Source organism: Kitasatospora sp. NPDC059646 (assembly GCF_042734615.1).
Classification (GTDB): Bacteria; Actinomycetota; Actinomycetes; order Streptomycetales; family Streptomycetaceae; genus Kitasatospora.
Genome location: NZ_JBHWDS010000011.1, coordinates 107,246 through 159,324 on the forward strand (window position 1 = coordinate 107,246; position 52,079 = coordinate 159,324).

Sequence of the window (52,079 nt, forward strand, 5' to 3'; positions counted from 1 at the left end):
GCAGGTCCCGCGCGAAGAGGTGGACGCAGCCGTGGCCGGCGCGTTCCAGCGCTTCGAGGTCTGCGGCTTCTATTGCGACCCGCCGCACTGGCAGGACTACGTGGACCGGTGGACCGCGGATTTCGGCACTGACCTGAAGGTCCGCGCCACGCAGGCCCGGCCGTTGGAGTGGTGGACGAACCGTCCGACGGCGATGGAGGCCGCTCTCCAGCGCTTCCACGAAGCCGTGGAGGACAGTGGGTTGTCCTACGCCGCTGCGCTGAACACCGACGACACCGCGTCCGCTGACGGATTCCGTCTCGGCGCCACGCTCACGCGGCACGTGCTGAACGCTCGCCGCCGGCCGATGGGCCGCAACCACATGGGGATTGGCAAGGAACACGCGAAGAGCCCGAAAAAGATCGACGCGGCGATGTCCGCAGTCCTCGCTTACGAATGCCGTGCTGATGCTGTCGCACTCGGTGTGACGAAGCGAAAGAAGAAGTCCGGCCGGCTGGTCGCATTCTGAAAGGGGGCCTGATGGCCATCGACGCTAGTAAGCCACAGTCCCCGGGATGGTGGCTGGCCCGGCTCGGGAACCGCATCCTGGGCGAGCGGGAGGCACTGGACAAGCTCTGGAATTATGCCGTCGGCCGGCCTCCGCTGCCGACTGTCCCGGGCGTGGACCCGACTGAGGCGCACGAGTGGATGAAGCACGCGCGCACCAACTGGCTGGGCCTCGTCATCGACTCCACCACGGAGCGTTTGGGGGTCGACGGATTCCGCTTCGGTGCCGACGGCCAGAAAGCTGCGGATGCAGAGGCTAACCGCATCTGGCAGGAAAACCACTTGGACGCGGATTCCGATCTCGTCCATTACGGTGCCCTGGCTCAGCGCCGCGCCTTCGTGCTCGTGGAGAAGGGTCCCGACGGCCGTCCGGTGCTGACGCACGAGACGCCCCGCCAAGTTGCGGTCGAGTACGAGCAGGGGAGCCGGCGGAAGCTCGCGGCAGGGCTGAAGCTCTGGCGCGATGACTGGACTGGGCAGACAAAGGCTACGCTATGGCTGCCCCAGGGCGTCTACTACTTCGCGACAAAGCAGACTGAGCCGTCGTTCGTGCTGGCAGCCCGCGGTGCCGAGCTGCGGCAGTGGGACGCTGACACGCTACCGGGGACCGCGGACGGCACGGCAGCAAACCCGCTTGGCGTGGTGCCGCTCGTCGGGTTCACCAACCGGCGAAACCGGCGGCCGGACGGCTTCGCGGAGCATGAGGATCTGCTCGCGAATCAGGACCGGATCAACGCTAAGGGCATTCTGCTGATGGCTGCAATGCGCTACGGCGCATTCAAGCAGCGGACAGCCGCTGGCCTTGTTGTGGACGAAGACCCGCTGACCGGTAAGAAGATCACGCCGTTCCAGCTCGACATGAAGTCGCTGTGGACCACTGACGATCCGAACGTGAAGTTCGGTGAGTTCAGCTCTACTGACGTCGGTCCGTACATCCGCGCCATAGAAGCGGCGACGCAGGATCTCGCAGCCATCAGCCGGACCCCACCGCATTACCTGATCGGCGCCGTGGTCAACGTCTCGGGCGACGCACTGAAGGCGGCGGAGACCGGACTCGTGTCGAAGGTGCGGGACCGGCAGAGGAACTTCGGCGAGAGCTGGGAGCAGGTCATGCGTCTGGCCTTCCGCGCGCTTGGTGACGAGCAGCGGGCAGCCGCGTACGACGCGGAGACTGTGTGGCGCGACCCGGAGTCCCGGTCGCTCGCCGAACTCGCCGACGCTGCAGTCAAGTTGGACTCGGCCGGCGTCCCGTGGCGTGCCCGGATGGAGCGGCTGCAGTACACCCCGCCGGAGATCGACCGCATGGAGATCGACCGCGCGCAGGACGCACTCCTGCAGCCAGCCGCTCCAGAGGCTACGGCGACCCCCATTCGCCAGCCCGCCCCCACTGACCCGCGGGCGGTGATCGGGCGTGCCGCCGACGTCCCGCAGGCAGCCTGACCCGGCACCCGCGTACGACGCGGCAGTGAGGCGCACGTTCGCCAGCGTGGTCAACCGCCTCGCTCAGGAGTGGAGTTCGCTCGGTTCATGGCGCGGGGACGACGTCAAGGGATTTCAGCGCCGGGTACTCCCCGCCCTACTGGCGGGGGAGCGGCGGGTGGCCGCACTGACGACCACCTACCTGGAGGCGGAGTACCGGCGCCTCTTCGACGAGCCGTCCCGGGTCGCGTTCGACCTGGCCGAGGTCACGGGCTCCGCGGTGCGCAACGGCGTCGATCCTGTTGACGTCTACGAACGCCCCTTCAAAGAGGTGTGGACCGCACTCAGCAACGGTGAGCCGCTGGACGTCGCCACGGAGCGCGGCGCCAACCGGCTGGAGACGCTGGCGAAGACCGACCTGCAGCGCGCTCGCACCCTGACGGCTCAGGCCGTGATGGAGCAGCAGCCGCGGGTGACCTACTACGTGCGCGAGCTGCAGGGCGAGTACGACTGTGCGCTGTGTCTCGTGGCCTCGACTCAGCGGTACCGCAAGGCCGATCTACTACCGATCCACCCGGGCTGCGACTGCCGGCCGACGCCGGTTCGGGCTGACTTCGACCCCGGCCAGGTGATCGACGAAGCGCGCCTGGAGGCCATCCACAAGGCCGTGGAGGAGGCCCTCGGTACGAGCGCCCGGGACGCTCGCAGCGTCGACTACTCCAAGATCATCGTTCAGCACACCCACGGAGAGATCGGGCCGGTGCTCGGCTACAAGGGGCAGCGCTTCACCGGCCCCGAAGACCTCCGAATCCCGAAGTAACCGCCCGCCAGGGGCACCAACCACCCATCCCGACAGGGGAGTTACTGCCATGCGCCGACGCGCTCTCAACCGTTCTGCTGTTCACTCGCTGCTCAACTCCGCGCCCTGGACCCTCTTTGAGGACGACCCGACTGGGGGCGGAGGCGGCGGTAACCCGGTGGGGCCGAACGGCTTTCCGGAGAGTACCCCCGTCGCCGAGATGACCCACGAGCAGCAGGCGGCGTACTGGAAGCACCACGCCCGCCGCCACGAGCAGCGCGCGTCTCAGGCACCGACTGCTGAGCAGGTCGCGCAGTGGCAGGCCGACGCCGCCGAACTCGCCACCCGTAAGGCAGCCGAGCTGACTGAGACGCAGCGGCTCCAGGCCGAGAAGGACGCCGCCGAGCAGCGAGCTGCGCAGGCACAGGCCGACGCTGCAGCCGCCACCCGCCGGGCCCTGGTGCTGGAGGTGGCGGGCTCGAAGGGCCTGACCCCTGCGCAGGCCGAGCGGCTTCAGGGCAGCACCCGCGAGGAACTGGAGGCGGACGCGGACGCGCTCCGGGAGGCGTTCGGCGGCACTGGCCCGGCTCCATCTCCGCCGCTCTCGGGCGGCCAGCGGGGCGGGGATGTCGGCGGCTCCAGCGGCTCCCTCGCGGCAGGCGCTGACCTCTGGCGCGCCCGAAACCCGAAGAACTGACCCCGATCGACGGAGGATCGATGGACCTCACCCTCAAGACGGTGACCTTCAACCAGGATCAGCGGAACTGGCTCGGTAGCCAGCACGGCACCGACGCGCCGGTGTCGATCACCCTGGACGTCACGAAGTTCACTGCTGGCACCCACTACCCCGACGGCTTCCTGAAGAGCGGTCTTCCGCTCGGCAAGGTCACCGCGTCGGGCAAGTACGGACTGTACGACGACGCAGCCAGCGACGGCCGACAGACCTGCGTCGGCTTCCTGTTCACTGCCGTGGACGTCGTTTCGGAGCGCGGCGCGGTCGCTGCCTCGGTTGGCGGCTCCATGCTTCTGCACTGCTTCATCCGGGAGTCGAAGCTCCCCGTGACCATCGACGCTGCCGGGAAGACTGACCTCGGCGCCCGCGTCATCTTCGTCTGATCTGAGAGGGCGCGCTAGATGCAGCTCATCACCGAGTACGCCACCCCTGCCGAGCTGACCGGGTACGCCCGGGCCGCCCTGCGGGATCGAGTGGAAAACACCTTCGGTCTGGAGCGCTGGCTCCCGAACAGCACCGTGAACGACCTCAGCTACCGTTTCACCCGTGGTGGAGGCGGCCTGACCGAGGCGGCCGTCTACCGGGCGTACGACGCCGAGTCCGACATTGCGACCCGCGAGGGTGGCGCCCGGGTGAGCGGCGAACTGCCGCCCATCTCGCGGAAGATGCCGCTGGGCGAGTACGAGCGGATTCGCCGGCGCAACGTCGACACCCAGAAGGAAGAGTTGCGGAACGGGCTTCTCGCCGACTCCGTGAAGCTCGCCGACGCGATCAGCGCCCGCGTGGAGCTGGCCCGTGGTGCCGCGCTGTTCGGCGGTGCGGTGACTCTGGCGGAGAACGGCCTCCAGGCGACGGTCGACTTCGGCCGCAACGCCGCGCACAACGTCACTGCCGCCACTCTGTGGTCCGACGCCACCAACTCCAAGCCCCTGGACGACCTCCAGGCGTGGATGGACACCTACAACGACACGAACGGCACCCTGCCGGCGTACGTGATGATGTCCCGCCAGATCTACAACTACCTGCGGCGGTCCGCGCAGCTCACGAAGCTGTCGACCACGGGAGCGACCGCTCCGGGCGTGCTGACGAAGTCGGGCCTGGAGACTCTCCTCTCCGACTACGACGTCCCACCGATCGTGATCTACGACGCGAAGGTGTCCGTGAATGGCACCGCGACGCGCATCACCCCACAGGACAAGATCTGCTTCCTGCCTGAGCAGGGCGACGCGGCCGGCCGCACGCTGTGGGGTGTCCCGGTGGAGGCGGACGACTCCCGCTACGGCCTGGCCGGCTCCGAGGCAGGCATCGCGGTGGGCTCGTACAAGAGCGAGGACCCGCAGACCCTGTGGACCCGCGCGACTGCAATCGTCCTCCCGGTCGTCGCGGCCCCGGACCTGACCTTCCAGGCGGACGTGATCTGATGCCCGCTGCGCTGAACACTTACGTGCATGTGGTCGGTGAGGACGGCCGGGTCGTGGTGTTCGGCCCGGGTGACGCTGTGCCCAGCTGGGCGTACCCGCTGATCACCAACCCGAAGGCGTGGGCGAAGGAACCGGAGCTACCTGCGGAGCCCGCCCCGAAGCCGGCGGCGAAGAAGGCCGCCGCTCGCGCCCGAAAGGCGGTCGCTGATGGTGATCTTCAGTCAGGCTGAGCTAGCCACCTTCCTGCAGCAGCCCGTCAGCACCGACGCCTATGACCTGGCGCATGAGCTGACGGAGGACGCGATCTTGGGCGAGGTCGGTGACCGGCTGACCGACCCGCCCCAGCGCGGCGTGAAGGCGGTCGCCATCGCGGTAGCCGCGCGCTCGTTGACGAACCCGGCTGGCGTTCGGTCCGAGTCCGCCGGCTCCGTCGCGGTGACGTACCGGGACGCGCAGGCCGGCGGCGTGGAGCTGACGGCAGACGAACGGCGCCGGCTCCGACGTGCGGTCGGCCTGGTGAGCGGCGCCGGATCGATCGACATCGCGCCCGCGGAGACACCCGGACCGAACACCGTCTTTCGGAGGTCCCTGTGACGCTCCCAACCGTGGCGGTTGACGTGCTGCGGGCCGGGGTGCCCACGCGGGACCGCTATGGGAACGACGTCCCCGGAGTCGAGACGGTGACGTCCGTCGACGGCTGCCGCGTGCTGCCCCCGGGCGGCCAGATGGCAGCGTCGACCGAGGTCATCGCTGGCCGGAATTTGGTCACCGTCTCGGTGGTCCTCTTCGCGCCGGCAACGGCTGACATTCGCGCGACGGACCGCGTGCGGTATGCGGGCGAGACGTACGAGGTGGTCGGCGAGCCAGCCCGGTACCCCGGCCGGCTCGCGCATCTGGAGGTCCAACTCAAACGCTGGGAGGGATGATGAGCACCTACCGGGCACACTTCATGGGAACGCGGAAGCTGCTGCTCCACCCCGGCATGGCTGTGGCCGTAGTAGCGGCTGCCACCACCATGCAGCCCATCGCGGAGTCACTGTCCCCTGTCGGCGACGCTGAGGCGGACCCGCACCCCGGCCTGTACCGCGGAAGCTGGCGCGTGGCGACCGGTACCAAAAGTGTCCGCTACCGGGGGCGTCCGACGAAGCGCGTCTATGGTCGGCTGGAGAACACCGCCCGGTACGCGCGCGACGTCGAATACGGCTCGCGCCGAGTGCGACGCTACGCCGTAGCCCGGCGCACGGTGGACGCTGCGGTGAGCCGCAATGGCTGATCTGGTCGACGTGGAGGCGCTGCTTGCAGGGTGGGTGACCGACGTCATCGGCGCCCGCCCGTGCACCATGCTGCCCGCTGACCTGGCTGGAGCACTGCCCATCGTCCAGGTCGCTGCCATCGGTGGCCCGGCTGAGCGTTTCGCGCGCCGCCCACGGGTCGACCTGGACTGCTACGCCACGACGTACGAAGCGGCGCGGGAACTGGGGCTCCGCGTGGAGGACGCTGCGCTCCGCCTCCGCGGCCGACGCGGCGATGCCGTCGTGCAGTGGGCCCGTGTCGACTCCGGGCCTGCCTCACGACCCTACGAAAATCCGGGCGTGCACCGGGTCGGGCTGACGATCAGCCTGCGCGTGCGCCCCGCGTGAACCACACACACTCTTCGGCCCTGGAGTCCAGGGCCTTGCTGCTGTCCTGGAGGGCCCGTGGCCGACACCCGCAACGCCGATCTCACTTATGCCGCAGACGACTACATCGTCTATATCGCGGCAGCGAACACCGCCCCGCCAACCGGCATGGCTGACCCTGGCACCGGCTGGACCTGCCTCGGCTGGGTGACCACCGACGGCGGCGCGTTCAAGATGGAAGAGGAGAAGAAGGATCTCAAGGCGGCCGGCAGCCTTGAGCCGATCCGGACTCTGCGAACCGGATCGACGAAGACCATCGACGTCACGTTCGAGGAGGCCTTGAACCCATACGTCAGGGCCCTGTACGACAACGTTCCACTGTCGGACCTGGAGCCGGTCAGTGGCATCGCGGCGTACGACTTCCCAGACCGGCCGAACGACCTGAAGTACGCCTTCCTCTTCGACTCCACCGACGGTGACAAGCGCATGCGGCACTACGCCCCGAACGGCGCTGTCGACTCGCGCGGCGACGAGAAGGCCGGCACCGAGGACGCTGCGCAGGTGCAGATGACCATGAAGTTCTACAAGGGCGCGACTGCCCCTGCGCTCCGCCGGGTCATCGACTACGGCGGCGTGGACGTGAGCGGTTTCTTCGCCTGATGACCAGCGGGGCCCGTATCTGCGCGGGTCCGGGCCCCGCTTCAGCTCCACAACGACCCGCGCTAACAATCGACTTGAACAGGAGACCCGCGCGCATGACTGAGAAGACCCCCGCTGAGGTGCAGGAGATCGAGGCGATCGGCAGCGAGTACCTGCTAGCAATGCTGGACGGAACGGAGCTGCGCGTCCTCGCGCCTGGCCGGTGGCGGCCGTCTTTCCTCCGGGCACTTCGCTCCGGTGACTTCGACACCTGGGCGGCTCTGGCACTGCACCCGGACGACGTGGCGCGCTTCGTGGAGATCGACGCCACCTTCGACGAGCTGGCCACCTTCACCGCGGACGCCATGTCGGCGTCGGGGGAGGCCCCGGGAAAGTCTGGTGGGCGCTCGGCGTCCTCGAAGCGTACCCGGAAGAGCTAGAGGCAGACCTCGCCTGGCGGGGCATCGACCTGCTGGACGTCTACCGGGGCCAGCTGACGATGCGCCGGCTCCGGGTGCTGATCCAGAGTCTCCCGCCGGACAGTGCCACGAAAACAGCGCTCCGCAACGCGATGACGCCGGAGGAGCGTGCCCGGGCCGCCGACGAAGCACGGCCGGACCTCGCGCCGTGGACCGGCGCAGAGCTGCTGCTCGCCTCGATCCTCGACGCCGTCCGTCAGCTCACAGCCGTGTCCATAGCGGCAGCCGGCGGCAAGCCAACGCCCCCGGAGCCGACTCCGCGCCCCGGTATCCCGCCGAAGCGCGCGACCCGCAAGCGCCTCACGACCGAGCAGCGGCGGGCGCTTGACCCCCGCATGCGAGCGCCAGAGGAGGCGTAATGGCTACCGACATCGTGGCGACGGTAGGTGTCGACGTCGTCCCCGTCCTGGCGCAGTTCCACGAGAAGCTGAAAGCCGGCGTCATCCCCGCCGCAGATCGGGTTGGCGCCGACGCCGGCCGTGCACTCGGTGACCGGCTGGCGGAGGTGCTGCGCGAACGCGTGGCGGGGTCGCTGTCCAACGCGATTCAGACCGCGGGGACGAAGGCCAAGACCACTGCGTCCCGCGAAGGCGATCAGGTCGGCGGCGCGTTCGCCCGGTCGCTCAAGGCCAAGTTGGAGGCGGCGTTCCGCGCGATGCCGAAGCTCGACGTCAAGTTGAGCGACACCGGCACGGACGCCGAACTGGCCCGCCTACGCGCGAAGTTGGAGCAGCTTTCCGGCAAGCGCATCGGGATAGACGTCAGCGTGGCCGACGCGGCTGCGAAGGTGGGCGAGCTGGACGCGCAGCTCCGCCGGCTGGGCGCCAGCCACCCGAACCCCGCGGTGCGCATCGACACGGCAACGGCTCGCGCGGCGCTAGCCGAGATTCAGGCGGAGATCGCGGCAGTCAGCCGGCAGCCGTGGGAGATCGAGCTGCAGCCGGGCAGTTTCCGACGCAAGCTCATTGCACAGGTGGAGGCGGCGAAGGCCGCATTGCCGGTGATCGACGTCACCGCGAACACCACGGAAGCGTCGGCACAACTCGACTCGCTACGTCGTGAGTTGGCACGCATACCCGAGCGACTGGAGACGGAAGCCGGCTTCGACGACGCGCGGGCGCTGGCGCGAATCGCCGAGCTGCGCGCGAAGTTGGAAGAACTGAACGCACGAGGCGTCTCGATCGACGTACGTGCGGACGCGGCATCGGCAGCTGCGGAGCTGGCAGCTGTGGAGGCAGCCGCCAAGGCGCTGGACCGCGAGCGTGTCAATCTGAAGGTCGACGTCAGCGAGGCGTCGTCCGCGGTGCTCATGCTCGGCATCCAGATTGCCGCCCTCGCTGCCATCCCCGCAATTCCGATCCTTGCCGCGGGAGTTGGCGGCGTTGCGGCAGCGTTTGTCGCCGCCTCCGCCGGCGCCGGTGCTCTTGGCCTGGCTGCGATCCCCGCAGTGCGCGGCGTGGCGACTGCACTTCAGGCGCAGACGGCCGCACAGGACCAGTCCACGCACGCAACCACGGCCGGTGCGAATGCTGCCGTGACCGCGCAGCAGCGCGCGCTGTCGCTGGCCGGCGCTGAGGCGTCGCTTGCGTCTGCTCGCCGGAACGCGTCGCGTCAGGTGGAAGCCGCAAGCAGGTCCCTGGTCGACGCACAGCGCGCGGAGGTGCAGGCACAGGATGACCTGACGGCCGCGCGCCGTACCGCAGAGCAGCAGCTCGCAGCGTACGAAGACCGGCTGCGTGATGGGGCGCTGTCCGAACAGGACGCGCAACTCCGCGTGCTGGAGACGCAGCAGGCGCTACAGGCCGCTTACGCCACCGGGTCGACGGCGACCGAGCTGCAGCGTCGTCGCGCACAGCTCGACTACGACCGCGCAGTTCAGGGGGCGAAGGAAGCGTCGCAGGCGCAGCGCGACCTGACGGCGGGGGCAAAGGCCGCGCGGGACGCCGGTGTTGAAGGCTCGACCGTCGTGCGCCAGGCGCAGGACAAGTTGATGCAGTCGCAGCAGAAGACCGCGGACGCCGCGAAGGCTGTTGCGGAGGCGCAGACGTCCGCAGCGGAGTCGATTGCGTCTGCACAGCGCGGACTGCGGCAGGCGATGCTGTCGACGGAGAAGAGCACGGCGAGCGCCGCGACGGCTGCGGACAAGTACGAGGCCGCGCTTGCGAAGTTGAGCCCGCCGGCCCGCGCGCTGTTCGACGCGATTGCGGGACCGAGCGGCCTGAAGCGGGCGTTCACCGACTGGTCGACGTCGCTGCAGCCACAGGTACTCCCCCTCTTCGTCCGCGGCATCAACGCGGCGAAGGGCTCGCTTCCCGGGTTCACGCCGCTGGTACTGGACGCCGCCGACGCTGTCGGGACGCTCTTCGACAAGGCGGGCCGCGAGCTGAAGACGCCGTTCTGGAGGCAGTTCAAGGCGGACATCGACGCTTCCGCCGGCCCAGCTCTGCTCGGGCTGGGCGTCACCTTCGGCAACGTGCTGAAGGGGATGGCTGGCGTCGTGGACGCCTTCCTCCCGCACATGGCCGGCATCTCGGCCACCATGGAGCGGATCACCGGCCGTTTCGCCAACTGGGGAAGCGGGCTCCGTGGCTCGCCCGAGTTCGAACACTTCCTGGACTACGCGGAGCGGAGCGGGCCGCAGCTCGCATCGACGTTCGGCAAGATCGCTGACGCGGTGCTCGACATCGGCCAGGCACTCTCGCCCCTCTCGGGGCCAGTCCTGGAGCTGGTCGGACTCGCAGCCGACGGGATCTCCTGGATTGCCGAGCACGCGCCGGAAGCCGTGATTGCCATCTACGCCATGGCGCTCGCCTTCAACACCGCGAAGATCGCACTGGTGGCGTACAACTTCGTCATCGGAATCTATCAGGCGATCGTGGCCATTGCGACAGCCGAGACCATCTCGTGGGACGTCGCAATTCAGGCGACGGGTATCGTCCCGCTGATTGAAATTATTGTCGTAGCCATCATCGCGTTGGTGGCTGCGGTGATCTACGCCTACAACCACTGGAACTGGTTCCACGTCGCGGTGGTGGCCACCTGGGACGCGATCAAGACTGCCGCGCTTTTCGTCTGGAACTACGCGCTCAAGCCGACGTTCGATGCCATCTGGATTGGTCTCCAGTACATTGGCAAGGCTGCGATGTGGCTTTGGGAAAATGCCCTCGGCCCGGCGTTCGAGTTCATCTGGCTGGCGGCTCGGGTTCTGTTTGCCATTCTCGTCGTGGCTGTCCTGACCCCGATTTGGATCGGAATTCAGGCGCTCGGCGAAATCGCCATGTGGCTGTGGACGAACCGGATTCAGCCCGCGTTCTCGGCCATCGGTGACGCTGGTGTCTGGCTCTGGAACAACGCCCTGAAGCCCGCGTTCGATTTCATGGTGGACGCTTTCAAGGGGCTGATGGTGATCGCGGCCCTTCTGTGGGAATACGCGATCAAGCCGGCGTTCAACCAGATCGGTGACAAGGCCGGTTGGCTGTGGGACAAGGCGCTCAAGCCGGCATTCGAGCGGACGAAGGATGCCCTGACGCCACTCGCCGACGCATTCCGTCTGGCGAAGGACCTGATCGCAGAGGCGTGGGGGCAGCTCTACGACATCACGAAGAAGCCCGTCAACTTCCTGATCGAATGGGTCTACACCAAGGGCATCAAGAGCGTCTGGGACAGGGTCGCCGATTTCGTCGACCTGCCGCACCTCCCTGACGGGCCGAAGCTGCTCGCTGCCGGCGGTACCATCGGCGCCGGCTGGGGTCCTGCGGTCCCGATGGTGACGAACCGTCCGACGGCCATCGTCGGCGAGGGCAACCCGGCCTACCCGGAGTACGTCATCCCGACGGATCCTCGGTATCGCAGCCGCGCCATTGCGCTGCACGCGGCGGCAGGCAGCCAGCTCCTCGCATCCGGTGGAATCATCGGCGACGTCTGGAGCGGAATCACCGGTGCCGCAGGCGCAGCGTGGAGCGCAGCAAAGGACGGCGCGGAAATGCTGAAGAACCCCGGTGCTGCGTGGGAAAAGCTGACGAAGCCGATCCGCGACATGATCGCCAAGATCGGCGAATCGCAGATGGCCAAGACCGTGGCCGGAATTCCGGTGAAGGCCGTGTCGGGGCTGAAGGACAAACTCCTCAGCGTCGTCGGACTCGGCGGTGGAAGCGGGTCAGGAAACGGCGGGGCTGGAGTCCAGCAGTGGGCGCCGGCCGTCCGCCAGGCGCTAGCGATGCTCGGGCAGCCGGAATCTTGGATGGACACCGTCCTTCGACGGATGAACCAGGAATCTGGCGGCAACCCGACGGTAGTCAACACGTGGGATTCGAACTGGGCGGCGGGAACCCCGTCCGTCGGCCTCATGCAGGTCATCGGTCCGACGTTCCGAGCATACGCCGACGCATTCCGGAACACGGGCCCATTCCTCTACGGGACGTCCACGGATCCTCTGGCAAACATCTTCGCCGGTCTGAATTACGCGCTACACACGTACGGCTCCCTGTCCGCCCTGAACCGCCCCGGCGGATACGACGCGGGCGGCTACCTGCCGACGGGCACGAGTCTCGTCTACAACCACACCGGGAAACCGGAACCGGTTTTCACGACCGGTCAGTGGGACGCAATCCAGCGCGCAGGGACGACGGGCGGCGGGGACGTTGCAGAAATTCACGTCTATGTCGGTGACCGTGAAATCACGGACATTGTCCGAACCGAAGTGCGGTACGCCGAAACGGCGACTGCACGTGACCTTCTAGCGGGAGTGAAGTAGTGGCAGACGACGAACCGACCACGCCCGACCCAACTCCGGACCCCACGCCCGAGCCCCCACCGGAGCCGCCGATCTACGTCAGCACTCCGGTGGAGGTGGTCGACGACCCGCTGAACCACCCTCAGGACCCGGGCCGCGGAGGTGGTGACGGCGGGTGAGCGTCAGCACTAACCTGCTGAGCGCCAACACGTCGGAGATTGAGACCGACACGAGCGGGTGGACTGCGGGAGCGAACACCACGCTTTCGCAGTCCACCCGCTTTTTCACTGGCGCCAAGTCTCTGCTGATGACGCGGACGACGTCCTCCGGTGCTGCGTCCGCGACGACCGCAACTCGCGTGGCAGTGACGGCCGGCATGGTGTACACCGCGTACGCCTACGCCGCGCTGATCGTCGCAGCTGCCGGCAGGACGTTCACGGTACAGGTGGACTGGTGGGCGGCGTCATCCGGCGGGACCGCGATCTCCTCCTCGGTGTCTGCAGCGGCGACCCTGGCGAACGCGACGTCGTGGAACACGCCGCCGCCGATCCTGATCGCTACCGCCCCCGCGGGTGCGACGTACGCCAGCGTCACCGTCACCGTCTCCGGCATGACGACGTCGGAACAGGTAGCGGTCGACTCGATCGCACTCGGGCCGCCGAACCAGCTACCGGGCCTGCTCGACTACAACACGCAGGGCTGCGAGGTCAGCACCGCAGGGTGGGCCGTCGCAGGCAACTGCTCTGCGAGTCGCGTCAGTTCGACGTCTTTTGAAGGTTGGTACTCGCTGGCGACGACCTCCCTCGCTGCCGGCGACATGATCAACCGCGTGGCAACGTTCTACCCCGCGGCGGCGTCCACGGAGTACCTCGGGTACCTGTGGGTCAGCGCTCCGGTCAGCGGCGCCGTCCTGCTGGAGCTGCGATGGTACGACGCCGGCGGTGGCTTCGTGGCGGCCAGTCAGGCCAACTGGAGCGTCCCGGCGAGCACGTGGACGCGGGTCTCCGTCATCGGCACCACGCCGCCCGGTGCCACGCAGGTCCGGTTGTCGTTCCAGCCGACTGCCACGGCAGCCGGGCAGACGTGGCTGACGGATCAGGCCGCGCTCATGGTCGCGCCGAACGAGGCCGGGAACCTGCTCGGGTACGGTGTGTACGGTGCGGAGGTCAGTACAGCCGGGTGGTCGGCAACGGGTGGGACGCTGAACCGCTCAACTGCCGTGGCGCTGGAGGGAATTGCCTCTCTCGCGCTGACGTGCACGGGTGGGGTCGACGCTGTACTGACGTCGGCAACAGCCATCCCGGTCACGGCCGGAACCGCGTATGTCTACCGGCCCGCGGTGCGTCCGCCTACCGACACCGCCACGTACACGGTGCGGCTCGACTGGTTGGACGCAGGCGGGCAGGTGCTCCGGCAGACCTCGGCAAGCTGGGCGTTTGGTGCCGGGGCGTCGTCGTCCTGGAGCTACAGCTACACCGCGGACGTGGCGCCTGTGGGTGCTGTCTCCGTCCGGCCGTACCTGATTCGGTCCGGTCCGGCGGCGGGGGAGACGTGGTACCTCGACCGCCAGGTGGTCGGGCCCGGCGGTCTGACGGCGCAGGTGATCCCGTTGGCTGGCCAGTACGGCGCGCGGATCACCGTCACGGGGCTGACCACCGGCGCGCGGACTCGGTGGGGGCTCTGGCGAACAGCATCCGACGGCTCTCAGACACCGGTCCGTGGGTACGGCGGCGACCTGACGTCCACTGTCATCACGGGTGACATCGCGGTGCAGGACGACTACGAATCGCCGCTAGGTGTCCCCGTCAGCTACTACGTCAAGTCCTGGACGACGGGACCTGATTGGATCTCCTACACCACGGACTCGGTGACGCTGCCGTACCCGGATGACCTTCGGGTGATCGTCAAGGACCCGGCGATGCCGGCCCGATCGCGCCTCTTCGTCGTAACGACGCCGCCGAACTGGCAGCGAGCTGCCCGGCAGGGCTCGTACACCGTGCGTCGGCGTCACCGGCCAGTGATCATCACGGACGTACGATCTGCGCGCACCGGATCTCTCGTTGTCACCACCGAGACGCTGGATGAGCGGGACGCGTTGACGTGGCTGGTCGACACCGGCAATACCTTGCTTCTGCAGTGGCCGGCCGGTTGGGGCGAGCAAGACGTGTACGTGCAGGTAGGGGACGTGGAGGAATCCCGTCCCAGTGACTACGCGGGCCAGGCGGACCGCGTGTGGACACTCGCGCTGACCGAGGTGGATCGCCCGGTGGGCGCACTCATCGGCTCGGCCACGCGATCGTGGCAGACCGTGTTGTCCGGCTACGCGACATGGGCGGACGTCTTCGCACGGTACGGCTCGTGGCTGGGTGTGCTGACCGGAGTGGAGGGGACCTGATGTACGCAGTGAGCCCACGGTTCCTCGCCGCCCTAGCGACGTCCCATCAGATCCGCGTCCAGGTCGACGCCTACTACGCCGGCGCGCTCGTCGCGGCGGACCTGCCCATCTCGGGCGGGTCCGTCGCGGTGGACCGCGGGAGCAAAGTGAGGCGGAAGCTCTCGCTGACGCTCCCCGACCCGGCCTACCTGCCGTGGAGCGCCACTGACACGCTCGGACCGTACGGGCAGACGCTCGTGGTGTCGCGCGGGATCCAGTTCCCGGACGGTGCGGTGGAGATGTGCCCGCTCGGTACATTCCGAGTGGACGAGCCGAGCGGCGACGTCGACATGGGGCCCGTGACGGTGACCGGTCAGTCCGGCGAGGCTGTCATCCAAGACGACGTATTTTCGGTGCCGACGTCAACTGCCGGTCTGGGCACCTGTGTTGCGGCAATCACGACCCTGATCCAGGCAACCGTGCCGACCGCAACCGTCGTCAACCTGACGGCCGGCTCGCGGAACCCGGCCTGTCCGACCGTGGTGTGGGACGCCGGCGCGGACCGTTGGGACGCAGTGCTTCAGCTCGGCACTGCCATGCAGGCGGACGTCTACTGCGACGTGCTCGGCCGGTACGTCATCGCCGACGTGCCGGACATCTCAACTGCCGTGCCGGTGTGGGACGTTGCGGACGGAGCGTCGGGCAACCTGGTCTCCGCAGCCCGCAAGGTCTCCCGATCCGGCGTGTACAACGCGGTGCAGGTGACGTCCGAGAACTCGTCGGCCGGCACCGTGTTCAGCGCCACCGCCACCGACACCAACCCGACGTCACCGACCCGGTGGGGTGGGCCGTTCGGCAAGGTCACGCGACGGTACTCGTCCGGGCTGCTGACGTCGAACGCGGCGTGCCTCGCAGCCGCCACGGCGATGCTCAGGGACGCAATCGCGCCCAACGTCGAAACGTCGCTAGCCACCCTGCCAAATCCGGCGCTGGAGGCAGGCGACTGTATCCGCGCGACGTACGCCGGCGGACGCAAAGACCTCTTCATCGTGCAGGCCTTCACTGTCCCGCTGGATGTCAGCGGGGAATTCCCGCTCACCCTTCGTGGCAACAAACAGGATACGAGCTGATGACCTCCGTCCTTGCACAGGCAATCGCAGCCGCCATTGCCGAGAGCCCGCGCGGTGGGTGGCAAATGGCCACTGTGTCCGCGACCGGAACCGGAACAGTCGACATTACGACTACCGCCGGAACGGTGGCTGGCGTGCGACGGCTCAAAAGCTACACCCCGACGGTCGGAGAGACCGTTCTCGTCCTCACAAGCGCGGCCGGTAACTGGATTGTCGTCGGCGCTCTCGCCTAACTGACGGCCCCTTAGGGGCGGAGGTGGATTTTGCCCGGAAGTGACAGCCTTCAGCAGGGCGTGCCCTACCCGAAACTGTCGGATGCACCGAATATCGAGTCGGCAATGTCGGCGCTGGTAGCGGCAGTCGCGCCGAGGCTCAACATGATCTTTGCCAGTGCGTCAGCCCGCAACGCGGCCGTCACTGCTCCCGTCGCAGGGATGCGCTGCTGGCTGATCGCAGAGGCGCGCATGGAGGTCTACGACGGCACGGCCTGGCGCCGGTACATCACCTGGAGCGCCGGCGGCACGCCGCAGATCGACGCCCTGACGATTACCGGCGTGGGAGCGACCCTGCACGCGCGACGGGATGGTGACTCCACGCCGCGGACGTCCACCGCGATGGTGGACGACTCGGTTCTGACGGTGCCGGTGGTTGCGAACGCCGTCTACGAGGTGAGTGCCGTGCTGGTCTTCAGCGGCCCTGCAGGCGGGGACTTTCAGGAGCAGCTCTCAGTACCGTCGGGCGCCGGCTACCGACTGAGCATGCGTGGGCAGGACCGTAACGCCAGCGCCACCGTCGGTACAGTCATCACTGACGTGCAGTCAGCAGCGCAGACGTGGGGCACCATCGGCACGCAGCCGATGACCTGCAGCATCTCCGGCATCCTCCGGACCGGAGCGAGCGCCGGCAGCGTCACCCTCCAGTGGGGACAGGGAGCCAGCACCTCGCCGGGCACCGTCCTGGAGCGCGACTCCTTCATCACACTCGTACGCCGCGCGTAGCACCTGATCAGCACCGCAGCCCCCCGCCGTCCGGCGCAGGGGCTTTTTCTATGCCCGGGGAGGGTGACGCATGGCTTCGACGGCCGAACGCATGATTTCCGTAGCCGACGCAGAGGTTGGCTACCACGAGGGCCGCAGCGCCGACGGCTCGTGGAACAACCACCAGAAGTATTCGCCGGCCGTGCCCGGCCTGGAGTGGTCGGACTGGCAGGCGTGGTGCGCCACCTTCGTCTCCTGGTGCGCGCTCCAGTCCGGCAACGCTGACATCTACCCGCGAACTGCCTCGTGCGCCACGGGAGTCGCGTGGTTCAAGCAGCGCGGCCAGTGGCGGACGACCCCGAGCGTCGGCGCGCAGGTGTTTTACGGGGCGTCCGGCGGGTCGCACACCGGCATCGTGGTGTCGTTCGACGCGACCTACATCTACACGATCGAGGGCAACACCTCGGCTGGCGGGTCGCCGGAAGGTGACGGCGTCTACCGCCGGACCCGGCGCCGGGACGACCCCTACATCTACGGGTACGGCGCGCCCGCGTTCGCGGACCCGTCGACCATCGGGACGAAGACCGTCGTCGTCCGCGCCGGGCAGACCCTGAGCGGCATCGCGGCTGCCGCGGGTGTCGCGCTGGCGGTGATTCTCGGGCTCAACCCGAGCGTGGCCCAGCACCCGGACACCATCCACCCGGGCGACGTCATCACCGTACCGGCAGTCCCGGGGACGACTCCGGCTCCCGCACAGCCGCCGGTGCAGACTCCTCCGCCGGCCACGCCCGGTGGCGGCTCGGCCGGCAACTCCGGTGCGGGCAGCTCCGGTTCGACGTCCTCCGCGCCAGTCTGGCCGGGCTACACCTTCCGCGCGTCCTCGGCTCCGCGGTACGACGCCAACGTCAGGCGCTGGCAGCAGCGGATGGCCGATCGCGGGTGGTCGATCACCGTGGACGGGTACTACGGCCCGGCGTCCGCGGCTGTCGCCCGCGCGTTCCAGGCGCAGAAGGGCTTGGCGGTTGACGGACTGGTCGGTCCCGTCACCTGGCGCGCGGCCTGGACGGCCAGGGTGACCCGCCCATGAGCCCTGAGACCGTGACTGCCGTCGTCGGTGCTCTCGGCATCGTCGGCGGCGCGGTCGTCTCTGCCATCCCTGCGGTGCTCGGCCTTCGCCGGGCCCGCGGGGCGGCGCAGGAGGAGGGGGCCGCCACCCGGGAGACCGTGGAGACGCTGGGAGCCAGGCTGGGCGCACGACTTGACGACGTGCGGGATGAGCTTCGAACGGACGTCGCCGAGCTGCGCGAGGACATCACCGACGTGCGTGCCTGGCAGGCGGCTCACGATGCGGAGCACTTCCTGATCCGCCGAAATCCCGGGACCTGACCCAAACAAACGCGCGCCGGCGCTCAGTAACCCTCTCTGCCCCAGTCCATTCACGAGCAGGGAGACGACATGCACATTGGCATCATCGGGCGGGCACGCGTCGGCAAGGACACGGCCGGCGCGTGGCTCGTGAACAACTGCGGGTACGCACGTGTGGCGTTCGCGGACGCGCTTAAGGACGCGGCATTGCGGATCAACCCGATCGTGCAGGTGGACGCCCTCGGCGACGGCTTCGACACCTTCGAATACCGGCTCGCCGAGATCGTCGCTGCCGACGGGTGGGAAGAGGCAAAGGACTACCCCGAGGTCCGCCGCTTCCTCCAGGAACTCGGCGCCTCCATCCGCGCCGTCGACCCGGAGATCTGGATCCGCGCCGCTCTGGCGCGAGTCGACGAGATCGGCGAGCGTACCGGCTGCTGCACGGTGATCACCGACGTCCGCTACCCCAACGAGGTTGCAGCCCTGCGCGCCCGCGGCTTCCACCTCCTCTACATCGACCGCCCCGGCGTCCCGCACCTGGTGCACGAGTCGGAGGGGACGCTCGGCCCGGATGACGCGGACCACACGATCATCAACGCCGGCAGCGTCGCCGACCTGGAGTCCGCGGTCTCCCAGTTCCACGCGCACGTTCACACCGCCGAATCCGCCCGCCAGTACGGGCGTTCCTACGAATGAGCGAGGACCATGAAGACCCTGCTGACGCGTGTGCGTGATGCCGCGCAAACCGTCGTGCTGTACACCGTCGCGTACATCCGTGTGATGCTGGCCACAGAGCCGGTGCGAGTCCGGGCCTGGCTGATGTCCGTCATCGGTGCCGGATCGGTGCTGATTCCGGCACTGAGCAACGCCTCCACCGTCGGCCAAATCGTCGGCGTGCTGATGGTGCTGCTCCCGATTCTGCTGGGCGAGGGCGCCCGAGCGAAGGTGAGTCCGACAGCGTCCGACGAGAACACTACTGACTGATGACAGTCGGCCTAACAAAGCCCCGTCTCCACCTGGAGGCGGGGCTTTTTGCGTTTTCTTACGACGCCTTTAAGACATGCGTACTTGCGCCCGCTTGTGCCATACAACACAAGGTCGCTACTGTCCAGTTATGACACCGCCATCCCCTGTCCACTCCACGTCGCTGGTAGCGCTGCTGACGTCACTATGGGAGTCCGTGAGGGCAGACCATCCGACCCTGCAGGCAGCCGAAATTACTGTGAGCACCGGCCCCGCGCCATCAGATCATTCGCACGACCGATGGGCGGGTCGAGACCCGCTGCCGGTAGTGATCGGGCGTCCCACCCTGGAGGCAGGAGCAGAGGCGGTCGTCACTGCAGTGCTGCACGAGGCTGCTCACGGACTGGCGATGGCTGCGGGCACGACAGACACGAGCCGCCGTGGCGTCTATCACAGCCGCGCCTTCCTGGCCTGCGCAGTTGCAGTCGGACTGGAGTGGCCGACCGACCAGGTGCCGACCGACCAGCCGCCGAGCAGCACCTATCACGGGTACCGGGACGTCATCCTCTCCGATGCAACGCGAACGTCGCCTCTGGTGCAGACGGTGATGGAGGATCTGGACGACGCACTGGCGCGGACGCTGGCAGTACTGGCTGCCCCGTCGAAGCGTCCGCGTGGGGACAAGCGCGTCCTCACCGAGTGCACCTGTGGACGGAAAGCGTGGGTTGCGGCCGGCACGTATGCCAAAGGGCCGATCATCTGCGGCGTGTGCATGCGCCCGTTCGTAGCGCAATAGCAGACCGACCGCCTGGCGCCTCAGCCTGCACAGGTAGGCTGCGAGTGCCCGTGACGACTGGAGGCCACATGGCCAACATGCCCGCAGTGCCGCCGAAGCGCGCTGCTGCTGCGCCTGCTGTTCGGCGCGTCCCCGTCCCCGAGCCGCTCACGCTGGACGCCGTCCGGGACTGGGCACCGGAAGACCTGATGACGCGCGGCACAAAGCTCGCGCAGGCGTACGCGGCGACCGAGAAGATCTCCACCACCATCCTGAAATCGCTCGCGGCTGTGCTGATTGCGCGGCGCCTGCAGATGGGGGACCTGGCGGGGCAGTCGCACGCCTACAAGGTGGAGGCGCAGCAGATGTACCTCAGCGCCAACATCCCTGACGGCGTCGCCAGCAACCTGCGTGCCAGCGTCCGCTACCACATCAACAACCTGCTGCGGACTGTGGCGAGCCCTGAGGAGCTGGAGGACGCGGGACTCTCGCCGAAGCCCGCGACTGAGCGTGCGGCTGACCGTCGGCGTCTGGAGCGCGGCGTGGTGCACGCGGCTACGGCCCTGCACGAGATCGCGCCCGCTGCACCTGCCACGTCGAAGAGGGCAGCCAAGGCAGCCCTACCTGCGCCGGCTCCCGAGCCTCAGTCACCGGTTCGTGCCGTCAGCGACCACCTCCGCATCGCCCAGATGCTGGAGTCCGCGATTGGGCGCATGCAGCCCGCAGTGATCGAGGGTGACATGACGCCCGATCAGCGCCGGGTCCTCTACACCCGGCTGCAGGCGGTCAAGCGGGAGATCACCGCTCTGTCGAGCGTGCTGCGCGACGCCGGCATGCGCTGACGGCTCGTCAGGCCGACTCGTCCTCCCCGCGGCCCGGAGGGGCCAAAGTGTCAAACCAACCGCCTTTTTCCTTTTCTCTCTAACGCGTCTTAGAAGAACTGAAAGTAGGGGGTTAGTTCGGCACTTTGGCCGGGTCCGAGCCCGGGGAAAAGATCTTGCCGACGACCCAAACAGACCCGGGCTGGCGCTCAGTAACTCCTCTGCACCCATCTACGCACGAGAGGGCAGAGGATGACGGTACAGACGATCAAGCGCGGCGACTCGCGCTTCTACGTGGACCCGGCGGACGGCGCGAAGAAGGTCCCGGGCGTGACCTCCGTGCTCGGCATGCTGCCGAAGCCGTTCCTGCAGTTCTGGTCAGCAAAGACCGTGGCAGAGACAGCAGTTGACGACCTGGGCGCCGTGGTGAACATCGCCCTGCGCGACCGCGACGCCGCGATCGACTACCTCAAGCGGGCGCCCACCCGCTTCACGGCGAAGGCTGCGGGCACCGGCAGCGACGCGCACGACCTCTTCGAGCGGCTCGCCCGCGGGGAGCGGATCGGGCGTGTCCACCCGGACATGCAGCAGTATGCGCGACACTTCGACGCGTTCCTTCAGGAGCAGCAGCCGGAGTTCCTCCACCTGGAGGAGACGGTCTGGAGCGACACCTTCGGCTATGCCGGCTCGTTCGACGCGATCGCCAAGATCGACGGCGAGACGGTCATCATCGACTGGAAGACGACCCGATCCGGCGTTCACGATGACGTCGCGTTGCAGCTCAAGGCTTACGCGCGGGCGGACCGAATGATCCTCGCGTCGTCGGGGGAGTCCGTCCCGGTGCCGGCGCTGGACGCTGCAGCAGTGCTTCACGTGCGACCCGAGGGCGCCAAGCTCGTCCCGGTCGACTGCTCGGACGACCTCTTCGACGTCTTCACGGCGCTGCTGACGGTCTTCCAGTGGGACAGCGTGCGGAAGAAGAGCGTCATTGGCCGACCCGTGTGGTCGACCGGCACCGCGGAGACCGGCACGGAGAGGCGGGCGGCGTGACGAACATTCGCTTCGAGTCGGAGGACGCGCGACGGATCGCACAGCTCGTCGCAGACAACGCGCACTTGCGTGCAGAGCTGGAGCGGTGCGAGCAGGTTGCCGAAGCGTGCAGGCATGAGGCGCGGCGTAAGACTACGCAGTTGAAGACGGTTGCGCTGACGGTGGAGCGGCTGGAGGCGAGCGTTGAAACGCTCCGGGAGACCGTCGTCCGCCAGGCCCTGCGGATCACCGAGCTGGAGAGGGAGGGCAGCAAGTGAGCTACGCCATCGAGGTACTGAGCGACTACGACGACGACGGCACGATGCCGGAGAACGTCGCCACGCTCAGCGAAGCCGTTGTCGGGCACCGCATCGTCAGTGCCACCAAGGAGACGGTGTCGCGTCGGTGGGGCGGTACCGAAGACGCGCTGGTCATCACGCTCGACAACGGACACCGGGTCGAACTGATCAACACCGATGACTGCTGCGCCTACACCGAACTGCAATCGTTCCTGCTCCACCCGGAGCGGGTTGACCACATCATCACCGGTGTGGGCACCACGAACGAATACGGCACCTGGCACATCTACGCGGACATGGGCGACGTGCTGGAACTGTCGGTGGGGTGGAGCTGCGGCAACCCCTTCTACTACGGCTACGGGTTCGACATCAGCGTCAAGGAACTGGAGAGCGCCGCGTGAAGAAGTCCCTGATCGTCGCCGTCGCAGCCCTGGCGCTCACGCTGACGGGTTGCTCGGCTGCGACCGAGCAGTGGAACGACGCGCCGGTGCAGCGCAAGGATGACTCGCCGGCCGTCATCTACAGCATGCCGGACGGCTTCGCCAACGTCGCTTCGAAGTGCGACGGCAACGGCTTCCGGATGTTCGTGACCCGCGAAGGCACCAACAAGGGCGGCGGCAAGGCCGTTGCCGTCGTGGCTGACCCGACCTGCAAGCGCTGAGGAGAGCAAGTGAGCATCGACTTCGACAAGCTGGGGGCGGAGATGGACGCGGAAAAGGCGATGGCCGAGAAGCTGGACGCGCAGGTGAAGGCGCTCGGCGAGGTGTGCGGCAAGCTCACGGGGGTGCTGCTGATCCTCCCGCTCCGCGCGTGGCTGTTCATGCTCGGTGTCGGTGCCCTGCACGGCGCTGTGCCGGCCGTCCCGCCGCTCGGATTCGGGGCCGCGCTGCTCGTCGTGGTCGGCCTTGCGGCGCTGCTGCCGGCCCGCGTGAAGGGTGCGCGATGACCATCGAGGAGCACGCGAAGGCGATCCAGGCCGCGATCGATGCGGCTGCCGCTGACGGCTTCGAGCTGGACAACGGCTGCTGCGAGCCGTTGTACAGGGTCGAGCTGAACCGCATCGTCGACGGCGATTTCGTGGGCGACCCCGTTCGGATCGATGTTCCCGCCACCTTCGACTGACCTCCGCACCACCCCTGAGCCCCCGGCTGCTTCGGCGCCGGGGGCTTTCGGCGTAGGAGGAGAGAGGAGACCCGATGTACCTGTTCAGTAAGGCGCACACCCTGAATGAACACATGGCCACCTCAGGCCGTAGCGCGATCACCGTTGGTGCTACGCACACGCGGCCCATCTCTGACACGGTCGTGGTCCGCGTGTTCCACCCGACGACCGGCGGCGGGCGTTCGTTCGTTCTCACGCGCGACGAGGTGACCGACTTGAACGGCTCGCTGCAGAAGTGGCTTGCGGAAGGCTGGGCCGGCTTCGTGGAGGGCGCCCCGCGTCCGGGCGAGGGCACGCGGTATCCGGTCGGAACCGTGGGTGATGGCGGCGACATCTGGGACGCCCTGGAGCGCCGTCGGCAGGAATGGGCAGAGCAGGACCGGAAGAATGAGGAGGCGTTCGCCAACACCTACGCGTCGTGGTCGCACGACGAGTTGGTGGCGGAGATCAAGCTCCAGAAGTTCAACCGGGAGGCCGCGGAGTCCCGGGAAGCGGGCTGGCGCAGTGAGCTGGACGCGGAGCGGACGCGCATGCGGGCGCTCTTCGGCCGACTGCGGGCAGCGCTGGACGGGAAGCGGACGGCATCGGTTGAAGACCTGAATGCAGCGCTGCGGGAGGAGGCGTGAAGCCCGCAACCCGCATCCGCCGCTTCCGACAGGAGACCCGCTACCCGCACCAGCGCAGCGATGGTCTGACGACCCGTCGCAGCAACGGCGGGACGCGAGAGCTGATCATCACTCAAGTTCCGGGCCGCAAGGGTTCGTGGCTGGTCACTGCTGACGGCTCGGCGCTCCGCGTCCTGGCGAAGTTCCGGAACGACGAGGCCACGGAGGAGTTCCGCCTATGGGTGCGCGACAACGATGGTCGGACGCTGTGGCTGGAGGACGGCGAGTGATCACCCACCGCAAGCACGGGAACGCTGCCTTCCTTGCCTGGCTCGTCGGCACCGACATGGACGAGGTCCGGGCCTACGCCGAGATCGGCGACTGGCCGTCCCACTGGGTTCCGCGGGCGCAGGCGACGCTGCGCCGGCTCGGTGTGAGCTGCCAGGCGGAGGCCCGGGCGGCGTGGGAGAGGGGTGTGCGGTGACGCCTCGTTCCGTCGAAGAGGCACGCGCCTGGATTCACAATCACCTGGACTGCTGGTACGGCGAGGAGTACGCCAGGCTGACCGAGCTGCTGGACGACCTGCTCCGTGCGCACGCGCATGAGCTGACGGAGAAGCTGCGCCATTGTTCCTTTGCTGCAGCGGACCTGATCGACCCGGAGGCGGCGAAGTGCTGACCGAGCAGGAGATGTCCGACCTGGCGGAGTTGCGCCGCCTGCTGGACGAGGCGTACGAGCACTACTTTTCGTACGAGGGCCACTGCAAGTCATCCGAAGGGCTGATCAGTCTCCACTTCAACACCGTGCACGACCGGCTCGCCGGGGATCCGTTTCGACTGGCCGGCATCGGTGTGTACAGCTACGCGCTCGGCCCCCACCGTCAGCACGACTTCTCGTCCATGGCGGAGGCTCTGGACGCAGTACGGGGTTGGCACGCGGTGGAGATGGCGCACGACCCGGAGGTGTCCAGATGAGCCGATACTTTCTGCCCGATCCGTGGCCGACCGACTTGGAGCAGGCTCGGGGCTGGCTCGCCTGTGCAGTCGCGTACAGCGGGCATCTGGAGCACGAGGAGCAGGACGAGCTGATCGAGCGCTTCCGGCGTGAAGTGCTGCGCGATGCCGCGAAGCAGATCCGGCAGACGGAGGCGGATCGGTTTCCCGGCCCGATCCTCGGTGCGATCCGACGGATGCGCGCTAACTACTACGCGAAGACCATCGACCCTGCTACCGAGGAGAGCTAATGTCCCTGTTCACCCGCCCCGCCCCGTCATCGGCCCCCGCACCGGCCGTCGTCAACCTGATCAAGACCGCCGGCGTGAGCCTGCAGAAGCACGGACTGACGGGTCAGCGAGCGGCCGTGTACCTCGTGCTCGACCACTCCGGGAGCATGTCCCCGTACTACGCCTCCGGCGAAGTTCAGCGGCTCGCGGAGCAGGCTCTCGGGCTGTCCGCGAACCTGGACGACGACGGCACCGTGCCCATGGTCATGTTCGGGTCGCACGCCGGCCCCGTGGTCGACCTCGACCTGACGGACTACGCCGGCGTGGTGGAGCGGCAGCACCAGCGGACGCCGTGGGGGAGCACCAACTACTGGGCCGCGATGCGTACTGTCGTCGCTCACTACCAGCAGTCTGGCGCTACCACGCCCGCGCTCGTGATCTTCCAGACCGACGGAGAGCCCGACTCACGCGTGGCAGCGGAGGCCGTACTCCGGGAGACCAGCGGGCTCCCGATCTTCTGGGCGTTCGTGGGCTTCGGCGGGCGGGTCAGCTTCCTGGAGCAGCTCGACGCCCTGAGCGGCCGAGTGGTCGACAACGCGTCCTTCTTCCACGCGGCCGTCCCGCGCAACGTCAGTGATGCCGCCCTCTACGACGGGATCACTGCGGAGTACGCGCAGTGGCTGCCGGCCGCGCGCCGTGCGGGTGTGACCCTATGACCCGCCCCGCGGACGACATCGGCCCAGACACGGGCCTGGAGAAGACGGACGCGGCGTTCATCGCGGACCGGGGCGACATCTTCAGCATGGCGCTCCGACTGACCCGTGGCGAGGAGTGGGCCAACGGCCTGGACGTCGTGGACGTGATCAAGGCCGCCGAGTTCCTGGCCGGCGACGGGCTTCGAGAGGAGACGACGCGTGCGGGCGAGTAGCTGGCGGATTCGCAAGCAGGACGGGCGCTGGTGCATCTTTCAGCCCGGGTGGGTCTGGGCTGAGATCTGGGCGGGGGCGACACATGCAGAGGCCGTAGCTGTACTGGCTTACCTGCAGAAGTGCAACGTGGCGACGAAGAGGAAGAGGCGCTGATGGCCAACGTCACGACGACCTGCACTGCCACAGTGGAGCTGACCGGCGACGAACTTACGCTGATTCAGCGAGCGCTGCAGCTGGTACGCGACTTCGGAGGCATAAGCGACTGGGACGCGGCGGCCAAGCTACTCGCCGACCTGGAGGTGGAGCCGTGACGGCCCTGAACGTCTTCACCCGCGGCCCCCGCGACCGGACCGACCTCTACTGCGTCAGGTGTCACCGTCGGCGCCCCCGCGGGGAGTTCCGTGAGACTCCGACGCACAGCCGGGCAGCGTGGTGCCTGCGATGCGAAGAGTGGGCGGGCGTGCACACGCACATGGAGCGCCAGTCGTGGATCATCGATCAGCAGCGGGAGAAGCTGCGGATGCTGATCCATCACCTGGCCCGGGTCCGCGAACAGCGCGACGCGGCCGGCAAGGAAGCCATATACAACCACGCTGCCTACCGGCAGGAGCAGGTTGCACGCCGTGAGGCCGACGAAGCGCGCGACGTCTACCGCGCCGAGATCCGCCGGCTGCAGGACCAGGTCGCAGAGCGCGAGTATTTCCACACCTGGGCGCCGAGCCGTGAACTGCCGGCCGACGTGGACCGGGAGGTGAAGCGGCGGACGGAGGAACTGGAGCAGCGCGTGTACGGGCTGCAGGCACAGCTTCGTGCGCAGGCCCGGCGGTACGAGCGTCAGGCCGGCCAGGCGGCCCGTGCACTGGCCTTTGTCGACGACGTCCGCGCCGTCCACGGTTGGGCCTTTGCCGGTGAAGAGCACCAGCACCGCGACCGGCTGAAGGTCGTGTACGGCTGCCTCTACGAGTACTGGGCTGCTGAGCGCGAGCAGCGCCAGTACGTCCCCATCCTCCACCGACGCGAGCACGGGGCATCGTAAAACGCCTTTCGATACCCCAAACAAATGGGCCTCAGCGCTCAGTAACTCCTCTGCACCCATCTACGGGTCGCGCACTGGACGATGCAGCCAACGAGAGGCAGAGAACAACATGGCAGGACTGCGCATTTTCGACACCGACCCCGACGCCAAGCCCAAGCCCCGTGCATCCTTTGCGGAGGACGTGGTCGGCCGCTTCCGTGCGGGTCGCATGACCGGTACCGGCCGGTCCGCCCGCCCCGAGTCGCTCAGCGAGTGGCGCGTGACCACCGGGGATCCGGCCGTCGCGTCCCGCGTGGCCGAGCTGCTGGGTGGTACGGCCGAGGAGTGGGACACCGAGAGCGAGGACTCCCTGGAGATCCTCACCGACGCGGCGTCGGTCGAGATCGTCATCGACGGCGCGAACGCCGTTCAGAGCGACATGCGGCTGTACGGCGCCGTCGGCGGCGAACCGATCCACCACTGCGACGGCGTGGAGTACCTGTCCCCGCCGGAGGAGAAGGGCAACCCCTGCGGCTGCCCGGAGCTGCTCGCCGACCGCAAGGCGCTCGCCAAGACCGGGAGGGGGCCGAAGCCCGACATCCGCGTCCTTTTCAAGCTGACCGACGCCCCCGACCTCGGTCTGTTCCGATTCCGTTCCGGCGCGTGGGACCTGGCCAAGGTGCTCCACGAGGTGCTGGAGGCGTTGGACACCGTCGGTGGCCCGGCCCGCTGCCGGCTGTCGATCGAACTCGTGGAGTTCGTCGCCAAGTCGGGCCCGATGAAGGGCAAGACGGTCAGCTACAACAAGCCGGTGATCAAGGTTCTCGGCGCGTACAACGCGAAGCGAGAGGACGCCGACCGCGAGTTCGCAGCGAAGCGCCGGCTCTCGGAACTCGCCGACGCGGCCTGACAGCCGACACGAACGCGCCCGGTCCCTGGCGAGTAGAGATCGTCAGGGGCCGGGCGCTCCAACTGTAGCGAAGAAGCAGAGGAGAGATGCAGTGCCGCTGTATTTGGTGAGCCGGACGGATCGCGTCGGATGGGACGAGTACGACGAAGTGGTTGTCCGGGCCGGCAGCAAGGCAGCCGCGTTGCGGCTCGTGCTCAACCCGCCGGAGGACTCGTGCCCGAGTGCGTTCTACGGGTTCGAACCCGACGGATCCAACGCGGTGGCTGAGCGCATCGAACTCCGCGGCCCGTCGGCCGTCATCAGTGCGTCGTTCAACGCCGGCTGATGACGGTGCGGATCCTCGAACTGTGCGCCGGCTATGGCGGACTGGGCATGGCGGTGGAGGCGCTGACGGGCGGGACGGTGACGCACGTCGCGGAAGTCGACCCGGCCGCGTCGCTCGTGCTTGCCACCCGGTACCCGGACGCGCCGAACATCGGCGACATCACGGTGTTCGACTGGACGGCCCTTGTTGGCCAGGTCGACGTCATCACGGCGGGGTTCCCCTGCCAGGACATCAGCAACGCCGGCAGGCGGGAAGGGATCGGCGGTGCCCGGTCGGGAATTTGGAAGAACGTCGCCGAAGCTGTTCGCGTCCTACGACCCCGGCTCGTGTTCCTGGAGAACGTCGCGGCCATCAAAGCGCGCGGGCTCGGGGTCGTCGCCGAAGACCTGGCCGCGATCGGGTATGACCTCCGGTGGACGTGCCTACGAGCTTCCGACGTGGGCGCCGCCCACCGGCGGGACCGCTGGTTCGGCGTCGCCACTCCTGCCGACGCCGAAGGCGAGTGATCTCCCGGACGCGATCCATCGGCGGAACTCTCACGGGAGTTACTACCTGCCGGGTGTGGTAGCTCGGTTGCCGGAGCCGAACAAGCTCCTACCGACTCCCCGTGCGTCCGACGGGCCGAACGGCGGGCCGAATCAGCGAGGGAGCGGCGGGGACTACGCTCTTCCCGGAGCCGTCGTGAACCTGCTCCCCACGCCGACGGCTCGGGACTGGAAATCGGGCGCGTCAAATCTGCATGGCCGGAACAGCAGGCCGCTGAGTGAAGTTGTGCTGCTCTTCAAGACGCCTACTGCATCGCTCGGAACCAACGGTGCGGCGCAGCACCCCGACAAGCGCAAAGTCGGCGGGCACGCGCCGACGTTGGACGATGAAGTCAGCTTCCTGCTGGTCGAGCCGGTCGACGAGATCCAGGACTGGGCCGACTTCGAGCCCGCCATTCGTCGGCAGGAAGTGTTGTCCGGGCGTCCTGCGCCGATTCCCACGGAACTGGGCCCGCGAGGTGGTCGACGACTCGCCGTCCGCTTCGCCGAGTGGCTGATGTGGCTGCCCGACGGGTGGGTGACCGGGATCCCCGGCCTGACCCGTGCCCAGCAGCTTCACAAGATCGGCAACGGCGTCGTCCCGCAGCAGGCGTACGAGGCGTACCGCTGGCTGCTCACGCAGAACATCAACGTAGTAAAGGAGAACTGAGATGGCTCGCAGACTCACCGACTTCACCGGCCAGCCGATTACGGAGGGCACCGTCGGCGTCTACCCGTCGCGCCAGGGCAACACCGTGCGGCAGAGCGAAGGCGTCGTGCGGCAGATCAGCATGATCCGCGACGACCGTGGCCGCTCGCACCCGGAGCTGCTCGTCCAGCCGACGGGCCGCGATTCCGGTCACATCCAGCGCAAGACGCGCAAGGTCGTCTCGGTCGCCGCCGAGCACTTCGCGGTGACTGGCTACACCTCGCCCGACGCCGCCTGACGTACTGGTACCGCCCAGCCCCCGCACACCGACGATGCGGGGGCTTCTTCGTGCACTGAAAGAGGAGAGATGACGCAGGAGTTCAAGGTCGGCGACAAGGTGACGCGGACGACTACCGGTACTCGGGGCACCGTGGCCGGCGGGCCCTTCAACGGGTTCGAAGGCACCTACTACATCGTGACACGCGAGGACGATGGGAAGCAGGTTCCGCTTCCTGCTACCGGCCTCGTTCTCTGCCCCGAGTTCGAGATCGGCGCGTACGTCCTCTTCAACGAGGAGCGGAACAAGGTCGTGGCCGGCCCGTTCAAGGACAAGTACGCGGCATCCCGCCCCTGGTACGTCCTGGAGGACGAAGACGGCTGCCACGAGACGTCGTCCGCGCAGTACCTGAAGCCCGCGCCGACCGCCGAGTCGCTGAAGGTCGGCGACCGGGTGCGCGTGGTGGAGGACGACCCGAACTACGACACCGGGAGGTTCGTCGGCCTGATTGGCACGCTCGCGGGTTCCGGTTCCGACGGTGGCACGACGCCGTTCAAGGTGCGGTTTGGCGACGGCGAGCACGGCGACACCAACGGCACCTGGTACTGCGCCAAGGTTGAGCGCGTCACCGACGAGCCGTCGCCCACCTACACGTACGCCGGCGTCACCTACGACCTGACCGCCGGATACCGGGACACGGACGGTGACGTGTGGCGGTTCAGCACCACCGTGAAGGCGTCGGACGGCGCTCCCGTGGGCCGGTGGTGGGGCGGCGAGCCGGAAGCCGACGACTCGTCGTTGCCCCACGTGGTTCGAAACTACGGCCCCCTGACGAAGGTCACCACCTGATGGCGACCCTCATCATCCGTCCGGACGGTGCCCCCGCGCTGGGGACCGTCCGGGCGCTGGGCGAGCGGGACATGGTGGTCATTGCCCCAGGCGCGACCGAACGCGCCGACTGGGGGCGGTTCTTGGAGGCCATCGGGGTGGCGATCACCCGCGGCGCGAACGTCGTGCATCAGTGGGCGCGACCGTGAACCAGTGGCTGGTCTACATCATCGGCGGACTCTGGGCACTCGGGTCCGTCTCGCTGATCGGGTGGGCGGCGTACGAGGTGGTGCGGCTGTTGGGCCGGATCGTGGAGAAGTGGGAGGAGAAGCACTGATGGCGACGAACGTCTTGCTCGACACCCCGGAAGTCTGGCGCTCCGTCGTCAGGTACCGACACCGGAAGCGGAACCCGGAGATGGTCGGCACGTACGTCCTGGACGCCGTACTCCCCAGCTACCTGGAGGCGTGGGAGGACGTCGTCCACGCCGACGTTCGCGGGCCCTACAACGACCCCGGCACAGCCCGTCGCATGGCTGGGCGTGTGGCATCCGCGCTGGAGGCGGAGACGGCGCGGCAGACGACCCGCCCGGGAGACACGGTCCTGACGCGTCAGATCGTTTCCGTAACGGTCGAGCGTGCCGCGCTCGCGTGGGAAGCATTCGACGTCCGCGACCCGGAGACGGGATGGGGTGGCTGATGGCACGCCGCATGGCCGAAGAGAGTGCCGACGTCTTCCGAGTGAAGATCGTCCGCCGTGTCCGTGCCGGCCACAACCCGAACTATCGATGGGACGGGCCTGACCCGGAGTGGCTGTACACCGAGGAGACGGAAACCGAGTTCCTCGGGCCCTACAGGACGCGGGCTGCTGCTCAGGGGCAGCTGACCTTCCTGACGCACTCCTACAGCCAGTTCGCTGGCGGTCATGTCGTGAACGAGGACATCGTCTCGGCCGCCATCGAGCGTGCTGCGACGGTGTGGGAGGAAGTCGAGTGACCCGCATCCGCCCCGACGCTGAGTGGCTGTACCGCACTGTCGTGGACGACCCGTGCACCCGGCCCGCGCGCTTTGGCGTGCGCGAGCCGTACAGGCAGGGCCGCGTCTTCGGCCCGTACGACACCGTGGCGCAGGCACGCGCGCAGAAGACCGTCGTGGAGAACGCCGGCGGTACGGCGCACATCGAAGAGACAGGGATCGAGTGGGGAGAGTGGGTGCGGTGACTGAGTACCGCGTGATCCAGACCGTCGAAGCCTTCCGCTACTCGGTCGGCAGGGTCTGGGGCCCGTACCTCGAAGAGGTCGACGCGCAGCAGCGCTTGGCCACGCTGAAGTCGTTCGGCGGGGACGGTGTGATCGAGCAGGGCGAGTTCGGCGCCGGGGTGGCGCTGGAGCTGGTCGGGGCTGGCGGCCCGGGAGGGGTGATGGTGGGTGTCTGAGTACGTGAGGGACTCGTTCGGCGTCGACATCGAACCCGGTGACTACATCCTCTCTGCCTCCACCACCCACGGCCGCGTAAAGGTCGGGCGTGCGAAGGCGGGGCGGACGGGGAAGTTGGTCATGACGGTCGACGTCAGCGCCCAGCACGGCGAGCAGGAAGAGACGCACCCGAAGACGGGGCAGCTCGGGTACAACGTGGTCGTCCTCCGGAAGGCGGACGGCTCGGTACCGACGCACGTCGGTGGGCCGGGGAACTGGCTGACGGTCGACGGTGTAGCGCGACAGGTCACGGGATGGGAGTTCCGGGAGAACGACGGGGACGACGACGTCTACCGCGTCTACACGGTTCCCCTGGACGACGAGGCCGAGGGCGGTACCGATGACTGACGAACTGCCGATGGTTCCCGTTGGCACGCCGGCCGACCGCGTCACCGCAGAGCTGGTGCGCAGCCGGTACGCCGAGTACCAGCCTCCAGTGATCGTGATCGCGGGGGAGACCACGACGTCCCCGGTCACTTCCAGCCGCACTCAGGTCGTGATCGCGGATTGGAAGGCGGCGGAGAACCTGGCGTACGAGATCCTGGACGCCGTCAGCCGGTGGCCCGAAGGAGGCACCGATGGGTAACGACGCGAAGAAGCGTGGGACCGAGTGGGAGTCCGCGGTCCGCGCCTACCTCCAGGAACACCACAGCCCCGACGTCCGCCGCAACGTCCAGATGGGGCGGCTCGACATCGGTGACCTGGACGGCTACTACCTTCACGCCACGGAGTGCAAGGACGAACAGACGATCACGCTCTCGTCCTACCTCGCGCAGGCCAACCGAGAAGCGATCAACGCCATGCAGCCCTACGGCTGTGCGATCGTCAAGCGGCGCCGGGCGGGCGTCCAGGCCGGCTACGTCGTCCGCGATCTGGAGACGGACGTCCGGTTGATCAACCGGCTGCGGGACGCGGAGGAGACACTGCTCGCCATCGCGCCGACAGTTCACGCAGATCACGTGCAGCGGCACGGGAAGGGGTACTGATGGCACGCACCGCGACGATCACGTTCACGGCCGCTCTGGAAGTCGTCGAAGACGGCGCCGAATGGGAAGGCGAGGATATGTCGCCCGAGGACGCCCGCGGCTGGGTCAGCCATGCTCTCGCGCGCGGCGACAAGCACGCATGGCAGTTCACCGCGTACGGGGCGTGCGTCACGGCTATCGAGTACGGGCAGCGCGAAGAGGAGGAGTGACGTGGACGAGTACATCAGCTTCTGCAGCAGCCGCGAAGAACGTTGGACGGGGCACCCGTCGAAGCTCGGCGTCCGTCGCGCTATCGAGTACGCGGAGGCTCGCGGCCGGTCGCTGGTCATCTTCGCGGTCGACCACGGGCCGGCTGGCCCCATTTACTACGCGGTGCCTGAGGAGGAGTGGGGCCGCGAGTTCGCCGCGTAGTTCCACCAACGCTTCACGGGGCGCTCTCTTCGGAGGGTGCCCCCTTTCGTCATGCCCGAGGAGAGGAGAGCTGTGCAACTGTCGGATCTGCTGGACCGGCTGACCGGCGTGACGGAGGACCATGACGGCTACCTAGCCCTGTGCCCTGCGCACGCGGATCGTCGGACGCCGAGCCTGAAGATGACCCTTCGCGAGGACGGAAAGCTGCTGATAGTCTGCCGGGCCGGCTGTGAGAAGGACGCGATCCTCCGCGCGCTCCGGCTGCAGGCGTCGGATCTGTTCGACGTCGTCCCCGGCACCGCGACCCGGACTGTCTCCGCCGCCCTGCCCGAGTCCATCGGTCCGGGCGAGATCGCTGCGCTGCGGATGTTCGTGGAGGAGACGGCGGAGGCGCTGAAGTCGTCGCCGGAGGCGATGGAGTACCTGCAGCGCCGCTTTGGCGTCGGCCCAGACCTGGCGGAGGATCTGGAGCTGGGCTTCTGTGCTCCGGGCGACCGGCCGCAGAAGTGGCTGTCCCGTGGCTTCACCCGACACCCGCGAATCACCGTGCCGCTAATGGGCGTTGACGGCATCGCCCGCGGGCTCCAGGGGCGGGACATCGGCGGTGCGTGTCCGGCCCGGTGGGTGTCACTGGCGAACGTGGACAGCCGTGTATGGGCGAAGTGGGGATACCTCTCCGCCGGCGCCGGGTACGACACCGTGCTGATCACCGAGGGCCCGGGTGACGGGCTGACGGCTGCTGCGTGCGGCTATGACGTCGTGGTCATCCGCGGTGCTGGGCTGGCGCAAAGCGCCGGTGTGGTGGCCGAGCTGGCTGCCGCGCTGCGCGGTGCGGATGTTGTCTTCGCGGGTGACGCAGACCGAGCCGGACGGGGCTTCTCGACCGCCCTCGCTCGTGCCCTCGCGGTTGAGGGCATCCGCGGCCGGCAGCTCGTGCTTCCGCGCGAGGGCTGGGATCTGACGGACTGGCGCGAGGACGATCCGGCCGCCTTCCCGGCTGCCCTCCACCGCGCGGTCAAGGCCGCAGAGCCCGTCGACCTGACGGACCCGGAGCCGCCCACTCCTGCGACCCCGGTAGTCGTGGAGGAGTCCGACGACCTTCCGGCTCTCCGCGGCTCCGCGCGCGAGGCCTTCGACGGGACCGACGTCGGCTTGGCTGTGCGCCTGCGCGATTGGATCCGCGCTCAGGGCGGGGGAGTGCGCTACGCCTCCGGGTTGGGCTTCCTCACCTGGGACGGAACAGTGTGGGTGCCCGGTCAGGACCAGGTCCGCCGCGCGCTGCACCGGATGGGCGCGGAGATGATCGCGGAAGGTGGGGACGCGGAGCGCCGGCTCGCGCTGAAGGCGCTGACCAACAGGCACATCGAAGGAATCTTGAAGGAGCTGCCGTCGGTTCCTGGCGTCCCGCTCAGCGCTGACGAGCTGGACGCGGACCCGGAGCTGCTGTCCGTCGTCAACGGCACGATCAACCTCCGCACGGGTACGCTCCAGCCGCACGACCCGGCTGACCTGATTACGAAACGCCTCGCCGTGGCGTACCGGCCGGAGGCCCAGTGCCCTCGCTGGGAGCAGTTCCTCATGGAGGTGTTCCCGAACCACCCGGAGCTTCCCTCGTACGTGCAGCGGCTGATCGGCTACGGCATCACTGGGTTGACCAGCGAGCAGGTGTTCGTCATCCACCACGGCGGAGGGAAGAACGGGAAGACGGTCTACACGTCGACCATCTCCCACGTCTTCCGCGGCATCACCGAGAGCGCCGAGTTCGCCACCTTCGAGAAGAAGCCGGAGGCTGGCCAGGCGTCGCCCGAGCTAGCCCGGCTCCGCGGGTACCGGCTCGTCCTGGCGTCGGAGTCGGAGAAGTATGCGCGCTTGGTCGAGCCGTTGATCAAGCAGTTGACCGGCGACGGCAACAAGGTCACCGTCCGGTTCTTGCATCAAAACTCGTTCACCTACGCCCCGCAGTACCTGTTGCAGGTGGAGACCAACTACAAGCCGGCCATCCTGAGCCAGGACTACGGCATCTGGCGCCGTGTGAAGCTCATCCCGTGGGAAGCAGTCTTTGACGGTGCGGCCCAGGATCGCGGGCTGCAGGGGAAGCTGCGCGCGGAGGCGGAGGGCATCCTCGCCTGGGCTGTCCGCGGGGCCGTCGCATGGTTCACCGACGGGCTCACGGAGCCGTCGTCGATCGCCACCTCCACGCAGGACTACCGCGAGAGCGAGGACCGCTTGGCGGAGTTCATCGCGGCCCGCCTGACGGTGGAGGACGGCGCCCGCATCGCCCCGATGACCCTCCGCCGCGCGTACGCGGACTGGTCGGAGGACGCCGGTTTGAGCCGGAAGGAGACGCTGTCCGGCTGGGCGCTCGGGGTCGAGATGGAAAGCCGCGGGTTCCGCAAACGCAAGGTCGGCGGCCGGTGGGGGTTCGACGGCATCCGCGAGAAGACCGACGCGGAACGCCGAGAGGCAGAGCAGCAGACCGCACCGCCATCCGGCGCCGCGGACATCTTCGGACAGGGACGGACGGAGGCAGCGTGAGGACGCTCCCGCACACCGTGGCGGGGGAGCGCGTGGAGGTCCATGTCCCGGAAGACGCAAGGGACTTGGACCTCTTCCGTTCCTGGGTTCACGGCCAGATCTCTGCCGGCCGCCGAGTCGCAGTCGACACCGAGACGACGGGTCTCGACACCTACCGTTCCGGCTACCGCCTCCGTACCGTCCAGCTCGGCGACGAGCGGACGGCGTGGGTGCTGCGGGTTGAGGTGTCCGCGGAGCTGCTGGAGGCGGCGAGGTGGGCACTGCAGGTGTTGCCCGCGATTGAGATCCACAACGCGCCCTTTGATCTCCTGGTGCTGGACAAGCACGCAGCTATCCCTCTGGAGTTGCTCGGTCCGCGCACGCTGGACACGCGCATCCTCGCCCACCTCTACGACCCGCGGCAGCCGCAGGAAGGCGGCGTCGGGCTCGGTCTGAAGCCCCTGTCTGCACAGCTCGTAGACCCGGAAGCGCCGGACACGCAGGAAGACCTCACTGCCATTTTCCGGTCGCTCGGCTTGACGAAGGCAACCGGGTGGCGAGGCATCCCGATCGACCACCCGACGTATCTCCTGTATGCCGGCTTGGACGTCATCCTGCTCTCGCGTCTTCGGCCCCGGCTGGAGAAGCGACTCGCGGATGCCGGCGTGCGACAGGGGCTCGTCGACTTCGAGCACCGCGTGATGCTGATCTGCGCGAAGATGGAGCGCAGGGGCATGCGAGTCGACCAGGACTACGTGCGCCGTCTCGTCAGTCGGCTGGAGGAGGAAGCGGCCCACCACGCCGCCCGGGCCGCAAAGTTCGGCGTGACGTCCGTGAACGCTACGGCTCAGGTGTCGGCCGCCCTGCTCGGCATGGGCGAGTCGTTGACGGAGCGGACGGCGGGCGGGGCGTACAAGGTCGATAAGGCCATCCTGCTCGACCTGGCCGATCTCGACACGCAGTGGAAGCCCCGCGGAACGCGCACGCCGAATCCGCTCGCGGACGCGGTGTTGCGCTCGAAGAGGGCCGGCAAGTGGAGGACGTCGTACGCCCTGCAGCTCCGTGACGGACTGGACGTCGAAGGGCGCGCGCACTGCAAGATCAACTCTCTCCAGGCGCGCACGGCCCGCATGTCCATCTCGAACCCGCCGCTCCAGCAACTCCCTTCCGGGGACTGGACGATCCGTCGCGCATTGATGGCGGACCCGGGGCACCGCATCATCAGCGTGGACTACTCCGCGGTGGAGATGCGGGTGCTGGCCGCGTTGGCGGACGAGACCACCATGAAGCGGGCAATCGCACAAGGGCGCGACCTCCACGACTTCACCGCAGAGCTGATCTGGGGGCCGCACTTCACGAAGCAGCACCGGAAGATGGGTAAAGGCGTCGGCTTCGGCAAGGTCTACGGTGGTGGTGCGCAGACGTTGAGCCGCCAAACCGGCGCGCCCCTCCCGGAAGTTCAGGCCGCAATTGCCGCCTACGATCGGGTCTATCCGGGGGTCAAACGGTACTCCCGGACGGTGCAGCGAGATGCCCGGGCGCATGGCTATGTGGTATGGACGCCGGCCGGTCGTCGGCTTCCGCTGGACCGCGACCGGGTCTACGCGGCCACCAACTACGCCGTGCAGAGCACTGCGCGCGACGTCCTCTGCCAGGCCCTGATCGACCTGGACGACGCCGGCCTGACGGATCACCTGCTGCTGCCGGTGCACGACGAACTGGTTGCGCAGGCACCGGCCGACGTGGCGGAGGAAGTGGCGCAGGTCATTGGCGAGCACATGGCCATGGACTTCTTCGGCGTCGCGTTGGACACCGACCCGGAAGTAGGCGGCCGAAGCTGGGGCGGGCTGTACATGAAGGACGCCGAGACGATGATCAGGGAGGACGAGTGGTACGCAGCGCACCCGGACGCCGCGCAGCAGCGTGTGCTGTCCCTCGCGGCCTGACGTCGTCTGTCCCATCCCCCGACGGTAGCCCCGGGCGCCGACAGCGACGGGTATGGATCGTACCTGTAGCACGCCGACCAGCAGCGCCGAGCAAGCCCCGGCTACCCCAACTCCTCGGGACATGGGAGGAGTTGGGGTGGTACGGGTGCTTCTACTGTGACACCGGGTTGGAGGACGCGATGGAGGTCGATCACGTCGTCCCGTCTTCCCGTGGCGGGCTGGACGCCTGGCCGAATTTGGTACCGGCCTGCCCGTCGTGCAACGGGCTGAAAAGCGATCAGCTCGTGAGTGTCTTCACAAGTGGAGCGCTCCCGGTCTCTGCGGGGGCGTGAACCCGGAGCGTCACACTCCAACTACTGTGTGCCCGTGACCTGCGGTAACGCCCGCGACACGCCCGGGATTACGGTAATCACATAACAGTACGGTCACGGTCCTGTGTGAGGGTGCACATGCCAGACGGGCAGGTCATGTGCCGTACGACACAAGAATCCGCACGCGCTCGGTATCCCGACGCACTCTCAAATCCGGACAAACAACCCCGTTGCCATCGTTCATTTTTGGACTAGATCCGTTGAGTGAGAGGAAGTCATGACCTACAGTCATCCGCACGCCACGCCGGTCACCTGTACCGACGCGCTATCAGCAGTGCTGCTGTCAGACCTGGCTGAGGTACGCCTACTGCTGGAGCAGGCGAGCGCTGTAGCCGACGTCCGCTCCCTGCGCCCGCCGGTAGACCCCGACAACACTGGCCGGCGAGCGAGCGCCGGCCCCGGACGTCCCACCGAAGACACGGCCCTGGACGACGGGCGACGCCAAGTCGCCGATGAACTCCGAACGGCCGTGCACCACATGCGAGTTGCTGGCGCCCACATCCGCGGATGCAGGGCGGCACTTGATCGAGCCCTCTCGGTATGGGAGGGGGAGCCCTGGACCGAGGGGGAGCAGGATGCGGCAGCAGAGGACTCACGAGCTGGCTGCGACGGGGCATGTAGTGCTCACCGGTCCGATGGAGACGCTCCAGCAGCGCCGGGAGCTGGACCGAGCGGCGCGTGAACTCACCGTGGAGGTGGCGGACCGTCAGGCGCAGTGGCTCTGGGATGCTGACGGGCTGCTCGTGCTGGCCGGCTGGGAGGCGTCCACGGCCGCGCGCTGTGACGTCGCCTGCGCTGAGGACGCACACCTGCTGGTCCATTTCCTGCGTGACCCCCGAGTAGCGAAAACCGACTTGCGGAGCGCATAGCCCGCGGCCCCTGCCCTGATGGGTGGGGGCCGTTGCGTTTCCAGCCCACCCCGTCGTCGGCCGGGTCGACGGGGCGATGCCGCACACCCTCAGCCGCCGCATTTCATGTGACGCAGCTCACATCATCAAACCCAAACAGAGTCGGCTCAGCGCTCAGTAATCGCATTACCACCACCTAAGGAGCGCCCAGATGCAGGAATCGACGACCGTCATCACCGCGGATCTGGTCCAGTCCGCGCAGGCGGGGAACTCCGACGCCATGTGGCAGATCGTGAGCGCGCTGGAGCCGCAGCTCGCCAGCATCGTGGCGACTGTGATGGGCGAGTTCTACCGGGTGCCGCACCACATTCCGATGCGTGAGGACCTCATGCAGGAGGCTCGGGCTGCGCTCATCACCGTGGTGGCGGGGTACGACACCACCGGACCGGCGGCGCTGATGACCCGCGCGTACTGGCCCGTGGTGAATGCTGTGACGACAGCATGGCTGGCGTCCCGCACCGGCCCGAGCGTGTCGATGGCCTCGCTGCTGCGTATTCGTCGTGCACTCGGCAAGGCGCGCGGGGATCGCGAGTACGCGTTCGTGCTTGTGAACCAGCACTGCGAGGAGCAGAAGAAGGGCCGCATGAGCCGTGACCAGTTCGATCACGTGCTGGAGGCGTGGTGGTCGGTCACCGTGGACCTGGACGAGGTGCTGCCCGGCCACAGCACGACCACCATCGCGGACACCATCCCCGACACGTCGACCGCACGCGCTACGCACCTGGCGGAGGTTCGCGACCTGGCCGAGCAGGCGCTGACCAGCATCCTGCCGCGCCGCGCGCTGGTTTTGCGCGGCACCTACGGCGTCGGCATGCCGGAGATGACGGACGAAGAGTTGGCCGGCCACCTCGGCAACGTCGGCCCGTCCCGTGTCCGCGGTATCCGCCGTGAGGCACTGGCGCAGGCACGCACTGTGCTGGGCGCAGCTGCGTAAGGCGTTCATGTACCCCAACGGACCCACCTCCTGAAAGGACACCCCACGATGCGCTACCCCTCGCTCGACTCCTACGACATGGCCGGCGTCCGCGCCGACGAAGCGGCCGGCTACGCCGATGAGGACCGGACCGCGTGGGAGGAGTGGCGCGACGCCGTGGAGCTGGATGCGGCACTCGCACTGCAGTAGCTGCGAAAAACGCCTTTCGATACCCCATCCGATCTGCCCGAGGAGAGACCATGACCGACATCCGAGTCAGCGACCCCGACAGCCCCGGCGCCATGCTGCGGGTGGAGCGCTCCGTGGGCGCCAGCCGCCTGGCCTTCGTCAAGCCGTACGGGAGCTACCGGCGCGGGGTGCACCTGGACACTGCCGAAACCCGTCAGCTCCGTGACGAGCTGAACAAGCTGCTTGGAGAGTCGCCCGAGCCGGCCGACGGACCGTCGGAGTTGGTCGTCCCGCTCCGTGTCTCAGTGGTCCAGGACGAAGACGCCAACGACTTCGCGCGCCGCTCGGCTGCCGCAGAGAAGGCGCGGGAACTGCTGGCCGGCCACGTCGCGCCCGGCTCGTACGGCACCTCCCCGCAGGCCCTGATGCAGCTCGCTGGCTGGCTGCTGGGCGAAACCGACTGACACACCCCCGAAGGGCCCCTGCGAGTGGAGAGCGCAGGGGCCCTTTGTCGTTTCTGGAGGTACACATTGACCCACCGTGTGACCCGGGCCCCTGGCAAGGTGGTCCTCACGGGCCCGGATCGGGATGAGCTGACGCCCGCACAGGCACGCGCCCTTGCGCGGAGGCTGATCGACGCCGCGCGGGACGTCGACCGCCAGGCACCGATAGCGGGGGAGGGTTGGGGGCTGATGAAGCTGTGCTGATGCCTTGTGCCGTACGGCACAAGTCTGCTTCACTGAGGCATCGTCAGATTCCACCGATGCAAGGGAGAGCCTCGTGGAACCAATCGACCAGGCGTTGGCGGACGCGCGGGCCGAGAACACCCGCACCGACACGAAGGCCGGCGCGCTGCTGTCCGGTGGCGGGATCCTCGCTGCCGCGCTCGGCATCGTCACCGGCGGCGGGCACGGCGAGCCGGTGTCCGTGACCGTCGCTGCCGTCCTGCTGGCCGCCGCACTCGTCGCCTCCGCGCTCGTGATCCGGCCGCGACTGAGCGGCGCCGCGCGTGGGAGCTTCACCTACTGGGCGACGCTGGACCGTCGGGCCATCCGCAACGCCGTTGCGGAGGACCACCGGGACGAGCAGTTGGAGTTCATGTCCCAGCTCGTCGTGACGAAGATGTCGCAGCTCCGGATTGCCACCGACCTGACCGTGGCGGCCGTGGTGGCGCTGCTCGTCGCTGCCGCACTGGCGGCCTGAAGGTCCGCCACCCACATCAACCCGACCGAGGAGACCCGCATGGACCGCGACCACGTCATCGAGTTGACCACTCAGACCCTCGACGTCTATTACGACACCCTCGCCGACCCAGCCGACGTCGACACCGACGACCTTGCCGAGGCCATTGTCGGCGTGCTGGAGCGGGCCGGCCTGCTCGTGGCCGCAGACGCCGCCCGCGCGGTGCAGGAGGGCTGACCCATGGCTGACAAGCTCACCGCCGAGTTCGCCCGTCGCCAGATCGCCGGAGCCCGAGCCGACATGGCCCGCGAGACCGAGCGCGTCGCCGAGGCCGCCCGCCACATCCACGCCGACGCCCAGGCCGGCCGAGACGTGACCGGCGACCTGGAGCGGCTCATCCAGTACGCCACCTCCGCGCTCCACCGCGCCGCCCGACTCCGGGGTGCGGAAGAGACGGCTGCCTACCTGACCGCCACCGAGGAAGCCCCGCGATGACTGCCATGCCCATCAGCCCCGACGACATCCCGATCCGCAGCAGGGTCGGCCGTGTCATCCGCACCTCCCCGCTGACCGGCAAGTCGGTCGTCCTGGACGAAGACGACGCCGTTGCCGTGATCGTCCACTTCTGGCCATGGATCGAAGCCAGCGTCCGCGAACAGGTCGCGCAGGAGATCGAGGCCGAGGCGGAGAAGACCGCCGACGAGAACCCCGACGCTGGCCTGTACCTCGCCGCTCGCATCGCCCGCGACGGCTCGAAGCCCGCCACCGAGGAGACCCGGCGATGATCAAGCCCACCGGAACCTGCCCCACCTGCGGACGTCTGCGCGTCCCCCTCACCCCCACCGGCCGCGTCCAGGCGCACTACACGCCCGGTGCCCGCGGCACCAAGTGCAAGGGCGGCCGGCCCGCCACGACCCCCGAGGACCAGCGATGACCCAGCCCGTCCAGCCCCTCGACCTCGACACCATCCAGGCGCGCGCCGTCGAGCACGCCGAGCACCAGACCCGCATGGGCTGGTCGTGCTGCCGGTCCCACGCCAGCGCCGACGACGTGCCCACGCTGATCGCCCGCGTTCGGGAGTTGGAGGCCGTGCTGGGCGACCACCGCCAGGCCCTCCGCGAAAAGCACGCCGAGACCGCCCGCGCGCTGTCCTCCCTCACCCGAGGCGACCTGGAGGACGCCCGCGCCAGGCTCGCCTACCTCACCGCATTCGGCACCTCCGCCACCAGCACGCCCGACGACGCCTGCTGACGGCCCGCCACCCGTACACCGGCCGCGCCCAACACCATCTGACCCAGGAGTATCCATGCCCATCTTCCTTGCCGGCCTGATCCTCGGTGGCGTCAGTGGGGGCGGAACCTACCTCCTCACGGCCGACGGAAGCCTGTCCGCCGTCGTCGCCGGGTGCGTGGCGCTCGCGACCTGGCTCGGCATCGCCTGTGTGATCTTCATCGACGACTGACACTCGGAGGAAACATGACCTACCAGCCTGGCGCCGACGACCTCTGCACCGCCACCTACACCCCGTCGGCCACCGACGACCCCATGTCGTGCACGCTGGAACCGCACCCGATCAGCCCGTACCACGAGTCCGTGCGCGAGGACTACCCCGGATGCCCGTTGGTGTGGCGGGATGGCGTTCCGGGCTCGACCCTGCCGACCGCCCGGCTGGCGGAGGCGTGGGAGCTGGAGGAGGGGGACGTGATCAGCTACCGCGACCACCGGCTGACGGTGGGGGAGGTCATCAGGGACGGCACCGGCGTGGAGATCAGGACCGTCTCCGGGTCGCGGATCGTGGTGGAGTCGTCGCGTCAGTTCCTCGCGCAGCGGGTATAGGTGGTCGGCCGTCAATAGACCGGGCGTCGCTGGGAGTAGAGATTCCGGCGACGCCCGATTTTGTGCGCGCGTGGGACTTGTGCCGTACGGCACAAGTGTGTCATTGTTGGGTCCGTAAGGAACTTGCGGGGCTGAAGGCCGGACTCCGCATCGGTTGAAGGGAAGCGCGCGATGACGACACGCACACCGAAGACGGTACGCGCGGTGGACGAGGCCCCCGTCTGGGTTCGAGACGTCCTGTCCGCCCACCCGGGGCACAGCGTGGCTGAGTTGCTGGAGGGCGCCGGGCTCATGATCAGGGCTGCGGAATGGCTGTCGCGGGAGCCGTCCGTCCACTGGGCCGAGCCCGAGGACTTCGCCGCTGGGCTTGATGCCCTGGAGGGTGCGTTCTCTCACGGGGCGCAGATCATCGCTGCCATCGAACAGTTGACGGCGCAGCACCCCATGCGGAAGGAAGCGCGGCGTGCTGGCGACGCGGATCACGTCGGACTCTTCGTGAAGTACGCCCACGACGGTGCCGAGATCGCACAGCGAGGCCTTCGCCCGGCGCAGGCGGCCGTACGTAACTTGAGTAGCGAACTGCCGTAGCAGCACCTGAGACGGGCAGCCAACATCCGTACACCTGGCCGGGCCCTGCGAGTAGAGAACGCGGGGCCCGGCCCCTTCACAGCACTGATGCACAGATCAGAGGAGAGATGACCCACACCCCCTGGCACATCCGCACTGCCCGCAAGCTCGGTCAGCCCGCCGTCCTGTACGCCGCCCTCGCGCTCAGCGCTCCCGGGGAGTTCAGCCTCGGCGTCATGGCCGGCTGGGACTGGCGCGTGGCGTGGCTCATGCCGGCCGTGCTGTCCCTGTACGCCGCGTGGTCCGCGCGCAACGCACGCGACTGGTCGGCAATCGTGCGCGAGCACCGCACGGCGGGCGACGCCACCCGTGAGAAGGACGCACGGCGCCAGCGTGGCAGTGCAATCCGCGGCGCACTGCTCGCACTCATCGTCGCCACGGCCGCGCAAATCACTGAGCACGTGCTGACGACAGGGGTCGTCGGTCCGCGCGCATGGGTGGTCGTCATCGTCTCCGCGGTGCCGCCGCTCGTCGCCGCGCACGTGCTGCACCTGGACGCACCGCCGACGGACGAGCCGGGGGACGCAGGGCCCGGCGACGACGGACCGGCCGATGCACCGGCGGTGCCCGGACCGGCGGTGCCGCCGAAGGTCGAGATCAACAAGTTGCCCTTGAAGCGGCTGATGTCGAACGTCCTGCAGACACCCGAACTGAAGATCACGTCGGAGCTGCTGTCGATTCCCGACGCCGCGAGGCGGCTTGGCATCCAGTCCAGCACCCTCTACCGTCGCCGAGACGCCGGCACACTGACCGTGCACGAGGGTCCGCGCGGTCGGCAGATGGTGCTGTGGAGCGACCTGCAGCCCGTCAACGCGCTGCCCTAGGGTGCCAGACCGCTGCGTTACGCTGCCCGTGACCGACTGCCCTGGAGGACTTCGTGCCCCGCCCTGTAATCACCCCCGAGGAAGCCGCGGAGCGGCTCGGCATCGCGGACGAGTTCCTGCCGGCCTTCCTCGCGGCCATCGATGCCTGGCGAACTCCGGAGGCCCGTGACACCGAGCTGGCCAAGCTGCGCCAGGACGCGGAGAAGGTCGATGAGATTCTGATCGACGCTGGCATCACCTACCCGCTGGGCGTCGCGGGGGTCCGCGATTTGGCGGGCGCCCTGGAACTGGCCCGCGAGGGTGACGACGCCTGACAACTGTACGGCCCGGTCGGCAACTTGCCGGCCGGGCTTTGGCATGTCCGGACACTTGTGCCGTACGACACAAGATGCAAGGATGACGCCACAAACGAAAGAACCCCGGCGACGCGCCAACGTCCCGGGGTATGGCACTAGGAGTGGGGACTCCGAATGCGTATCCATCGTACCGCGCACAAGTCGCGGTTCACCGTGCTGGGGAACGATCTGTTGCGCCGGCACGAACTCTCGTACTGCGCCCGCGGGCTGCTGGCTTACCTGCTCTCCCTCCCGGACGCCTCCAGGGAGGACGTGCGCACCCTTGCGGCGAAGTCCGTCGAAGGCCGCACGCGGATCGCCGCCGCCCTTCACGAGCTGGAGGCAGCCGGCCACTACGTCCGTCGGACCGACCGTGATCCGATCACTGGGCAGGTGCGGACCCGAGTGGACGTGTACGAGGTCCCGCAGACCGGCAAGTCGCGGCACACGCAACCGCCGCTTCCCGCATCCCCGGCCGCCGGTGGCCCCGGGCCCGGTCGTCCGGGTGTCGGGAAGGCGGGAGCGCCGTCCTTGACGGTAAGGACGCCAGCGAAGGACGTGATGAAAGACCGTCCCTCCGTCCCTCCGGTCGTCACCAAGGCTGACGACGAAGAGGGGCTGCTCGCCGAGTCCGACGCGATCGACCTTGCAGAGGCTCAGGCGGCGTTCTCCGCCCTTCTCGGAGGGCCGGACGGGGATTCGCCTGCACAGACCCCTGCACGGCCGTCAGAACCCGCCCAGAGCCTGCCTGAGGCGGCCCCGCGTCCGACGCGGACGAGCGAAGGTGTCGGCCTGCTGCTCGAGCTCGGCCAGCAGCGCCCGGAGTTGGCGCTGTCCGGCAAGCCGCTGACGGACCAGGGCGCCATGGTAGAGGGGCTGCTTGCCGCCGGCTGGCCGCGCGAGGTGCTGCTCTCGTCCCTGTCCGCGCCGCTTCCGGCCAAGATCTTCAAGACCGTCGCGGCAGTCCTGGCCGGCAGGATCGCCGCGTTCCCCGTCAACCCGCCGGCGGACCTGCAGACCGCGGAGCCGAAGAAGCCCGCCACGCCGCGGGTGGAGCGCTTCGAGTGCGACGACTGCCGTGCGCCCGGGCAGACCTACATCGGGTTGTGCCCGAAGTGCCGGGGCGTCGCCCCGCAGCCCGCCCGTACGGGCGTTGTGGTGCCCGGAGGTTGGCGGACCATGCTGGCGGAAACCCCTTGACCCGGCTCTACCCTGGAGGAATGGCAATGCCTACTGACCCTACGCTGCCCGTCGGGGCGCGGATCCAGCTGTACAGGGAGCGCGCGGGCAAGTCCCGCGCCGTCGTGGCCGGACTGATGGGCCGGTCCACGGAGTGGCTCAAGAGCATCGAGAATGGGCGCCGACTGCCGCCCCAGCTGCCGGTGTTGATGAAATTGGCGGAGCACATCGGGGTGACCGACCTGACGGACCTGGTCGGTGCCGTCCCCGGCATCCAGGCGCTGACGGCCGGCGCAGAGCACCCCGCACTCGCCGCTGTTCGTCGTGCGGTCGATGCGGCGCCGCTCGTGATGCCGTCAGGGCCGGCGCCCGACGTCCGCCAGGTGGCCGCTCGGGTGGCCCGCGCGTGGGCTCTGCGGGACGCCAGCGGTGCCCACCGCACGGCACTGGGCGGCGTCCTCCCGGACCTGATCGCAGCAGCGTCCGTCGCGGCGTCGCACCCGGAGTGCGCCGACCGTCGGCAGGCGGAAGCGCTGTACGCCTCGGTGCTGACCCTCGGTCAGATGTACGCGGCCTACCAGGGTGACGGCAATCTGGTGTGGCGGCTGGCTGAGCGCGCCCTCGCTACCGCCCGCGGGTCGGGCGACGTGGTGATCGTGGCTCAGGCCGCATGGTTCCTGGTGGAAGCGATGCGAGCCGCCGGCCAGTGGGACAGTGCGCACACCGTGGCGGAAGAGGCGCTACGGCTGCTGGACCCGGTCCGTGGTGACTCGCAGGAGCTGACCGGGGCGTGGGCGTCGATCGCCTTCCAAGAGGCTGCCACGTACGCCGTAGAGGGCAGCGCGGGGCAGGCGTGGCACTGGTTCGACCGGGCCGCGGAGGGTGCCGAGACGCTGCCGGCTGGCTACTGGCACTCGCCGACGTCCGTAGCTGGCCGGATCGTGCCGGTGCACGCGGTGACGGTCGCGGTCGAGCTGCGGCAGGTCGGTACTGCACTGCGCTGGGCAGATCGCATCTCGGCGGACGACCTTCCTGCGCGTCCCCGGCAAGGGCGGCACTTGATCGAAACTGCACGGGCCCATGCTCTTCGTGGCGAATCGCGTCAGGTGCTGGAGATGCTGACGGACGCCAATGCGGCGGCGCCGGAGACGCTCCGGTGGAATGGGTATGCCCGCGGCATGGCCCGCGACCTGCTGACCGGTCCACAGTCGATTCGATCGGACGCGCGGGATCTCGCACTGGCGATCGGTGTTGCCGCCTGAGGCGGATGGGGCGGAGATGGAAAGGGGGTACAACGTGTACCCCCTCACTCCCTATCCAGCGCGTACCGTCATGAATGTCAGGATTCGGGCGGAAGGGGCTGCTGTGGCTGCACGTACGTGCCCTTCGCGGGGAGTGTGGTCACCAGTCCTCGGTCACGAAGTTCCTTCACGGCGCGCCGGGCCGTGAGGTATGCGACGCCGTAGAGCGCGGCGATATCGCGTTCGCTCGGCAACATCGCCCCGGACTTGAGGCGGCCGGCCGTGATCTGCGCCGCGATGTCGTCCGCCACCTGCATGTAGACGTACACGGGGCGGGACGGGTCAACGGCGCCGGGACGGGGTGCTTCCACTCTTCCAGGGTTGCGCGTCGCCAAGCTATCCACGGGTATGGGTAGCTCTACATAGCTGCGTGAAGCAGTACATAGCAGTACCCTGAACAGCAGGAAACCCCCGCGGTCGTTGTGAGCGGCCCGGGGGTGTGGCCGACCGGAAGGGGTCGACATGGGCCAGGCTACTACTCGGCTGCCCGTCGGAGTGCTCTCGCACGAGGAAGCGGAAGCGCTCACACCGGCGCAGCTCCACGGAGAGCAGTGTCGGATGGGCACGGACTGCCCGCCGCCGTTCCAGCCCGCCGGACACGTCTACACCGCGCCGTCTGAGCCCGGGGCCCCGCTCGGCTGGGCGACGGTGCTGTGCCGGCTTCACGCGGCCGTGGAAGACCGCTTCGTCCCGCGCCTGATGGGGCCGGAGGACCCGTACCCGGGCCTGTGGGGCGTGTGGGACCGAGGGACGTGGGCTTTGGCCGGCGGGGAGGTCGACGCCTACACCACGAAGTCGTCGGCCATGGAGGCGCGGTGGCGGCTGCGAAACCTGAACCACCTCGACTGAGGCGCCGACGCGGGCAGTCCAGGTACCGGAACAGAGACTCGGAGAGGTCAGTGGGGGAGCGCAAGTTGTATCGGGTCGTGGGGATCGTCCGCGACCCGAACCGGGTAGAGAAGCACGTGACGACCGAGCTGTACGCGCGCGACGAGTCCGACGCCGGGCACAGAGGTGAACTCGCGCTGGAGAAGTCCAGCGGGCGCGGCGTGAGCGACGTCGGCGTGGAGGAGGTAGCCGAGCCACCGGAGCCCAAGACGCGGCGCTGGTGACCCCCTAGACGTCCTCCAGCCGTTCGCGGCGGGGGACTGAGCGAAGCCCCGGGAAGCGACACTTGGCGGTGTCTCCCGGGGCTTCGTGCTGTGCTGCCCACACTTCGACGACAGGCGCCCAGTTAGACTCACTACCGGTACCTGAACCGGTACCTAGGTGTTCCGTTACTGTTCGGCATGGTGATGGGCAATCTCGCCGCCACCTCGCACGGCGCCTGCACGGTCGTTCCCGCCCCCGCGTTCGACGCCGCCGCCACCCTCGCCGCGGTCGCCGCCGAGCGCTGCACCTCGCTGTACGGCGTGCCCACCATGTTCATCGCCGAACTCGCCGACCCGCGCTTCGACCGGTACGACCTGGGCAGCCTGCGCACCGGCATCATGGCCGGCGCGCCCTGCCCGATCGAGGTGATGAAGGACGTCATCGGCCGGATGGGCATGACCGAGGTGTCCATCTGCTACGGCATGACCGAGACCTCCCCGGTCTCCACCCAGACCCGCGCCGACGACTCGATCGAGCGCCGGGTCTCCACCGTCGGCCGGGTCGGGCCGCACCTGGAGGTGAAGGTCGTCGACCCGGTCACCGGCGAGACCGTGCCGCGCGGCGAGACCGGCGAACTCTGCACCCGCGGCTACTCGGTGATGCTCGGCTACTGGGGCGAGCCCGGGCAGACCGCGGAGGCGATCGACGCCGACGGCTGGATGCACACCGGCGACCTCGCCGTGATGGACGAGGACGGCTACCTGAGCATCACCGGCCGCAGCAAGGACATGGTGATCCGCGGCGGCGAGAACGTCTACCCCCGGGAGATCGAGGAGTTCCTGTACACGCACCCCGACGTGCTCGACGTCCAGGTGATCGGCGTCCCCGACGAGAAGTACGGCGAGGAGCTGATGGCCTGGGTCCGGATGCGCGAGGGCGCCCGCCCGCTCACCGCCGAAGCCGTACGGGAGTACTGCACCGGCCGGCTCGCCCGCTTCAAGATCCCGCGCTACGTGCACGTGGTCGACGACTTCCCGATGACCGTCACCGGCAAGATCCGCAAGGTCGAGATGCGCGAACGGGCGGCCCGGCTGCTGCACGGCTGACCACCCGTCAGGAGGCCCCCGGACGGCGGAGTCCCGGCCGGTCGCGGCGGGCGGACGGCGCCCGGGCGGAGAGGATCGGGGGGTGCCCGCCCTCGCCGTCCTGCTCGCCGTGCTCGGCGCCCTCTCCAACGCCGCCGGGACCGCCTTCCAGCGCAAGGCCGCCGCCGCGGTCGGCAGCGGCGGCGGCCTGCGCTTCCTGCTCACCCTGGCCCGCGACCCGGCCTGGCTGGCCGGCATCGCCGGGGTGGCCGGCGCGGCCCTGTTCCAGGCCCTGGCGCTCACCTTCGGGCCGCTGGCCCTGGTGCAGCCGGTGTTCGTGCTGGAGCTGCCGTTCGCCCTGCTGATCGCCGCGCCGCTGCTCAACCGCCGCCTCCCGGCGGCGGGTTGGGCCGGCGTCGGGGCGGTGGTCGGCGGGCTCGCGGTGTTCCTCGGCAGCGCCGCGCCGTCCGGGGCCACCGACCAGGCGCCGATGAGCCGCTGGCTGCCCGTGCTGGCCGGCTGCTCCGGCCTGATGGCCGCCGCCGTCCTCGCCTCCCGGCGCCGGCGCGCCCCGCTGTTCCGGGCGGCCGCGCTCGGCAGCGCCGCGGCCGTCGGCAACGCGCTGACCGCGGCCCTGCTGAAGTCCGCGACCGGTGCCTTCGCCGACCACGGACCGGGCGCGTTCTTCGCCGCCTGGCAGACCTACGGCTTCGCCCTCACCGGCATCGCCGCCGTCCTGCTGCTGGAGAACGCCCTGCAGGCCGGCCCGCTGGCCGCCTCGCAGCCCGCCCTCACCATCGGCGACGCCGGGGTCAGCCTGCTGCTCGGCGTGGTGCTCTTCGAGGAGACCGTCCGCACCGGCTGGTGGCTGCTGCCCGAACTGCTCGGGGCCGCCGCGGTGGTGGGCGGCGTGCTCGTCCTGGTGCGGGCCGTTCCGCACGTGCACGAGGTGGTCCGGTCGGCGAAGTGAACGGCTTCGCCGACCGGACCGGTTCGACCGGGGGCTCTCAGAAGATGAGCTTCCAGTCGTCGATGTAGCCCGAGTCGCCCTTGTACAGGTCCTGCGCCCGGAGCCGCCAGGTGCCGCTGGCGAGCTGCGCGGAGGCGTCCACGGTGTAGGTCTCGACGATGTTGTCCGCCGAGTCGCCCAGGTTGGCCTTCTTCAGCGAGTACACCGCGCCGTCGGGCCCGACCAGGTCGAGGACCACGTCACCGCGCCAGGTGTGCTTGACGTCCACGCCGACCTTCAGGTCGCTCGGCGCGTTGCCGTCCAGGCCGGTGACCGCGATGTCCGAGAAGACCGCCGCGCCCTTGTCCGGGATCGGCACGTCGGCGGGGTTCTCGACGATGGCCCGGGCGATCTTCCAGGTGAACGTCGCCGTGGCACGGCTGTTGTGCGAGGCCTGGGCCGTGACGGTGACCTGGTAGGTGCCCGGCGTGGTCGGCGTGCCGGTGACCTTGCCGGTGACCGGGTGCAGCTTCAGGCCGTCCGGCAGCCCCTCCGCGTGGAAGGTGAGCCGGCCCGGGTTGATGTCGGTGGCCTGGATCTGCAGCTCGACGGGCGTGTTGACCGCACTGATCTGCGCGGCCGGCGGCGTCAGCATGATGCCGTCGACGGACCGGGGGCCGACGTTGATGCCGGCCCAGGCGTTGGCGGTGTTCATGTACGTCACGCTGTTCGCGCCGTACAGGTCGGCGGCGGCCTGCAGGGTCGCGACGCGGGCCGCGGCGTAGTTGGTGGAGGAGGTCATGTAGGTGGTCAGCGCCCGGTACCAGATCTTGGCGGCGGCCTCCCGGCCGATGCCGGTGACGGGCAGGCCGTCGGCGGTCGGGGAGTCGTAGTTCACGCCGTTGACGGTCTTGGCACCGCTGCCCTCGGAGGCCAGGTAGAACCAGTGGTTGGCCGGGCCGGAGGAGTAGTGCACGTCGATCGAGCCGAGGTCGGCGGACCAACTGTCCCTGGACCGGCCGTCCTTGGAGGGCTTGTCCATGTAGCGCAGCGGGCTGCCGTCGCCCCGGATGTTGATCTTCTCGCCGACCAGGTAGTCGCCCTTGTCCTCGGGGTTGTTCGCCCAGAACTCGATGGCGGCGGCCATGATGTCGGAGGTGGCCTCGTTCAGGCCGCCGGACTCGCCGCTGTAGATCAGGTCGGCGGTGGCGGAGGTGACGCCGTGGGTCATCTCGTGCGCGCCGACGTCGATCGAGGTCAGCGGGTTGACGTTGCCCGTGCCGTCGCCGTAGGTCATGCAGAAGCAGCCGTCGTCCCAGAACGCGTTCACGTAGTTCTTGCTGTAGTGCACCCGGGTGTAGGCGCCGACGCCGTCGTCCTTGATGCCGTTGC

General features: G+C 68.6%; 81 protein-coding genes and 1 pseudogene (2 of these 82 running past the window's edge). 80 read left to right on the plus strand and 2 right to left on the minus strand.

Features of this window, described 5'->3' with window-relative positions; all coding sequences use genetic code 11:
- The 76 genes from ACFV1L_RS10210 to ACFV1L_RS10585 all read left to right on the plus strand — a co-directional run.
- On the plus strand, nt 1–508 hold the final stretch of the coding sequence (locus tag ACFV1L_RS10210) for a terminase (RefSeq protein ID WP_380364716.1). 1,136 nt of this gene lie to the left of the window's left edge; only the last 508 of its 1,644 coding nucleotides appear in the window; its start codon lies off the left edge, out of view; its stop codon occupies nt 506–508.
- 11 nt (nt 509–519) lie between these two features.
- Complete coding sequence (locus ACFV1L_RS10215) at nt 520–1,986, plus strand: phage portal protein (protein WP_380364718.1); 1,467 nt, start codon at nt 520–522, stop codon at nt 1,984–1,986.
- Between the two features lie 25 nt (nt 1,987–2,011).
- Nucleotides 2,012–2,785 (plus strand): hypothetical protein, encoded by a 774-nt coding sequence (locus ACFV1L_RS10220; protein WP_380364720.1) that lies wholly within the window; start codon nt 2,012–2,014, stop codon nt 2,783–2,785.
- Between the two features lie 199 nt (nt 2,786–2,984).
- The gene (locus tag ACFV1L_RS10225; RefSeq protein ID WP_380364722.1) at nt 2,985–3,461 is read left to right on the plus strand and encodes a hypothetical protein; all 477 of its coding nucleotides are present in this window, start codon (nt 2,985–2,987) and stop codon (nt 3,459–3,461) included.
- Between the two features lie 20 nt (nt 3,462–3,481).
- Entirely contained in the window at nt 3,482–3,880 is a 399-nt protein-coding gene (locus tag ACFV1L_RS10230) for a head decoration protein (RefSeq protein ID WP_380364724.1), read from the plus strand.
- 18 nt (nt 3,881–3,898) lie between these two features.
- On the plus strand, nt 3,899–4,918 hold the full coding sequence (locus ACFV1L_RS10235) for a major capsid protein (RefSeq protein ID WP_380364726.1): 1,020 nt from the start codon (nt 3,899–3,901) through the stop codon (nt 4,916–4,918).
- Nucleotides 4,918–5,148 (plus strand): hypothetical protein, encoded by a 231-nt coding sequence (locus ACFV1L_RS10240; protein ID WP_380364727.1) that lies wholly within the window; start codon nt 4,918–4,920, stop codon nt 5,146–5,148. The genes ACFV1L_RS10235 and ACFV1L_RS10240 overlap by 1 nt, the downstream gene beginning before the upstream one ends.
- On the plus strand, nt 5,126–5,512 hold the full coding sequence (locus ACFV1L_RS10245) for a hypothetical protein (RefSeq protein WP_380364729.1): 387 nt from the start codon (nt 5,126–5,128) through the stop codon (nt 5,510–5,512). Before ACFV1L_RS10240 ends, ACFV1L_RS10245 begins: the two co-directional genes overlap by 23 nt.
- 11 nt (nt 5,513–5,523) lie before the next feature.
- Nucleotides 5,524–5,844 carry a head-tail adaptor protein gene (locus tag ACFV1L_RS10250; RefSeq protein ID WP_380364730.1) on the plus strand — a complete coding sequence of 107 codons (321 nt, stop codon included), beginning with the start codon at nt 5,524–5,526 and terminating at the stop codon, nt 5,842–5,844.
- Nucleotides 5,841–6,191 carry a hypothetical protein gene (locus ACFV1L_RS10255; RefSeq protein WP_380364732.1) on the plus strand — a complete coding sequence of 117 codons (351 nt, stop codon included), beginning with the start codon at nt 5,841–5,843 and terminating at the stop codon, nt 6,189–6,191. Before ACFV1L_RS10250 ends, ACFV1L_RS10255 begins: the two co-directional genes overlap by 4 nt.
- Entirely contained in the window at nt 6,184–6,558 is a 375-nt protein-coding gene (locus ACFV1L_RS10260) for a hypothetical protein (RefSeq protein WP_380364734.1), read from the plus strand. The genes ACFV1L_RS10255 and ACFV1L_RS10260 overlap by 8 nt, the downstream gene beginning before the upstream one ends.
- A 57-nt stretch (nt 6,559–6,615) precedes the next feature.
- The gene (locus tag ACFV1L_RS10265; protein ID WP_380364735.1) at nt 6,616–7,197 is read left to right on the plus strand and encodes a phage tail protein; all 582 of its coding nucleotides are present in this window, start codon (nt 6,616–6,618) and stop codon (nt 7,195–7,197) included.
- 95 nt (nt 7,198–7,292) lie between these two features.
- Entirely contained in the window at nt 7,293–7,616 is a 324-nt protein-coding gene (locus ACFV1L_RS10270; protein WP_380364738.1) for a hypothetical protein, read from the plus strand.
- Between the two features lie 397 nt (nt 7,617–8,013).
- A complete protein-coding gene (locus ACFV1L_RS10275; protein ID WP_380364740.1) occupies nt 8,014–12,408 on the plus strand; it encodes a transglycosylase SLT domain-containing protein in 4,395 nt (1,464 codons plus the stop codon).
- Nucleotides 12,409–12,562: 154 nt separating this feature from the next.
- On the plus strand, nt 12,563–14,782 hold the full coding sequence (locus tag ACFV1L_RS10280; protein WP_380364742.1) for a hypothetical protein: 2,220 nt from the start codon (nt 12,563–12,565) through the stop codon (nt 14,780–14,782).
- Nucleotides 14,782–15,891: a DUF5047 domain-containing protein gene (locus ACFV1L_RS10285; protein WP_380364744.1), complete on the plus strand. Its 1,110-nt coding sequence runs from the start codon at nt 14,782–14,784 to the stop codon at nt 15,889–15,891. Before ACFV1L_RS10280 ends, ACFV1L_RS10285 begins: the two co-directional genes overlap by 1 nt.
- A 293-nt stretch (nt 15,892–16,184) precedes the next feature.
- Nucleotides 16,185–16,889: a hypothetical protein gene (locus tag ACFV1L_RS10290; RefSeq protein ID WP_380364746.1), complete on the plus strand. Its 705-nt coding sequence runs from the start codon at nt 16,185–16,187 to the stop codon at nt 16,887–16,889.
- Nucleotides 16,890–16,980: 91 nt separating this feature from the next.
- The gene (locus ACFV1L_RS10295; RefSeq protein ID WP_380364747.1) at nt 16,981–17,955 is read left to right on the plus strand and encodes a peptidoglycan-binding protein; all 975 of its coding nucleotides are present in this window, start codon (nt 16,981–16,983) and stop codon (nt 17,953–17,955) included.
- Nucleotides 17,952–18,254, plus strand: coding sequence for a hypothetical protein (locus tag ACFV1L_RS10300; RefSeq protein WP_380364748.1), 303 nt, complete (start codon nt 17,952–17,954; stop codon nt 18,252–18,254). The genes ACFV1L_RS10295 and ACFV1L_RS10300 overlap by 4 nt, the downstream gene beginning before the upstream one ends.
- 69 nt (nt 18,255–18,323) lie before the next feature.
- Nucleotides 18,324–18,929, plus strand: coding sequence for a hypothetical protein (locus ACFV1L_RS10305; protein ID WP_380364750.1), 606 nt, complete (start codon nt 18,324–18,326; stop codon nt 18,927–18,929).
- 9 nt (nt 18,930–18,938) lie between these two features.
- A complete protein-coding gene (locus ACFV1L_RS10310; RefSeq protein ID WP_380364752.1) occupies nt 18,939–19,217 on the plus strand; it encodes a hypothetical protein in 279 nt (92 codons plus the stop codon).
- Between the two features lie 196 nt (nt 19,218–19,413).
- Nucleotides 19,414–19,992, plus strand: a complete 579-nt coding sequence (locus tag ACFV1L_RS10315; RefSeq protein ID WP_380364754.1) for a hypothetical protein — start codon at nt 19,414–19,416, stop codon at nt 19,990–19,992.
- Nucleotides 19,993–20,060: 68 nt separating this feature from the next.
- The gene (locus tag ACFV1L_RS10320) at nt 20,061–20,813 is read left to right on the plus strand and encodes a hypothetical protein (RefSeq protein WP_380364756.1); all 753 of its coding nucleotides are present in this window, start codon (nt 20,061–20,063) and stop codon (nt 20,811–20,813) included.
- 231 nt (nt 20,814–21,044) lie between these two features.
- Nucleotides 21,045–21,842: a hypothetical protein gene (locus ACFV1L_RS10325; RefSeq protein ID WP_380364758.1), complete on the plus strand. Its 798-nt coding sequence runs from the start codon at nt 21,045–21,047 to the stop codon at nt 21,840–21,842.
- On the plus strand, nt 21,839–22,099 hold the full coding sequence (locus ACFV1L_RS10330; RefSeq protein ID WP_380364759.1) for a hypothetical protein: 261 nt from the start codon (nt 21,839–21,841) through the stop codon (nt 22,097–22,099). Before ACFV1L_RS10325 ends, ACFV1L_RS10330 begins: the two co-directional genes overlap by 4 nt.
- Nucleotides 22,096–22,521, plus strand: a complete 426-nt coding sequence (locus ACFV1L_RS10335; RefSeq protein WP_380364761.1) for a hypothetical protein — start codon at nt 22,096–22,098, stop codon at nt 22,519–22,521. Before ACFV1L_RS10330 ends, ACFV1L_RS10335 begins: the two co-directional genes overlap by 4 nt.
- Nucleotides 22,518–22,781 (plus strand): hypothetical protein, encoded by a 264-nt coding sequence (locus tag ACFV1L_RS10340; protein ID WP_380364762.1) that lies wholly within the window; start codon nt 22,518–22,520, stop codon nt 22,779–22,781. The genes ACFV1L_RS10335 and ACFV1L_RS10340 overlap by 4 nt, the downstream gene beginning before the upstream one ends.
- Nucleotides 22,782–22,790: 9 nt before the next feature.
- Nucleotides 22,791–23,066 (plus strand): hypothetical protein, encoded by a 276-nt coding sequence (locus ACFV1L_RS10345; RefSeq protein WP_380364764.1) that lies wholly within the window; start codon nt 22,791–22,793, stop codon nt 23,064–23,066.
- Nucleotides 23,063–23,242 (plus strand): hypothetical protein, encoded by a 180-nt coding sequence (locus tag ACFV1L_RS10350; protein ID WP_380364766.1) that lies wholly within the window; start codon nt 23,063–23,065, stop codon nt 23,240–23,242. The genes ACFV1L_RS10345 and ACFV1L_RS10350 overlap by 4 nt, the downstream gene beginning before the upstream one ends.
- A 74-nt stretch (nt 23,243–23,316) precedes the next feature.
- Nucleotides 23,317–23,907 (plus strand): hypothetical protein, encoded by a 591-nt coding sequence (locus ACFV1L_RS10355; RefSeq protein ID WP_380364768.1) that lies wholly within the window; start codon nt 23,317–23,319, stop codon nt 23,905–23,907.
- Nucleotides 23,904–24,176, plus strand: a complete 273-nt coding sequence (locus ACFV1L_RS10360; RefSeq protein WP_380364770.1) for a hypothetical protein — start codon at nt 23,904–23,906, stop codon at nt 24,174–24,176. Before ACFV1L_RS10355 ends, ACFV1L_RS10360 begins: the two co-directional genes overlap by 4 nt.
- A complete protein-coding gene (locus tag ACFV1L_RS10365) occupies nt 24,173–24,370 on the plus strand; it encodes a hypothetical protein (RefSeq protein ID WP_380364772.1) in 198 nt (65 codons plus the stop codon). Before ACFV1L_RS10360 ends, ACFV1L_RS10365 begins: the two co-directional genes overlap by 4 nt.
- Complete coding sequence (locus ACFV1L_RS10370) at nt 24,367–24,564, plus strand: hypothetical protein (protein ID WP_380364774.1); 198 nt, start codon at nt 24,367–24,369, stop codon at nt 24,562–24,564. Before ACFV1L_RS10365 ends, ACFV1L_RS10370 begins: the two co-directional genes overlap by 4 nt.
- Nucleotides 24,558–24,860: a hypothetical protein gene (locus ACFV1L_RS10375; RefSeq protein ID WP_380364776.1), complete on the plus strand. Its 303-nt coding sequence runs from the start codon at nt 24,558–24,560 to the stop codon at nt 24,858–24,860. Before ACFV1L_RS10370 ends, ACFV1L_RS10375 begins: the two co-directional genes overlap by 7 nt.
- Nucleotides 24,857–25,129 (plus strand): hypothetical protein, encoded by a 273-nt coding sequence (locus tag ACFV1L_RS10380; RefSeq protein WP_380364777.1) that lies wholly within the window; start codon nt 24,857–24,859, stop codon nt 25,127–25,129. The genes ACFV1L_RS10375 and ACFV1L_RS10380 overlap by 4 nt, the downstream gene beginning before the upstream one ends.
- Nucleotides 25,129–25,824 (plus strand): VWA domain-containing protein, encoded by a 696-nt coding sequence (locus ACFV1L_RS10385; RefSeq protein WP_380364779.1) that lies wholly within the window; start codon nt 25,129–25,131, stop codon nt 25,822–25,824. Before ACFV1L_RS10380 ends, ACFV1L_RS10385 begins: the two co-directional genes overlap by 1 nt.
- Nucleotides 25,821–26,036 (plus strand): hypothetical protein, encoded by a 216-nt coding sequence (locus tag ACFV1L_RS10390; protein ID WP_380364780.1) that lies wholly within the window; start codon nt 25,821–25,823, stop codon nt 26,034–26,036. The genes ACFV1L_RS10385 and ACFV1L_RS10390 overlap by 4 nt, the downstream gene beginning before the upstream one ends.
- A gap of 120 nt (nt 26,037–26,156) precedes the next feature.
- Nucleotides 26,157–26,348, plus strand: a complete 192-nt coding sequence (locus tag ACFV1L_RS10395; protein ID WP_380364782.1) for a hypothetical protein — start codon at nt 26,157–26,159, stop codon at nt 26,346–26,348.
- Between the two features lie 149 nt (nt 26,349–26,497).
- Nucleotides 26,498–27,073, plus strand: a complete 576-nt coding sequence (locus ACFV1L_RS10400; protein WP_380364783.1) for a hypothetical protein — start codon at nt 26,498–26,500, stop codon at nt 27,071–27,073.
- A gap of 109 nt (nt 27,074–27,182) precedes the next feature.
- Complete coding sequence (locus tag ACFV1L_RS10405) at nt 27,183–27,962, plus strand: hypothetical protein (RefSeq protein WP_380364785.1); 780 nt, start codon at nt 27,183–27,185, stop codon at nt 27,960–27,962.
- Nucleotides 27,963–28,053: 91 nt separating this feature from the next.
- Entirely contained in the window at nt 28,054–28,287 is a 234-nt protein-coding gene (locus ACFV1L_RS10410; RefSeq protein WP_380364787.1) for a hypothetical protein, read from the plus strand.
- Complete coding sequence (locus tag ACFV1L_RS10415; RefSeq protein ID WP_380364789.1) at nt 28,287–28,793, plus strand: DNA cytosine methyltransferase; 507 nt, start codon at nt 28,287–28,289, stop codon at nt 28,791–28,793. Before ACFV1L_RS10410 ends, ACFV1L_RS10415 begins: the two co-directional genes overlap by 1 nt.
- A 175-nt stretch (nt 28,794–28,968) precedes the next feature.
- Nucleotides 28,969–29,481, plus strand: a complete 513-nt coding sequence (locus ACFV1L_RS10420) for a DNA (cytosine-5-)-methyltransferase (protein WP_380364791.1) — start codon at nt 28,969–28,971, stop codon at nt 29,479–29,481.
- A 1-nt stretch (nt 29,482) separates the two neighbouring features.
- Entirely contained in the window at nt 29,483–29,758 is a 276-nt protein-coding gene (locus ACFV1L_RS10425; RefSeq protein WP_380364792.1) for a hypothetical protein, read from the plus strand.
- A 69-nt stretch (nt 29,759–29,827) separates the two neighbouring features.
- Nucleotides 29,828–30,586 carry a phiSA1p31-related protein gene (locus tag ACFV1L_RS10430; RefSeq protein WP_380364794.1) on the plus strand — a complete coding sequence of 253 codons (759 nt, stop codon included), beginning with the start codon at nt 29,828–29,830 and terminating at the stop codon, nt 30,584–30,586.
- Nucleotides 30,586–30,774 carry a hypothetical protein gene (locus tag ACFV1L_RS10435; RefSeq protein WP_380364796.1) on the plus strand — a complete coding sequence of 63 codons (189 nt, stop codon included), beginning with the start codon at nt 30,586–30,588 and terminating at the stop codon, nt 30,772–30,774. Before ACFV1L_RS10430 ends, ACFV1L_RS10435 begins: the two co-directional genes overlap by 1 nt.
- The gene (locus ACFV1L_RS10440) at nt 30,771–30,902 is read left to right on the plus strand and encodes a hypothetical protein (RefSeq protein WP_380364798.1); all 132 of its coding nucleotides are present in this window, start codon (nt 30,771–30,773) and stop codon (nt 30,900–30,902) included. The genes ACFV1L_RS10435 and ACFV1L_RS10440 overlap by 4 nt, the downstream gene beginning before the upstream one ends.
- Nucleotides 30,902–31,264 (plus strand): hypothetical protein, encoded by a 363-nt coding sequence (locus tag ACFV1L_RS10445; RefSeq protein WP_380364799.1) that lies wholly within the window; start codon nt 30,902–30,904, stop codon nt 31,262–31,264. Before ACFV1L_RS10440 ends, ACFV1L_RS10445 begins: the two co-directional genes overlap by 1 nt.
- Nucleotides 31,264–31,560 carry a hypothetical protein gene (locus ACFV1L_RS10450; protein WP_380364801.1) on the plus strand — a complete coding sequence of 99 codons (297 nt, stop codon included), beginning with the start codon at nt 31,264–31,266 and terminating at the stop codon, nt 31,558–31,560. Before ACFV1L_RS10445 ends, ACFV1L_RS10450 begins: the two co-directional genes overlap by 1 nt.
- Entirely contained in the window at nt 31,557–31,784 is a 228-nt protein-coding gene (locus ACFV1L_RS10455) for a hypothetical protein (RefSeq protein ID WP_380364803.1), read from the plus strand. Before ACFV1L_RS10450 ends, ACFV1L_RS10455 begins: the two co-directional genes overlap by 4 nt.
- Complete coding sequence (locus ACFV1L_RS10460; RefSeq protein ID WP_380364805.1) at nt 31,781–31,999, plus strand: hypothetical protein; 219 nt, start codon at nt 31,781–31,783, stop codon at nt 31,997–31,999. Before ACFV1L_RS10455 ends, ACFV1L_RS10460 begins: the two co-directional genes overlap by 4 nt.
- Entirely contained in the window at nt 31,992–32,387 is a 396-nt protein-coding gene (locus ACFV1L_RS10465; RefSeq protein WP_380364807.1) for a hypothetical protein, read from the plus strand. Before ACFV1L_RS10460 ends, ACFV1L_RS10465 begins: the two co-directional genes overlap by 8 nt.
- Nucleotides 32,380–32,625, plus strand: a complete 246-nt coding sequence (locus ACFV1L_RS10470; protein WP_380364809.1) for a hypothetical protein — start codon at nt 32,380–32,382, stop codon at nt 32,623–32,625. The genes ACFV1L_RS10465 and ACFV1L_RS10470 overlap by 8 nt, the downstream gene beginning before the upstream one ends.
- Nucleotides 32,618–33,025 (plus strand): hypothetical protein, encoded by a 408-nt coding sequence (locus ACFV1L_RS10475; protein ID WP_380364811.1) that lies wholly within the window; start codon nt 32,618–32,620, stop codon nt 33,023–33,025. Before ACFV1L_RS10470 ends, ACFV1L_RS10475 begins: the two co-directional genes overlap by 8 nt.
- The gene (locus tag ACFV1L_RS10480; RefSeq protein WP_380364812.1) at nt 33,025–33,234 is read left to right on the plus strand and encodes a hypothetical protein; all 210 of its coding nucleotides are present in this window, start codon (nt 33,025–33,027) and stop codon (nt 33,232–33,234) included. Before ACFV1L_RS10475 ends, ACFV1L_RS10480 begins: the two co-directional genes overlap by 1 nt.
- 1 nt (nt 33,235) lies before the next feature.
- A complete protein-coding gene (locus tag ACFV1L_RS10485; RefSeq protein ID WP_380364814.1) occupies nt 33,236–33,436 on the plus strand; it encodes a hypothetical protein in 201 nt (66 codons plus the stop codon).
- Nucleotides 33,437–33,508: 72 nt separating this feature from the next.
- On the plus strand, nt 33,509–35,971 hold the full coding sequence (locus ACFV1L_RS10490; RefSeq protein WP_380364816.1) for a phage/plasmid primase, P4 family: 2,463 nt from the start codon (nt 33,509–33,511) through the stop codon (nt 35,969–35,971).
- Between the two features lie 65 nt (nt 35,972–36,036).
- Nucleotides 36,037–37,896: a DNA polymerase gene (locus ACFV1L_RS10495; protein ID WP_380364818.1), complete on the plus strand. Its 1,860-nt coding sequence runs from the start codon at nt 36,037–36,039 to the stop codon at nt 37,894–37,896.
- On the plus strand, nt 37,839–38,228 hold the full coding sequence (locus tag ACFV1L_RS10500; protein ID WP_380364820.1) for an HNH endonuclease: 390 nt from the start codon (nt 37,839–37,841) through the stop codon (nt 38,226–38,228). Before ACFV1L_RS10495 ends, ACFV1L_RS10500 begins: the two co-directional genes overlap by 58 nt.
- Nucleotides 38,229–38,902: 674 nt before the next feature.
- Nucleotides 38,903–39,136 (plus strand): hypothetical protein, encoded by a 234-nt coding sequence (locus ACFV1L_RS10505; RefSeq protein ID WP_380364822.1) that lies wholly within the window; start codon nt 38,903–38,905, stop codon nt 39,134–39,136.
- Between the two features lie 190 nt (nt 39,137–39,326).
- Nucleotides 39,327–40,109: a hypothetical protein gene (locus ACFV1L_RS10510; RefSeq protein WP_380364824.1), complete on the plus strand. Its 783-nt coding sequence runs from the start codon at nt 39,327–39,329 to the stop codon at nt 40,107–40,109.
- 48 nt (nt 40,110–40,157) lie between these two features.
- Nucleotides 40,158–40,298 (plus strand): hypothetical protein, encoded by a 141-nt coding sequence (locus ACFV1L_RS10515; RefSeq protein ID WP_380364826.1) that lies wholly within the window; start codon nt 40,158–40,160, stop codon nt 40,296–40,298.
- Between the two features lie 50 nt (nt 40,299–40,348).
- Nucleotides 40,349–40,741, plus strand: coding sequence for a hypothetical protein (locus ACFV1L_RS10520; protein ID WP_380364827.1), 393 nt, complete (start codon nt 40,349–40,351; stop codon nt 40,739–40,741).
- Between the two features lie 316 nt (nt 40,742–41,057).
- Nucleotides 41,058–41,480, plus strand: coding sequence for a Pycsar system effector family protein (locus ACFV1L_RS10525; RefSeq protein WP_380364829.1), 423 nt, complete (start codon nt 41,058–41,060; stop codon nt 41,478–41,480).
- A 39-nt stretch (nt 41,481–41,519) separates the two neighbouring features.
- The gene (locus tag ACFV1L_RS10530) at nt 41,520–41,696 is read left to right on the plus strand and encodes a hypothetical protein (protein WP_380364831.1); all 177 of its coding nucleotides are present in this window, start codon (nt 41,520–41,522) and stop codon (nt 41,694–41,696) included.
- 3 nt (nt 41,697–41,699) lie between these two features.
- Complete coding sequence (locus ACFV1L_RS10535; protein WP_380364833.1) at nt 41,700–41,954, plus strand: hypothetical protein; 255 nt, start codon at nt 41,700–41,702, stop codon at nt 41,952–41,954.
- Entirely contained in the window at nt 41,951–42,244 is a 294-nt protein-coding gene (locus tag ACFV1L_RS10540) for a hypothetical protein (RefSeq protein ID WP_380364835.1), read from the plus strand. The genes ACFV1L_RS10535 and ACFV1L_RS10540 overlap by 4 nt, the downstream gene beginning before the upstream one ends.
- Nucleotides 42,241–42,393, plus strand: a complete 153-nt coding sequence (locus ACFV1L_RS10545) for a hypothetical protein (RefSeq protein WP_380364837.1) — start codon at nt 42,241–42,243, stop codon at nt 42,391–42,393. The genes ACFV1L_RS10540 and ACFV1L_RS10545 overlap by 4 nt, the downstream gene beginning before the upstream one ends.
- A complete protein-coding gene (locus tag ACFV1L_RS10550) occupies nt 42,390–42,710 on the plus strand; it encodes a hypothetical protein (protein ID WP_380364839.1) in 321 nt (106 codons plus the stop codon). The genes ACFV1L_RS10545 and ACFV1L_RS10550 overlap by 4 nt, the downstream gene beginning before the upstream one ends.
- A gap of 55 nt (nt 42,711–42,765) precedes the next feature.
- Nucleotides 42,766–42,921, plus strand: coding sequence for a hypothetical protein (locus ACFV1L_RS10555; RefSeq protein ID WP_380364841.1), 156 nt, complete (start codon nt 42,766–42,768; stop codon nt 42,919–42,921).
- 14 nt (nt 42,922–42,935) lie between these two features.
- The gene (locus tag ACFV1L_RS10560; RefSeq protein ID WP_380364843.1) at nt 42,936–43,295 is read left to right on the plus strand and encodes a hypothetical protein; all 360 of its coding nucleotides are present in this window, start codon (nt 42,936–42,938) and stop codon (nt 43,293–43,295) included.
- 171 nt (nt 43,296–43,466) lie between these two features.
- Nucleotides 43,467–43,883, plus strand: a complete 417-nt coding sequence (locus ACFV1L_RS10565) for a hypothetical protein (RefSeq protein ID WP_380364845.1) — start codon at nt 43,467–43,469, stop codon at nt 43,881–43,883.
- 107 nt (nt 43,884–43,990) lie between these two features.
- Nucleotides 43,991–44,746 (plus strand): hypothetical protein, encoded by a 756-nt coding sequence (locus ACFV1L_RS10570; protein WP_380364847.1) that lies wholly within the window; start codon nt 43,991–43,993, stop codon nt 44,744–44,746.
- Nucleotides 44,747–44,799: 53 nt separating this feature from the next.
- Complete coding sequence (locus ACFV1L_RS10575; RefSeq protein WP_380364848.1) at nt 44,800–45,060, plus strand: hypothetical protein; 261 nt, start codon at nt 44,800–44,802, stop codon at nt 45,058–45,060.
- A 156-nt stretch (nt 45,061–45,216) separates the two neighbouring features.
- Nucleotides 45,217–46,281 (plus strand): hypothetical protein, encoded by a 1,065-nt coding sequence (locus ACFV1L_RS10580; RefSeq protein ID WP_380364850.1) that lies wholly within the window; start codon nt 45,217–45,219, stop codon nt 46,279–46,281.
- A gap of 26 nt (nt 46,282–46,307) precedes the next feature.
- The gene (locus ACFV1L_RS10585; protein WP_380364851.1) at nt 46,308–47,522 is read left to right on the plus strand and encodes a helix-turn-helix domain-containing protein; all 1,215 of its coding nucleotides are present in this window, start codon (nt 46,308–46,310) and stop codon (nt 47,520–47,522) included.
- A gap of 77 nt (nt 47,523–47,599) precedes the next feature.
- Here the strand turns inward: ACFV1L_RS10585 and ACFV1L_RS10590 are convergent, their stop codons facing one another.
- Nucleotides 47,600–47,830, minus strand: a complete 231-nt coding sequence (locus ACFV1L_RS10590; RefSeq protein ID WP_380364852.1) for a winged helix-turn-helix domain-containing protein — start codon at nt 47,828–47,830, stop codon at nt 47,600–47,602.
- A 289-nt stretch (nt 47,831–48,119) separates the two neighbouring features.
- Between ACFV1L_RS10590 and ACFV1L_RS10595 the strand changes: the two genes are divergently transcribed.
- The 4 genes and pseudogenes from ACFV1L_RS10595 (at nt 48,120) to ACFV1L_RS10610 (ending at nt 50,708) form a co-directional block, all read left to right on the plus strand.
- Nucleotides 48,120–48,410, plus strand: coding sequence for a hypothetical protein (locus tag ACFV1L_RS10595; protein WP_380364853.1), 291 nt, complete (start codon nt 48,120–48,122; stop codon nt 48,408–48,410).
- Between the two features lie 50 nt (nt 48,411–48,460).
- Nucleotides 48,461–48,673 carry a hypothetical protein gene (locus ACFV1L_RS10600; RefSeq protein ID WP_380364854.1) on the plus strand — a complete coding sequence of 71 codons (213 nt, stop codon included), beginning with the start codon at nt 48,461–48,463 and terminating at the stop codon, nt 48,671–48,673.
- 171 nt (nt 48,674–48,844) lie between these two features.
- Nucleotides 48,845–49,759 (plus strand): annotated as a pseudogene (locus ACFV1L_RS10605) (AMP-binding protein); the annotation flags it as partial.
- An 82-nt stretch (nt 49,760–49,841) separates the two neighbouring features.
- Entirely contained in the window at nt 49,842–50,708 is an 867-nt protein-coding gene (locus tag ACFV1L_RS10610; RefSeq protein WP_380364855.1) for a DMT family transporter, read from the plus strand.
- Nucleotides 50,709–50,745: 37 nt separating this feature from the next.
- Here the strand turns inward: ACFV1L_RS10610 and ACFV1L_RS10615 are convergent, their stop codons facing one another.
- Nucleotides 50,746–52,079: the 3' portion of a M4 family metallopeptidase gene (locus ACFV1L_RS10615; RefSeq protein WP_380364877.1), read on the minus strand. The gene runs 868 nt beyond the window's last position; the window shows 1,334 of its 2,202 coding nt (coding positions 869–2,202); its start codon lies off the right edge, out of view — the gene reads right to left on this strand; the stop codon is at nt 50,746–50,748.

Excerpts from the sequence above, each read along its gene's own strand:
- ACFV1L_RS10215 (WP_380364718.1), top strand. The coding sequence starts at position 520 with ATGGCCATCGACGCTAGTAAGCCACAGTCCCCGGGATGGTGGCTGGCC.
- ACFV1L_RS10225 (WP_380364722.1), top strand. The coding sequence starts at position 2,985 with ATGACCCACGAGCAGCAGGCGGCGTACTGGAAGCACCACGCCCGCCGC.
- ACFV1L_RS10230 (WP_380364724.1), top strand. The coding sequence starts at position 3,482 with ATGGACCTCACCCTCAAGACGGTGACCTTCAACCAGGATCAGCGGAAC.
- ACFV1L_RS10235 (WP_380364726.1), top strand. The coding sequence starts at position 3,899 with ATGCAGCTCATCACCGAGTACGCCACCCCTGCCGAGCTGACCGGGTAC.
- ACFV1L_RS10240 (WP_380364727.1), top strand. The coding sequence starts at position 4,918 with ATGCCCGCTGCGCTGAACACTTACGTGCATGTGGTCGGTGAGGACGGC.
- ACFV1L_RS10245 (WP_380364729.1), top strand. The coding sequence starts at position 5,126 with ATGGTGATCTTCAGTCAGGCTGAGCTAGCCACCTTCCTGCAGCAGCCC.
- ACFV1L_RS10255 (WP_380364732.1), top strand. The coding sequence starts at position 5,841 with ATGATGAGCACCTACCGGGCACACTTCATGGGAACGCGGAAGCTGCTG.
- ACFV1L_RS10260 (WP_380364734.1), top strand. The coding sequence starts at position 6,184 with ATGGCTGATCTGGTCGACGTGGAGGCGCTGCTTGCAGGGTGGGTGACC.
- ACFV1L_RS10270 (WP_380364738.1), top strand. The coding sequence starts at position 7,293 with ATGACTGAGAAGACCCCCGCTGAGGTGCAGGAGATCGAGGCGATCGGC.
- ACFV1L_RS10275 (WP_380364740.1), top strand. The coding sequence starts at position 8,014 with ATGGCTACCGACATCGTGGCGACGGTAGGTGTCGACGTCGTCCCCGTC.
- ACFV1L_RS10285 (WP_380364744.1), top strand. The coding sequence starts at position 14,782 with ATGTACGCAGTGAGCCCACGGTTCCTCGCCGCCCTAGCGACGTCCCAT.
- ACFV1L_RS10295 (WP_380364747.1), top strand. The coding sequence starts at position 16,981 with ATGATTTCCGTAGCCGACGCAGAGGTTGGCTACCACGAGGGCCGCAGC.
- ACFV1L_RS10300 (WP_380364748.1), top strand. The coding sequence starts at position 17,952 with ATGAGCCCTGAGACCGTGACTGCCGTCGTCGGTGCTCTCGGCATCGTC.
- ACFV1L_RS10305 (WP_380364750.1), top strand. The coding sequence starts at position 18,324 with ATGCACATTGGCATCATCGGGCGGGCACGCGTCGGCAAGGACACGGCC.
- ACFV1L_RS10310 (WP_380364752.1), top strand. The coding sequence starts at position 18,939 with ATGAAGACCCTGCTGACGCGTGTGCGTGATGCCGCGCAAACCGTCGTG.
- ACFV1L_RS10320 (WP_380364756.1), top strand. The coding sequence starts at position 20,061 with ATGGCCAACATGCCCGCAGTGCCGCCGAAGCGCGCTGCTGCTGCGCCT.
- ACFV1L_RS10325 (WP_380364758.1), top strand. The coding sequence starts at position 21,045 with ATGACGGTACAGACGATCAAGCGCGGCGACTCGCGCTTCTACGTGGAC.
- ACFV1L_RS10350 (WP_380364766.1), top strand. The coding sequence starts at position 23,063 with ATGACCATCGAGGAGCACGCGAAGGCGATCCAGGCCGCGATCGATGCG.
- ACFV1L_RS10355 (WP_380364768.1), top strand. The coding sequence starts at position 23,317 with ATGTACCTGTTCAGTAAGGCGCACACCCTGAATGAACACATGGCCACC.
- ACFV1L_RS10380 (WP_380364777.1), top strand. The coding sequence starts at position 24,857 with ATGAGCCGATACTTTCTGCCCGATCCGTGGCCGACCGACTTGGAGCAG.
- ACFV1L_RS10385 (WP_380364779.1), top strand. The coding sequence starts at position 25,129 with ATGTCCCTGTTCACCCGCCCCGCCCCGTCATCGGCCCCCGCACCGGCC.
- ACFV1L_RS10390 (WP_380364780.1), top strand. The coding sequence starts at position 25,821 with ATGACCCGCCCCGCGGACGACATCGGCCCAGACACGGGCCTGGAGAAG.
- ACFV1L_RS10405 (WP_380364785.1), top strand. The coding sequence starts at position 27,183 with ATGGCAGGACTGCGCATTTTCGACACCGACCCCGACGCCAAGCCCAAG.
- ACFV1L_RS10415 (WP_380364789.1), top strand. The coding sequence starts at position 28,287 with ATGACGGTGCGGATCCTCGAACTGTGCGCCGGCTATGGCGGACTGGGC.
- ACFV1L_RS10425 (WP_380364792.1), top strand. The coding sequence starts at position 29,483 with ATGGCTCGCAGACTCACCGACTTCACCGGCCAGCCGATTACGGAGGGC.
- ACFV1L_RS10430 (WP_380364794.1), top strand. The coding sequence starts at position 29,828 with ATGACGCAGGAGTTCAAGGTCGGCGACAAGGTGACGCGGACGACTACC.
- ACFV1L_RS10435 (WP_380364796.1), top strand. The coding sequence starts at position 30,586 with ATGGCGACCCTCATCATCCGTCCGGACGGTGCCCCCGCGCTGGGGACC.
- ACFV1L_RS10445 (WP_380364799.1), top strand. The coding sequence starts at position 30,902 with ATGGCGACGAACGTCTTGCTCGACACCCCGGAAGTCTGGCGCTCCGTC.
- ACFV1L_RS10450 (WP_380364801.1), top strand. The coding sequence starts at position 31,264 with ATGGCACGCCGCATGGCCGAAGAGAGTGCCGACGTCTTCCGAGTGAAG.
- ACFV1L_RS10470 (WP_380364809.1), top strand. The coding sequence starts at position 32,380 with ATGACTGACGAACTGCCGATGGTTCCCGTTGGCACGCCGGCCGACCGC.
- ACFV1L_RS10475 (WP_380364811.1), top strand. The coding sequence starts at position 32,618 with ATGGGTAACGACGCGAAGAAGCGTGGGACCGAGTGGGAGTCCGCGGTC.
- ACFV1L_RS10480 (WP_380364812.1), top strand. The coding sequence starts at position 33,025 with ATGGCACGCACCGCGACGATCACGTTCACGGCCGCTCTGGAAGTCGTC.
- ACFV1L_RS10505 (WP_380364822.1), top strand. The coding sequence starts at position 38,903 with ATGGAGACGCTCCAGCAGCGCCGGGAGCTGGACCGAGCGGCGCGTGAA.
- ACFV1L_RS10510 (WP_380364824.1), top strand. The coding sequence starts at position 39,327 with ATGCAGGAATCGACGACCGTCATCACCGCGGATCTGGTCCAGTCCGCG.
- ACFV1L_RS10515 (WP_380364826.1), top strand. The coding sequence starts at position 40,158 with ATGCGCTACCCCTCGCTCGACTCCTACGACATGGCCGGCGTCCGCGCC.
- ACFV1L_RS10520 (WP_380364827.1), top strand. The coding sequence starts at position 40,349 with ATGACCGACATCCGAGTCAGCGACCCCGACAGCCCCGGCGCCATGCTG.
- ACFV1L_RS10530 (WP_380364831.1), top strand. The coding sequence starts at position 41,520 with ATGGACCGCGACCACGTCATCGAGTTGACCACTCAGACCCTCGACGTC.
- ACFV1L_RS10535 (WP_380364833.1), top strand. The coding sequence starts at position 41,700 with ATGGCTGACAAGCTCACCGCCGAGTTCGCCCGTCGCCAGATCGCCGGA.
- ACFV1L_RS10540 (WP_380364835.1), top strand. The coding sequence starts at position 41,951 with ATGACTGCCATGCCCATCAGCCCCGACGACATCCCGATCCGCAGCAGG.
- ACFV1L_RS10545 (WP_380364837.1), top strand. The coding sequence starts at position 42,241 with ATGATCAAGCCCACCGGAACCTGCCCCACCTGCGGACGTCTGCGCGTC.
- ACFV1L_RS10550 (WP_380364839.1), top strand. The coding sequence starts at position 42,390 with ATGACCCAGCCCGTCCAGCCCCTCGACCTCGACACCATCCAGGCGCGC.
- ACFV1L_RS10555 (WP_380364841.1), top strand. The coding sequence starts at position 42,766 with ATGCCCATCTTCCTTGCCGGCCTGATCCTCGGTGGCGTCAGTGGGGGC.
- ACFV1L_RS10560 (WP_380364843.1), top strand. The coding sequence starts at position 42,936 with ATGACCTACCAGCCTGGCGCCGACGACCTCTGCACCGCCACCTACACC.
- ACFV1L_RS10565 (WP_380364845.1), top strand. The coding sequence starts at position 43,467 with ATGACGACACGCACACCGAAGACGGTACGCGCGGTGGACGAGGCCCCC.
- ACFV1L_RS10570 (WP_380364847.1), top strand. The coding sequence starts at position 43,991 with ATGACCCACACCCCCTGGCACATCCGCACTGCCCGCAAGCTCGGTCAG.
- ACFV1L_RS10580 (WP_380364850.1), top strand. The coding sequence starts at position 45,217 with ATGCGTATCCATCGTACCGCGCACAAGTCGCGGTTCACCGTGCTGGGG.
- ACFV1L_RS10585 (WP_380364851.1), top strand. The coding sequence starts at position 46,308 with ATGCCTACTGACCCTACGCTGCCCGTCGGGGCGCGGATCCAGCTGTAC.
- ACFV1L_RS10595 (WP_380364853.1), top strand. The coding sequence starts at position 48,120 with ATGGGCACGGACTGCCCGCCGCCGTTCCAGCCCGCCGGACACGTCTAC.